General features: G+C 37.9%; 56 protein-coding genes (1 of these 56 running past the window's edge). 29 read left to right on the forward strand and 27 right to left on the reverse strand.

Annotated features, from left to right (window positions below):
• Window positions 1-107: 107 nt before the first annotated feature.
• Together F0919_RS01365 and F0919_RS01370 are read left to right on the forward strand one after the other, a co-directional pair.
• Window positions 108-329 carry a hypothetical protein gene (locus tag F0919_RS01365; protein WP_150030915.1) on the forward strand — a complete coding sequence of 74 codons (222 nt, stop codon included), beginning with the start codon at window positions 108-110 and terminating at the stop codon, window positions 327-329.
• A 116-nt stretch (window positions 330-445) separates the two neighbouring features.
• Window positions 446-1,003, forward strand: a complete 558-nt coding sequence (locus tag F0919_RS01370; protein WP_235903434.1) for a pseudouridine synthase — start codon at window positions 446-448, stop codon at window positions 1,001-1,003.
• Window positions 1,004-1,224: 221 nt separating this feature from the next.
• Here the strand turns inward: F0919_RS01370 and F0919_RS01375 are convergent, their stop codons facing one another.
• From F0919_RS01375 to F0919_RS01400, 6 genes are all read right to left on the reverse strand, one after another.
• Window positions 1,225-2,562, reverse strand: coding sequence for a DEAD/DEAH box helicase (locus F0919_RS01375; protein WP_150030917.1), 1,338 nt, complete (start codon window positions 2,560-2,562; stop codon window positions 1,225-1,227).
• A 60-nt stretch (window positions 2,563-2,622) separates the two neighbouring features.
• On the reverse strand, window positions 2,623-3,783 hold the full coding sequence (locus tag F0919_RS01380) for a THUMP domain-containing class I SAM-dependent RNA methyltransferase (protein ID WP_150030918.1): 1,161 nt from the start codon (window positions 3,781-3,783) through the stop codon (window positions 2,623-2,625).
• Between the two features lie 221 nt (window positions 3,784-4,004).
• Window positions 4,005-5,144, reverse strand: a complete 1,140-nt coding sequence (gene hppD, locus F0919_RS01385) for a 4-hydroxyphenylpyruvate dioxygenase (protein ID WP_150030919.1) — start codon at window positions 5,142-5,144, stop codon at window positions 4,005-4,007.
• Window positions 5,145-5,369: 225 nt separating this feature from the next.
• The gene (locus F0919_RS01390) at window positions 5,370-5,675 is read right to left on the reverse strand and encodes a type II toxin-antitoxin system RelE/ParE family toxin (protein ID WP_150030920.1); all 306 of its coding nucleotides are present in this window, start codon (window positions 5,673-5,675) and stop codon (window positions 5,370-5,372) included.
• Complete coding sequence (locus tag F0919_RS01395; protein ID WP_150030921.1) at window positions 5,668-5,886, reverse strand: addiction module protein; 219 nt, start codon at window positions 5,884-5,886, stop codon at window positions 5,668-5,670. The genes F0919_RS01390 and F0919_RS01395 overlap by 8 nt, the downstream gene beginning before the upstream one ends.
• A gap of 42 nt (window positions 5,887-5,928) precedes the next feature.
• Window positions 5,929-7,089 (reverse strand): homogentisate 1,2-dioxygenase, encoded by a 1,161-nt coding sequence (locus F0919_RS01400; RefSeq protein WP_150030922.1) that lies wholly within the window; start codon window positions 7,087-7,089, stop codon window positions 5,929-5,931.
• A gap of 188 nt (window positions 7,090-7,277) precedes the next feature.
• On the opposite strand from F0919_RS01400, the gene F0919_RS01405 reads away from it, so the two are divergent.
• The 6 genes from F0919_RS01405 (at window position 7,278) to F0919_RS01430 (ending at window position 12,913) form a co-directional block, all read left to right on the forward strand.
• The gene (locus F0919_RS01405) at window positions 7,278-7,730 is read left to right on the forward strand and encodes a hypothetical protein (RefSeq protein ID WP_150030923.1); all 453 of its coding nucleotides are present in this window, start codon (window positions 7,278-7,280) and stop codon (window positions 7,728-7,730) included.
• A gap of 346 nt (window positions 7,731-8,076) precedes the next feature.
• Window positions 8,077-8,553, forward strand: coding sequence for a DUF1572 domain-containing protein (locus F0919_RS01410; protein WP_150030924.1), 477 nt, complete (start codon window positions 8,077-8,079; stop codon window positions 8,551-8,553).
• Between the two features lie 40 nt (window positions 8,554-8,593).
• Window positions 8,594-9,253: a hypothetical protein gene (locus tag F0919_RS01415; RefSeq protein ID WP_150030925.1), complete on the forward strand. Its 660-nt coding sequence runs from the start codon at window positions 8,594-8,596 to the stop codon at window positions 9,251-9,253.
• A 95-nt stretch (window positions 9,254-9,348) separates the two neighbouring features.
• Complete coding sequence (locus F0919_RS01420) at window positions 9,349-10,188, forward strand: MBL fold metallo-hydrolase (protein ID WP_150030926.1); 840 nt, start codon at window positions 9,349-9,351, stop codon at window positions 10,186-10,188.
• A gap of 138 nt (window positions 10,189-10,326) precedes the next feature.
• Window positions 10,327-12,297: a tetratricopeptide repeat-containing sensor histidine kinase gene (locus tag F0919_RS01425; RefSeq protein ID WP_150030927.1), complete on the forward strand. Its 1,971-nt coding sequence runs from the start codon at window positions 10,327-10,329 to the stop codon at window positions 12,295-12,297.
• Window positions 12,290-12,913, forward strand: coding sequence for a response regulator (locus tag F0919_RS01430; protein ID WP_190277224.1), 624 nt, complete (start codon window positions 12,290-12,292; stop codon window positions 12,911-12,913). Before F0919_RS01425 ends, F0919_RS01430 begins: the two co-directional genes overlap by 8 nt.
• 402 nt (window positions 12,914-13,315) lie before the next feature.
• Here the strand turns inward: F0919_RS01430 and F0919_RS01435 are convergent, their stop codons facing one another.
• Window positions 13,316-13,726, reverse strand: a complete 411-nt coding sequence (locus F0919_RS01435) for an OsmC family protein (protein WP_150030929.1) — start codon at window positions 13,724-13,726, stop codon at window positions 13,316-13,318.
• A gap of 133 nt (window positions 13,727-13,859) precedes the next feature.
• A complete protein-coding gene (locus F0919_RS01440) occupies window positions 13,860-14,279 on the reverse strand; it encodes a hypothetical protein (RefSeq protein ID WP_150030930.1) in 420 nt (139 codons plus the stop codon).
• 159 nt (window positions 14,280-14,438) lie between these two features.
• On the opposite strand from F0919_RS01440, the gene F0919_RS01445 reads away from it, so the two are divergent.
• Complete coding sequence (locus F0919_RS01445) at window positions 14,439-14,624, forward strand: histone H1 (protein WP_150030931.1); 186 nt, start codon at window positions 14,439-14,441, stop codon at window positions 14,622-14,624.
• Between the two features lie 71 nt (window positions 14,625-14,695).
• Here F0919_RS01445 and F0919_RS01450 read toward each other — a convergent pair whose 3' ends face one another.
• On the reverse strand, window positions 14,696-16,897 hold the full coding sequence (locus tag F0919_RS01450) for a B12-binding domain-containing radical SAM protein (protein WP_150030932.1): 2,202 nt from the start codon (window positions 16,895-16,897) through the stop codon (window positions 14,696-14,698).
• Window positions 16,898-17,157: 260 nt separating this feature from the next.
• Between F0919_RS01450 and F0919_RS01455 the strand changes: the two genes are divergently transcribed.
• The 6 genes from F0919_RS01455 (at window position 17,158) to F0919_RS01480 (ending at window position 21,611) form a co-directional block, all read left to right on the forward strand.
• The gene (locus F0919_RS01455; RefSeq protein ID WP_150030933.1) at window positions 17,158-17,505 is read left to right on the forward strand and encodes a hypothetical protein; all 348 of its coding nucleotides are present in this window, start codon (window positions 17,158-17,160) and stop codon (window positions 17,503-17,505) included.
• Between the two features lie 18 nt (window positions 17,506-17,523).
• Window positions 17,524-17,943 carry a hypothetical protein gene (locus F0919_RS01460; protein ID WP_190277225.1) on the forward strand — a complete coding sequence of 140 codons (420 nt, stop codon included), beginning with the start codon at window positions 17,524-17,526 and terminating at the stop codon, window positions 17,941-17,943.
• Between the two features lie 174 nt (window positions 17,944-18,117).
• Window positions 18,118-18,492 (forward strand): hypothetical protein, encoded by a 375-nt coding sequence (locus F0919_RS01465; protein ID WP_150030934.1) that lies wholly within the window; start codon window positions 18,118-18,120, stop codon window positions 18,490-18,492.
• 96 nt (window positions 18,493-18,588) lie between these two features.
• Window positions 18,589-19,458, forward strand: a complete 870-nt coding sequence (locus tag F0919_RS01470; protein WP_150030935.1) for a pirin family protein — start codon at window positions 18,589-18,591, stop codon at window positions 19,456-19,458.
• Window positions 19,459-19,591: 133 nt separating this feature from the next.
• Window positions 19,592-20,833 (forward strand): DEAD/DEAH box helicase, encoded by a 1,242-nt coding sequence (locus tag F0919_RS01475; protein WP_150030936.1) that lies wholly within the window; start codon window positions 19,592-19,594, stop codon window positions 20,831-20,833.
• A gap of 316 nt (window positions 20,834-21,149) precedes the next feature.
• Window positions 21,150-21,611: a hypothetical protein gene (locus F0919_RS01480; RefSeq protein WP_150030937.1), complete on the forward strand. Its 462-nt coding sequence runs from the start codon at window positions 21,150-21,152 to the stop codon at window positions 21,609-21,611.
• A gap of 72 nt (window positions 21,612-21,683) precedes the next feature.
• On the opposite strand, the gene F0919_RS01485 is transcribed toward F0919_RS01480, so the two are convergent.
• The 3 genes from F0919_RS01485 to F0919_RS01495 all read right to left on the reverse strand — a co-directional run bounded on the left by F0919_RS01485 (window position 21,684) and on the right by F0919_RS01495 (window position 25,395).
• A complete protein-coding gene (locus F0919_RS01485) occupies window positions 21,684-22,661 on the reverse strand; it encodes a L,D-transpeptidase (RefSeq protein ID WP_150030938.1) in 978 nt (325 codons plus the stop codon).
• A 228-nt stretch (window positions 22,662-22,889) separates the two neighbouring features.
• Window positions 22,890-24,677, reverse strand: a complete 1,788-nt coding sequence (locus F0919_RS01490) for an SPFH domain-containing protein (RefSeq protein WP_235903435.1) — start codon at window positions 24,675-24,677, stop codon at window positions 22,890-22,892.
• 517 nt (window positions 24,678-25,194) lie between these two features.
• A complete protein-coding gene (locus F0919_RS01495) occupies window positions 25,195-25,395 on the reverse strand; it encodes a hypothetical protein (RefSeq protein WP_150030940.1) in 201 nt (66 codons plus the stop codon).
• A gap of 470 nt (window positions 25,396-25,865) precedes the next feature.
• Here F0919_RS01495 and F0919_RS01500 point away from each other — a divergent pair, with 470 nt between their 5' ends.
• Window positions 25,866-27,194, forward strand: coding sequence for an APC family permease (locus F0919_RS01500; RefSeq protein WP_150030941.1), 1,329 nt, complete (start codon window positions 25,866-25,868; stop codon window positions 27,192-27,194).
• Window positions 27,195-27,341: 147 nt separating this feature from the next.
• Here F0919_RS01500 and F0919_RS01505 read toward each other — a convergent pair whose 3' ends face one another.
• Together F0919_RS01505 and F0919_RS01510 are read right to left on the reverse strand one after the other, a co-directional pair.
• Window positions 27,342-27,902, reverse strand: coding sequence for a hypothetical protein (locus tag F0919_RS01505; RefSeq protein WP_150030942.1), 561 nt, complete (start codon window positions 27,900-27,902; stop codon window positions 27,342-27,344).
• Between the two features lie 68 nt (window positions 27,903-27,970).
• Window positions 27,971-28,696 (reverse strand): MBL fold metallo-hydrolase, encoded by a 726-nt coding sequence (locus tag F0919_RS01510; protein ID WP_150030943.1) that lies wholly within the window; start codon window positions 28,694-28,696, stop codon window positions 27,971-27,973.
• 185 nt (window positions 28,697-28,881) lie between these two features.
• Here F0919_RS01510 and F0919_RS01515 point away from each other — a divergent pair, with 185 nt between their 5' ends.
• From F0919_RS01515 to F0919_RS01530, 4 genes are all read left to right on the forward strand, one after another.
• Window positions 28,882-30,051: an AIR synthase-related protein gene (locus F0919_RS01515; protein ID WP_150030944.1), complete on the forward strand. Its 1,170-nt coding sequence runs from the start codon at window positions 28,882-28,884 to the stop codon at window positions 30,049-30,051.
• 124 nt (window positions 30,052-30,175) lie between these two features.
• Window positions 30,176-32,674 (forward strand): bifunctional UDP-N-acetylmuramoyl-tripeptide:D-alanyl-D-alanine ligase/alanine racemase, encoded by a 2,499-nt coding sequence (locus F0919_RS01520; protein WP_150030945.1) that lies wholly within the window; start codon window positions 30,176-30,178, stop codon window positions 32,672-32,674.
• A gap of 192 nt (window positions 32,675-32,866) precedes the next feature.
• Window positions 32,867-34,036, forward strand: a complete 1,170-nt coding sequence (locus F0919_RS01525) for an outer membrane protein assembly factor BamB family protein (protein WP_150030946.1) — start codon at window positions 32,867-32,869, stop codon at window positions 34,034-34,036.
• Window positions 34,037-34,209: 173 nt separating this feature from the next.
• Window positions 34,210-34,620 (forward strand): MaoC family dehydratase, encoded by a 411-nt coding sequence (locus tag F0919_RS01530; protein WP_150030947.1) that lies wholly within the window; start codon window positions 34,210-34,212, stop codon window positions 34,618-34,620.
• A gap of 56 nt (window positions 34,621-34,676) precedes the next feature.
• Here F0919_RS01530 and F0919_RS01535 read toward each other — a convergent pair whose 3' ends face one another.
• Window positions 34,677-35,849, reverse strand: coding sequence for an aspartyl protease family protein (locus F0919_RS01535; RefSeq protein WP_150030948.1), 1,173 nt, complete (start codon window positions 35,847-35,849; stop codon window positions 34,677-34,679).
• Between the two features lie 276 nt (window positions 35,850-36,125).
• On the opposite strand from F0919_RS01535, the gene F0919_RS01540 reads away from it, so the two are divergent.
• On the forward strand, window positions 36,126-37,127 hold the full coding sequence (locus F0919_RS01540; protein WP_150030949.1) for a Gfo/Idh/MocA family protein: 1,002 nt from the start codon (window positions 36,126-36,128) through the stop codon (window positions 37,125-37,127).
• A 61-nt stretch (window positions 37,128-37,188) separates the two neighbouring features.
• Entirely contained in the window at window positions 37,189-38,619 is a 1,431-nt protein-coding gene (locus F0919_RS01545) for a sugar transferase (protein WP_150030950.1), read from the forward strand.
• 183 nt (window positions 38,620-38,802) lie between these two features.
• On the opposite strand, the gene F0919_RS01550 is transcribed toward F0919_RS01545, so the two are convergent.
• Window positions 38,803-39,981, reverse strand: coding sequence for an acyl-CoA dehydrogenase family protein (locus F0919_RS01550; RefSeq protein ID WP_150030951.1), 1,179 nt, complete (start codon window positions 39,979-39,981; stop codon window positions 38,803-38,805).
• A 471-nt stretch (window positions 39,982-40,452) separates the two neighbouring features.
• Here F0919_RS01550 and F0919_RS01555 point away from each other — a divergent pair, with 471 nt between their 5' ends.
• Complete coding sequence (locus tag F0919_RS01555; protein WP_150030952.1) at window positions 40,453-41,310, forward strand: sigma-70 family RNA polymerase sigma factor; 858 nt, start codon at window positions 40,453-40,455, stop codon at window positions 41,308-41,310.
• Between the two features lie 116 nt (window positions 41,311-41,426).
• Entirely contained in the window at window positions 41,427-42,428 is a 1,002-nt protein-coding gene (locus F0919_RS01560; RefSeq protein ID WP_150030953.1) for a hypothetical protein, read from the forward strand.
• Window positions 42,429-42,450: 22 nt separating this feature from the next.
• Here the strand turns inward: F0919_RS01560 and F0919_RS01565 are convergent, their stop codons facing one another.
• The 4 genes from F0919_RS01565 to ahcY all read right to left on the reverse strand — a co-directional run bounded on the left by F0919_RS01565 (window position 42,451) and on the right by ahcY (window position 45,632).
• Window positions 42,451-43,203 carry a DUF5995 family protein gene (locus F0919_RS01565; protein ID WP_150030954.1) on the reverse strand — a complete coding sequence of 251 codons (753 nt, stop codon included), beginning with the start codon at window positions 43,201-43,203 and terminating at the stop codon, window positions 42,451-42,453.
• A gap of 37 nt (window positions 43,204-43,240) precedes the next feature.
• Window positions 43,241-43,603 carry a YybH family protein gene (locus F0919_RS01570; protein WP_150030955.1) on the reverse strand — a complete coding sequence of 121 codons (363 nt, stop codon included), beginning with the start codon at window positions 43,601-43,603 and terminating at the stop codon, window positions 43,241-43,243.
• 14 nt (window positions 43,604-43,617) lie between these two features.
• Window positions 43,618-44,178, reverse strand: coding sequence for a YfiT family bacillithiol transferase (locus F0919_RS01575; protein ID WP_235903436.1), 561 nt, complete (start codon window positions 44,176-44,178; stop codon window positions 43,618-43,620).
• Window positions 44,179-44,303: 125 nt separating this feature from the next.
• Complete coding sequence (gene ahcY / locus F0919_RS01580) at window positions 44,304-45,632, reverse strand: adenosylhomocysteinase (RefSeq protein ID WP_150030956.1); 1,329 nt, start codon at window positions 45,630-45,632, stop codon at window positions 44,304-44,306.
• Window positions 45,633-45,767: 135 nt separating this feature from the next.
• Between ahcY and F0919_RS01585 the strand changes: the two genes are divergently transcribed.
• Complete coding sequence (locus F0919_RS01585; protein WP_150030957.1) at window positions 45,768-46,268, forward strand: Lrp/AsnC family transcriptional regulator; 501 nt, start codon at window positions 45,768-45,770, stop codon at window positions 46,266-46,268.
• A gap of 43 nt (window positions 46,269-46,311) precedes the next feature.
• Window positions 46,312-46,752, forward strand: coding sequence for a hypothetical protein (locus F0919_RS01590; RefSeq protein WP_150030958.1), 441 nt, complete (start codon window positions 46,312-46,314; stop codon window positions 46,750-46,752).
• A 55-nt stretch (window positions 46,753-46,807) separates the two neighbouring features.
• Here the strand turns inward: F0919_RS01590 and F0919_RS01595 are convergent, their stop codons facing one another.
• Together F0919_RS01595 and F0919_RS01600 are read right to left on the reverse strand one after the other, a co-directional pair.
• A complete protein-coding gene (locus F0919_RS01595) occupies window positions 46,808-47,722 on the reverse strand; it encodes a helix-turn-helix domain-containing protein (RefSeq protein WP_150030959.1) in 915 nt (304 codons plus the stop codon).
• 9 nt (window positions 47,723-47,731) lie between these two features.
• On the reverse strand, window positions 47,732-48,628 hold the full coding sequence (locus F0919_RS01600; RefSeq protein WP_150030960.1) for an NmrA family NAD(P)-binding protein: 897 nt from the start codon (window positions 48,626-48,628) through the stop codon (window positions 47,732-47,734).
• Window positions 48,629-49,025: 397 nt separating this feature from the next.
• On the opposite strand from F0919_RS01600, the gene F0919_RS01605 reads away from it, so the two are divergent.
• On the forward strand, window positions 49,026-49,784 hold the full coding sequence (locus tag F0919_RS01605) for an SPFH domain-containing protein (protein WP_262713943.1): 759 nt from the start codon (window positions 49,026-49,028) through the stop codon (window positions 49,782-49,784).
• A 73-nt stretch (window positions 49,785-49,857) separates the two neighbouring features.
• Here the strand turns inward: F0919_RS01605 and F0919_RS01610 are convergent, their stop codons facing one another.
• On the reverse strand, window positions 49,858-51,216 hold the full coding sequence (locus F0919_RS01610) for a flavin monoamine oxidase family protein (protein WP_150030962.1): 1,359 nt from the start codon (window positions 51,214-51,216) through the stop codon (window positions 49,858-49,860).
• 138 nt (window positions 51,217-51,354) lie between these two features.
• On the opposite strand from F0919_RS01610, the gene F0919_RS18365 reads away from it, so the two are divergent.
• The gene (locus F0919_RS18365) at window positions 51,355-51,510 is read left to right on the forward strand and encodes a hypothetical protein (protein ID WP_190277226.1); all 156 of its coding nucleotides are present in this window, start codon (window positions 51,355-51,357) and stop codon (window positions 51,508-51,510) included.
• A 724-nt stretch (window positions 51,511-52,234) separates the two neighbouring features.
• Here F0919_RS18365 and F0919_RS01615 read toward each other — a convergent pair.
• Window positions 52,235-53,344: a hypothetical protein gene (locus F0919_RS01615; RefSeq protein ID WP_150030963.1), complete on the reverse strand. Its 1,110-nt coding sequence runs from the start codon at window positions 53,342-53,344 to the stop codon at window positions 52,235-52,237.
• Between the two features lie 183 nt (window positions 53,345-53,527).
• Between F0919_RS01615 and F0919_RS01620 the strand changes: the two genes are divergently transcribed.
• Entirely contained in the window at window positions 53,528-54,007 is a 480-nt protein-coding gene (locus tag F0919_RS01620) for a cupin domain-containing protein (RefSeq protein ID WP_150030964.1), read from the forward strand.
• Window positions 54,008-54,074: 67 nt separating this feature from the next.
• Here the strand turns inward: F0919_RS01620 and F0919_RS01625 are convergent, their stop codons facing one another.
• The 3 genes from F0919_RS01625 to F0919_RS01635 form a co-directional block, all read right to left on the reverse strand.
• Window positions 54,075-54,776 carry a DNA-3-methyladenine glycosylase family protein gene (locus F0919_RS01625; RefSeq protein ID WP_235903437.1) on the reverse strand — a complete coding sequence of 234 codons (702 nt, stop codon included), beginning with the start codon at window positions 54,774-54,776 and terminating at the stop codon, window positions 54,075-54,077.
• Entirely contained in the window at window positions 54,725-55,381 is a 657-nt protein-coding gene (locus F0919_RS01630) for a glycosyltransferase family 32 protein (RefSeq protein WP_150030965.1), read from the reverse strand. Before F0919_RS01630 ends, F0919_RS01625 begins: the two co-directional genes overlap by 52 nt.
• A gap of 67 nt (window positions 55,382-55,448) precedes the next feature.
• Window positions 55,449-57,671, reverse strand: partial view of a hypothetical protein gene (locus F0919_RS01635; protein ID WP_150030966.1) — the 3' portion only. Its footprint extends 1,293 nt past the window's final position; the window shows 2,223 of its 3,516 coding nt (coding positions 1,294-3,516); its start codon lies beyond the right edge, outside the window — the gene reads right to left on this strand; it ends in the stop codon at window positions 55,449-55,451.

The raw sequence follows: 57,671 nt of genomic DNA on the forward strand, positions 1-57,671 counted from the left end.
GCTTCTCTCTTCGATATTATTTATTTCTTTTATTAAGGAATAGAACAAACAGGCCGGATATACGATTGGATTACTTTAATTTTGAAAAAACCAATATTCTATTTATTATGCCAGCACTCAGTAATTACCTTTTAAAAGAATTATCGCAATTATACTGTATCGACCACCGCATACCGGCCAATGTTTTTATCAATGAAGAAGGGTTTATAACTTATACAACCTGTTGTGATGTGCTTCACCAAAGCCTTTCAGACGCACAGGATATTTTAAGAAGCCAATTTCAAAGTCTTCCGCGTGAAGAACAAAGCAAGTACATGCCGGTAGCATAAAGCAATGTCTGAATATTCTGACGCTCCTTTCAGAATATTGACGAACTTGCATGCGCTGACTAATGCATTTTATGCCGGAACAATTCAAGTATTACATCGTTTACAAACCTTACAACATGGTGTCACAATTTGTGAGCCCTGATGCCGTAAGGCTTTTAGGCGACCTTGATTTTGAATTTCCCGAAGGGACACATGCCATCGGCCGTCTGGACAGCAATTCAGAAGGCTTATTGATACTGACAACCAATAAAAAAGTTACCAAGTTATTATTTGAAGGCAAACAGGCACATGAGCGTACTTATCTGGTGCAGGTAAGAAACGTAATTACCGAAGAAAGACTGGAAGCATTGAAATATGGTGTGGACATTGAAGTAAAAGAAGGCAATGTTTATCGCGCCAAACCTGTAGATGCTCAAATGGCAGGGGCCCCCGAAAATTTTGAACAATTATTTCCGCATTACCATCACGTACCGCATTCCTGGATAACCATAACTTTAACTGAAGGTAAGTTTCATCAGGTACGTAAAATGGTGAAGGCCATTAAGCACCCATGCAAAAGGCTTATAAGAGTTTCCATTGAAGATTTATTATTGGGCGATATGAAGCCGGGAGAAGTAAGGGAACTGGAGGAAGCAGATTTTTTTAATAAGTTGAATATAGATTATCAACAATAATTTCAATAAAAAGTATCCGTCATCTCGACCGAAGTGTTTTATGAAGCGAAGCGGAATAAAACACAGAGCGGAGAGATCTCCCAGACGTTAAGTTAACTCAGCCTTAGGGAGATCTCTCCGCTTCATAAAAATCAATTGCTATCGCTGCTTGATTTTTATTCCGGTCGAGATGACGAACGCTTTATGTAGCGGGAGCTTTTTGTTTATTGAACTTCTTTTGATCATTTTTTCTTCTTTGCACCTCTTGTCTTAGGCTTGCCGTACTTGGCCATCATCTTATCTTTATGACTTACCTTTTTTGTAGGTGTGCGGCTGTTCTTGGCCGACTTTGCATGAAAGGCAGGACCCACATCTTCACGCTTAGGTATTTTAAGCTGAACTTCTTTATGAAACACTTTAGGCATCTCATCTTCCGTCAGGACATCTGATATTTCAAGGTGTTCGGGCAATTCATTCACAGGTATTTCATACTTCATCAATGCTTCAATATTCGCTTTGTTTTCCTGCTCACTTTCTGTAACAAAACTTATGGCAACCCCTTTTCTGTCTGCACGACCTGTACGGCCTATGCGATGGATATAGTTTTCTGCTACTTCATGTAAGTCAAAATTGATAACGTGGGTTACTTCTGCAATATCAATACCACGTGCCACAATATCTGTTGCAATAATAAACCTGTAAGTACCATCCTTGAAACTATTCACCGTATTGAAACGGTGGTTCTGGTCTTTGTTGGAATGTATAACACCAACCTGTTCGGGATATTTAACAATCATCTCGTCAAAAAGCTGATCTGCAAGGCGTTTGGTGGCGGCAAAGACCAATACTTTAGACATACTGTTGTTTTCTTCCAGTAACAGATTCAGCAAATTTACTTTGGTATAAAAATTGGGGACTTCGTAAAGCGACTGATTGATATTATCCAGAGGAGTGCCGGTAGGTGCAGCCTCTATGCGAACGGGATTGTTGAAATAAACGTCCAGCAATTGTTCTACCTCTTCTGTAATGGTTGCAGAAAACATCAGGTTTTGTCTTCTTTCCGGCAATAAATCCATGATGTTTCTTAATTGGGGCCTGAAACCTAAGTTCAGCATTTCATCCACTTCATCAATAACCAGTTTCTTTATGCTCTTTGTTTTTAAAGCGCCGCTCAGAATAAGGTCATACAATCTTCCCGGTGTTGCCACCAATATATCAAGGCCATTTAAAATTTCATCTGCCTGGCGCTTCATATTTACGCCACCATACACACCTGTAACAACCAGACTACGGTAAGAACTTAGCTTCCTTGCAGCTTCCACCACCTGCACTACCAATTCACGTGTCGGCACCAAAACCAACATTTGCGGGTTTCTTTCTTTGGAAAATTCCAATTGTCGCAGGCAGGGCAATAAATACGCAAAAGTCTTTCCTGTACCTGTTTGCGCGATGCCACAAACATCTTTACCAGACATAATTACGGAAAAAGCCTTTTCCTGAATGGTAGTAGGTGTTTCAAAACCTAATTCATCCAGGGCTTTAAGTAAAGGCGCATTAAGGTTTAAGTCGGCAAATGTCATATAGTTCGTTAATTGGCGGCAAAGGTAACTAATATCTTTTTGTTGGATTTTGATGCAGTTTTATTCCTTTTTTCCGGCATACAATTCATATTCCAATAAACGGCAATCAATGGTGCTGTTATAAAATTCTATCCTGCGCTTTGCTTTCAAGCCAATCTTTTTGGCCAATTCCATATTGCCCGTAAAAACATAACCGTAATAACCACCGCATTTCTGCTTCATGAAATCTCCGATGCGGCTGTATGTTTCTTCCAGTTCGGTTAAATCACCCAAACGTTCCCCGTATTCCGGATTTATCATCATGACACCACCTGTGTTTTCCGGAACATTTGTTTCGGCGAAATCGCATAATTCAAATTCAATTAAATCTTCCACACCGGCTGCCTGTGCATTCTTCTTTGCATTTGCAATGGCCTGGCTGCTGTAATCGGAAGCAATAATTTTTAATTCGGGGGCTTCTGTAATCTGACTTTCCAATACACCTCTTTCCTCTAAATAAACGGCTTCATCATAATCTGTCAGATGCATAAAGGCGTAATTCAACCTGAATAAGCCGGGGCGTGCATTTGTGGCAATCAGTGCCGCTTCAATAGCCAGCGTACCTGAACCGCACATGGGATTGATGAAAGGTGCTTTCTTATCCCATTTGGTAGCTAAAATGGTACCTGCCGCAAGACCTTCCAGCATTGGTGCCCTTCCCGGAATCTTACGATAGCCATGTCTTGCCAGTGAATCGCCGGTTGTATCCAGAAATATCTCCGCATAATCACCTTTCCAGAAAAGATGAATTACAGCACCTCTGAGTTCAGCGCCCGTTTCAGGTCGTTGCCCACGCACATCGCGCAACCTGTCAACTATAGCATCCTTCACCCGCAGGTTAGCAAACATGCTATTGTTGATACTGTCGTGTAACACATTGCTTGTGACAGAGAAATAGCTGCCTTCCGGCAATAAATCTTCCCAGGCTATATCCAAAAGATTATTGTAAATATCATCGGGGTGGTTTGCTTCAAAACTGTCAAGACTGAACAGGACCTGACTGGCACATCGCAGGTTCAGATTGAGCTTGATACAATCGTTCAGGTTGCCGGTAATGCGGACGCCGGTAATAAAAGCTTCTTCTATCTCAAAGCCCAATTCTTTTACTTCCTGTTCCAGATAAGGCGCTATGCGTTTGTGGCAGGTAATCGTTATCGGGTTTGTGATATTGAATAATGACATACTTATAAATTGAAATCTTTATTCCGGAAGGAAAATTTGTTTATGATTGAACCTCTGAACATCAAGCTTTATAAAAACAGGTTCAAATTTATCCTTTTGCATCAAATCAGAGCCATTCAGAATAAAATCGCATCCTTTTTTGCTGATTTCAGAAAAACAAGAGGCTGCCTGAAAAAATCCATGACAGCCTCTTTAATATTCAGGCGGGCAATAAAAGCGGTTTACAGATTACCGCGTTTCGCTTGTTCTCTTTCAATACTTTCAAACAATGCTTTGAAGTTACCTGCGCCAAAACTTTGTGCTCCATGACGTTCAATGATTTCAAAGAAAAGTGTAGGACGGTCTTCTACAGGTTTGGTAAAGATTTGCAATAAATAACCTTCTTCGTCCCTGTCAACCAAAATACCTAATGATTGTAATTTTTTGATGTCTTCGTCAATGCTTCCAACGCGTTCAGGCAGCATTTCATAATAAGCTTCAGGCGGCGCGCTTAAGAATTCAACACCGCGTGATTTTAATTCTGTTACCGTTTTAACGATGTCTTTGGTAGCAACTGCAATATGTTGTACACCTTCGCCTTCGTAGAAATCAAGGTATTCTTCAATCTGAGATTTTTTCTTGCCTTCAGCCGGTTCATTAATCGGGAATTTAGAGAAACCATTACCGTTACTCATTACTTTACTCATCAAAGCAGAATATTCGGTATTGATTTGTTTGTCGTCGAAAGAAAGGATGTTTACAAATCCCATTACTTCTTCATACCATTGAACGGTTGGCAACATACGGTTCCAGCCTACATTTCCTACGCAATGGTCGATATACAATAAACCGCAATCAGCAGGATTGTAATTGTTTTCCCATTTCTGATAACCCGGCATGAATGCGCCGTTATAATTCTTACGTTCGATAAACATGTGAACCGTTTCGCCGTAAGTATAGATGCCTGACATTCTCACTTCACCAAATTCATCTGTAATGGTTGTTGGTTCCATGTATGATTTACCGCCACGTTTTGTAGTTTCTTCATAAGCGCTGTAAGCATCATCCACCCAAAGTGCAAGGATTTTTACGCCATCTCCATGCTTTTTAACATGCTCTGAAATGACGTGGTCGGAATTCAGTGCCGTAGTTAAAACCAAACGGATTTTGCCTTGTTGCAAAACATAAGATGCTCTGTCGCGCACACCCGTTTCCGGGCCGGCATAAGCAAGGTTCTGGAAACCGAAAGCTGTTTTATAATAATGGGCTGCCTGTTTCGCATTCCCCACATAAAATTCAATATAATCTGTACCGTTAATTGGTAAGAAATCCTGTGCCTGAGCTATTTTTTCAGCAAATGTTTTGCCTGCTACTTGTGTCATGTTAATTAGTTGTTAGTCGTTAGTTGAAAGTGATTAGTAATTCAAAATAGAATTCTGTATTATTATCATACAAAATAAAAACATGATTATGCACTCCACATGGCCATTGCCAACTTTTTTAATCGCTTCTTTACACGGATGTAAGAAGAGTTGAGGTATTCGGTTTCCATAATTTAAAAAATAAAATTCTTAAAGTAAAGCAATGAATGATCAATTTTTAATTTCCTATCTCAATTTCCATTCAGTTGGATTGCGTGATGAATGAAATACAGCAATTATTTTTACAATAAAATACTCCTCAACAAAGTACAATATGTTGTATGGATAAGTAGCCATCGAGAATGCGCGTATTCCCTTTTCAACAAAATGGTTGTACATTGGATTAGAACCAATTTTTTTAATAGATTTTTCAGTTTCACTGATAAATTTCTTTCCTAATCCCGCCCGCTGTTCCTCGTACCAAATAAATGCTTCTAATAAATCTAATTCTGCTTCATCGGCAATGATAATTTCATAATGCCCCTTATGCATCACCCATTATTTTTGCTTTCACTTCTTCCCATGATCGAAATTGCATGGAACCTTCAGTATATCGTTTCAAGCGATTAGACAGCACTTTCTTTTGTTCTTCTGTAAGAGAAAGATGGTTATTTTTTATAGCATTAATCTGTGAAATTATTTCTTCATCTTCTGTCTCAATTATCCACTGGATAATGGATAACTTTTCATTTTCTATAATCATAAAAACAAATTTCGTTATTAAAATGCTTAAATGGCATCAATCTTATTCCGCCCAACTCATTATATAATTCTCATCTTCAATTCCTTTGGCATAATCTGTCATCATCAACGGATGAAAGGTATCAACCATTACGGCTAATTCAGCAGTTTCTGTTTTGCCGATGCTTTTTTCTACCGCGCCCGGATGCGGCCCATGAGGAATGCCACCCGGATGCAATGTAATCATACCGCGTTCCACATGTTTACGGCTCATGAATTCACCGTCCACATAGTACAACACTTCATCGCTGTCAATATTGCTGTGATTGTAAGGAGCAGGAATGGACTGCGGATGATAATCGTACAAGCGAGGTACAAAAGAACAAATTACAAAATTGTGCGCATCAAATGTCTGATGCACAGGCGGTGGCTGATGTACGCGGCCTGTAATTGGTTCAAAATCATGAATGCTCAAGGCATAGGGATATTCGCAACCGTCCCAACCAATAACATCAAAAGGATGCGTGCCATACCAGATAGGATACATCAATCCTTTTTTACGAACCATAATCAGGAATTCACCCTTTTCGTCGTGTGTTTCCAGGTTTTCAGGCTGACGGATATCACGTTCGCAATAAGGCGAATGTTCCAGCAACTGCCCGTATTTACTTACATATCTTTTAGGATAGGTAACGGGGCTGAAAGAATCGACAATGAATAACCTGTTCTGCTCGGTATCAAACTGAATCTGATAAATAGTGCCGCGTGGGATTACAAGATAGTCGCCATAACCGAAAGTAAGATTACCATATTGCGTTTTTAAAGTCCCTGTTCCTTCATGTATAAAAAGCACTTCATCAGAATCGGCATTTTTATAGAATATATTTTCAGTCAGTCCTTTGGTTGGCGCTGCCAACGAAAGATGTACATCATTATTGAATAATACACATTTCTTGCTTTTTATAAAATCGGCTTCAGGCTGAACTTTAAATCCCTGATAGCTTCTGTGTTTCAATATATTATCGGTTCCTGCTTTCGGAGAAACATCATAAGGTTCTTCCGTTTTTACAATCATTGTGGGCGGGTACACATGGTAAAGTAAAGAAGAATTGGAAGAAAAGCCTTCTGTACTGAAAAGTTGTTCGGAATACAATCCCCCATCAGGCTTTCTGAACTGCGTATGTCTTTTATGAGGAATCTGCCCCAATTTATGATAATGTGCCATGTGAAAATGAATGCAATATTTTGAGCGGTAAAGGTAAAAAAAGTATTGAAATAATAAGATATTCTGCTGTCTGTATTACATCGGCAGATCGACTTTTAATATAACAAAAAAATAAATTTTATAAAAAATCATTTTTGGCACAATTTTTGCAGCGTTATAAACAGGCATCTACCTATAATATTTTACACATGCAACAAAATCAAAATTTCAGTCATTTCAACTTACAGGAAATGAAAGATATACGCAGCCTCATTGTCAAACTTACTGAAGCGGTTCAGCCTAAGTTAATTACAGGCGAAAATGAAAATAAAGAAGAGTATATGCAATACAACCGGGAGAAAAGATTGTTCGCCGGTAAAGTGGTTGAATTTAAGCTTAAACATCCTGAACTTAGTTCGAAAGAAGTGGATTGGGATGAATTTAATTTGCTTTTTGCTGATAATGCTTTTTTCAAATCCACCATTTTATGCCTGCAAGCTATATTGATGAAAATGGATAATACCAGGCTGGCTTACGATAATGAAATTTACAGGTCTGCCTTAACTGATTATGAAAATACATATAATAATTTCGAGTCAGGCAAAACAAGATATGAAAAGAAATACAATGATTTAAAGGAAATACTATCGAGAATCGTATAAGTACAAAATATTTAAATATTAATTTAAACATTGATTTTCAAATCATTGAACTATTACTTCAAATTTTAATCGAATAAATTGTAGATAGGAAATTTATTAATTGGAGAAATTCAAATGAAAAATGTGTAATTAATAATCAAAAATATCTATTTAAACAATTCACTATTAACTAATTGATAATTTTATTGCAACAAGAATATCGAATTTAAATTCAATAACTACCTTGCTGAGTTAAATACCCTTTGATAATTACTGAAAATAAATCCTTTATCAGTCATTACTCAAAGTATTTTTTGTAATATCTTCGAAATTCAAATCAAAATTTCCGAAATAGAACCAAAAACGCATGAGTCTCCCTAAACAAATAGCCAAACATTTTAAGGAAATCCATTTTGGCGGTAACTGGACCTGCTCCAACCTGAAAGACAATTTAGCCGACATCACCTGGCAAGAGGCAACAACACAGGTCTATAATCTTAACACAATTGCAGTATTGGTTTATCATGTTAATTATTATGTAAGTGCCGTACTCAAAGTGCTACATGGAGAGGCACTTAATGCAAGTGATAAGTTCAGCTTTGATTGTCCTCCTATTAATTCAGAAGAAGATTGGCAAGCTTTAACTAATAAAGCATTTACGGAGGCCGAAATATTTGCAGGGTTAATTGAAGCCCTTCCGGAAGAAAAACTTTGGGAAAATTTTTCTGATGAAAAATACGGTAATTATTATAGAAACCTACATGGAATCATAGAGCATACACATTACCATCTGGGGCAAATTGCGCTGATAAAAAAAATAATAAAACAGCAAAACAAAATATAGTTTTTACTGGCTCAAATACCTTCGACAATTAATTCTAAAAATGAGAGTGATTTTATTCGGCATCATAACATTATTTCTTAGTTCATGTTATGCCTTTAATCAAAAGGTCCGTTTATATGGAAAATGCGAAAAGGGTTATTTCGTCTGTTCTCAACTTGAATTAAGACAAAATAATGAATTCGAGTATTATGTCTTTTTAGATATAGGAGGAGGTAATACAATTAAGGGAACATGGAAGCGTCTTGGTGGAGACACACTAATGCTGAACTCCTATAAACAACCTAATATCCCAAAAACATATTTCAAAGCGAAAAAGCTTCAATCTTATAACGACTCTGTAATAATAAAAATCCAAAACTACTTTGGACCTTTTTCAGACGAATATGTTTATATTGATGATGACAAGCAAGGACAGTTGACTGATAATAATGGCATTTGTATTTTTAAAACAAAGGAAGTTCAACACGTGTCATTTTATTCAATAATTTATTCTCCGATAATTGAAAAAATTACAATAAATCATCCCGGTGCAAATTATGTTGAGATATTCGTAAAGGATCCTGAAACTATTATTCCTGAAACAATGACAGATAAGCTAATTGTCGCAAAAAGAAATGGAATTTTATTTTTGCCTAAAAATGGAGACACTATAACTTATGTATTAAAAAGAACAAGGCTTAGTAAAAAGCAATGGAAGTAAAATTAACCGTTTGTAAATTAGCCAAAAAAGATTGAGAAATTCAGAAATATCTTTTCATTATAATTCTCTACTTTTTTTTAATTTACTTTGCAGCTATGAGCGTATGGGTTACATCTCTGAATTCGGGGAGCAATGGAAACTGTTATTATATCGGCAATGATAAGGAAGCAGTTTTGATTGATGCAGGCCTTACTTGCCGTGAAACAGAGAAACGCATGCGGCAATTGGATCTGGACATTAAGAAAGTCAGGGCTATTTTTATTTCGCATGAACATGGCGATCATATTAAAGGGGTGGAGGTTATCTCTCATAAATACAAAATACCTGTTTACATAACGCCTAAAACTTTATCGCATTCCAGGCTAAAAAAACTGAATCCTGTACTTACTGTTCCATTTCAAACAGGGGAAATTGTTGAGGTGGGAGATTTACATGTTACCCCCTTTTCAAAATATCATGATGCTGCTGATGCGCATAGCTTTATTGTTACCTACAACGAAGTAACTATAGGTGTATTTACCGATTTAGGCCGGGTTTGCGATCAGTTGAAACACTATTACAATAGGTGTCATGCAGCTTTCCTTGAAGCAAACTATGATGAAGAAATGTTGGAAAAAGGTAGGTATCCTTACCATCTTAAACAAAGAATCAGCAATGGCTGGGGACACTTGTCCAATAAACAGGCATTTGAGTTATTCGACATCTGCAATGCTCCGCATTTAAGCCATCTGTTTTTATCGCATCTTTCTGCAGATAATAACCACCCTGATATCGCACTGGAAATCTTCCGTCGCAAAGCCACGAACGTAAACGTAACGATTGCTTCAAGATACGCCCCGATGGCCTTACAGGAAATCGGCCATTCATATACTTCAAACAATATAAAGTTGCAGCCCGCCACGAAAATGCGACAAACATTATTGTTTGAAATATAAAATAAATGATTGGGTTAAATAAAAGATTGTAAGCAACCCATACATGCCTAAAATACACAATAAAATCACTAAACAAAATTGATTATTCCATGATTTGGCAATAAGTTTGTAGTCCAATAACCAAACCTTTTCCAAATTATGCAGTCAGATTGGTGTTTCGGGCGCAATCTCTTTGCGTTCCTTTTCCTTTTGATAATTACCGGCTGTGGTAATCCTAAAGGAAACAAATCACAATGCATTACCGAATACAAAAAAATATCTACACAACAGGTGGTAACATTGAAAGATGTTTACAAAACCATGCGATTATATGATTCCATAGACGAAGCCTGCCATAGTAATATTGCTCAACCTGTTATTAATGATTTGTTTACCGTTGTTTATTCCTACCAAACTTATGATACGGTCATCATACCCTTCCTCAATAAGATAGCAGAAGAAAAAAACATTTCCGTTCAGGACAGGAGCATTGCTTTATTGCGCATCACTACGTATTATCTGTATGGCCTGCAGGACAAAGAAAAAGCGGTTCCTTATCTTGAAAGAGCTACGAGGTACTTTCCGGAAATGAATGATTCTGTTAAGAAAGTATATTATTCCATTAATGGCGAACTAAGCGTTGAACAATCCAACCTGAAAGAAGCGGCAAGGTATTACCTTAAAGCTATAGAAATTGCAGAAAAACAAAAAGACAGTTCTGCCTTGATGTCCAATTTATCCAACTATTCTACGGTGTATTCCAGAATGCGTGAATACAAAAAAGCGGCTGAGATAAAGAAAGAAGTGCTAAAGTACTTCCTTAATAAAAAGGATTACAATAACCTGATCTATGGTTACATTGGCGTAGGAACAGAATACGGGCTCCTGAGAGATTATGATTCGGCCATACATTATTTCTTACTGGGCATTGATCTGGTTGAAAACAAAGGCGTCGTAAATCCTAACATAGCTTTCTCCTTATACACTAATATCGGAGGCATCAATCTCGGCCTTTCAAGATATGATAGTGCAGCCTATTATTACAGCAAAGCAAAAGAACAACTGGCGGCGCTTAAGAATGAAGATCATGAAAGATTTTACATTATGTCTTCTGCCCCTGCATTTGCTAAAGTAAGATCTGTGGAACCCGAACTGAAAATCATAAAGGGTTATCTGGATGAGTATAGTAAAAACAACGATTACCAAGGGCTAAGTAATGTGAATTATGCGCTTTATCATATTTACTTCATGCAGGATGACTATCATCAATCTTTAAGGCATTTTATAACCTACGATTCGCTGAAGAGCCTGATAGCAGATGAAGAGAACCAACAGTACGTTGCTGAAATGGATGCCAAATATGAAACCCAGAAAAAGCAACTGAAGATTGAAGTGCAGCAAAGGGAAATAAAAAAACAAAGGGCAATCACGGGTCTGTTAATTGCCGTATTGCTTGTATTGGCATTGTCAACTGCATTATTTTTCGCACGCCAGAAATTGAAACGCAATAAGAGAGAAGCCGATCTGCAACAACAATTTACCCGCAAGCTAATGGAAAATACAGAAGAGGAACGTATCCGTATTGCCCGCGATCTGCATGATGGCGTAAGCCAGGAACTGATGATTTTAAAAAATCAGATGCCTAATGAAAACCAGGCACACAAACAAAGAATTGACGCAATTATTAATGAAATCAGGCTTATATCGCGCGACCTGCATCCGGTTATGCTGGAAAAAATAGGCTTGAAGGCAAGTGTGGAACATATCTGCAATCAATTAATGGAGGCCAATATGATCTTCATTTCTTCTGAAATAGATTACAATAACAGCCTTGATAAAAACGGCGAACTGCAAATGTTCAGAATGATTCAGGAAGCACTGAATAACATTATCAAATATTCGCAGGCACAAGCTGCCAAAGTAACCATCAATGAAAATGCCAAATACGTAGTTGCAGAAATTATAGATAATGGAAATGGCTTTGACGTGGAAGCGGCCATGAACAGTAAAAATTCTTTTGGGTTATTAAATCTGAAAGAAAGAAGTAAAGCATTAAATGGCAAAACCAGCATTTCATCTTCTACTTCAGGAACCAAAATCAAAATCGAAATACCAAAAATTAATGGTTAAAATCATAATTGCCGACGATCATCCTGTGGTGTTATTCGGCACAAAATCTTTTCTGGAACAAAAGGGCTTTGAGGTAATAATGGCTTGTGAAAATGGCCTGGAAGCTTATAATCAAATCATTACCAAAAAACCTGATATCGCTTTACTCGACATGAGCATGCCGGGCCTTAGCGGAATAGACATTTTAGCAAAATTAAAAACCAATAACTATGTTGTCAAGTGTGTATTATTGACCATGCACAATGATGTCTCTTTGTTTAACAGAGCAAGAGAACTGGATGTAAAAGGTTACCTGTTAAAAGACTTTGCGCTGGAGGAGTTAGAAAAATGCATTCTTGAAGTCATGAAAGGCAATACTTACTTCTCTACACACTTAAACCAAAAACTAACTATTCAGCATAACGATGATGAAAATCCGAATTTACAGGATCTGACTTTTGCTGAACGCAAAATACTTGAATTGGTTGCCGAGCAGAAGTCAACTAAAGAAATAGCAGCACTCCTTTTCATTTCAGAAAAAACGGTGGAAACACATCGCAGCCATATAATCAAAAAACTAAATATACCGCAAACTAAAAATGCCTTATTAATCTGGGCAATGAAGACAAAAAAATAAAAACTTTGCTGAATTTCTGCTGAAAATAAAAAAGCCTCCCTTAGAAAAGGGAAGCCATTTAAACCAAACACCAAAATTATGGCACCAATACTTACATTAGTACAATAATCGTGCCAAACATTTGAAAAAGAGTGAGTTAGAAAAAAGTATGCATCAAACAAGTTAAAATAAATAAGATTTGTATCAATTTTAACTATCAAAATGTTCTAATAAATAATGCCTTATAATTTGTAGAAAATATTAATTGAAAAACAAAAAATGTTAAATTATGCATAATTTAATCAAATATTTACTTTTGCAATAAATTAATTTGTATTTTCAAAAGTTACACAAGGGCCTAAAAAAAGGAAAGGACATTATTTATTTTAAATAATGCCCTTTCCTTTCGGGAAAACAGATTTATTAATTCAAACTGGAATCAACAGATATTTCAGTGTTCAATAACTTCGATATCGGGCAATTCTTTTCAGCATGTGCCACCAATTCATCAAATTTGCTTTGTTCTAAACCATCCACTTTTGCGTGAACCGTTAAATGTGACTTGGTAACAGAGCCATTTTCAAAAGTAACTTCACAGGAAGTTTCCAAAGATTCGGGCGTAAAGCCTGCTTCACCGATATTTGCAGAAAGCTGCATGGTAAAACAGCCCGCATGTGCAGCGGCAATTAATTCCTCAGGGTTTGTACCTACCCCGTCCGCAAAACGTGTTTTAAATGAATATTGAGCATTGTTAAGAACTGTACTTTGTGTACTGATGGAACCTTTACCTTCCATAATGGTGCCGTTCCATACGGCTGATGCTTTACGTTTCATTGTTTTCTAAGTTTTTAATGTTTGATAGTGAAATGGATAGTTGCTGTTAACATTAACTATCTGATTGTTCTGTAAATTTAAGCTAACAAAAAAGCAATTCACCGGAAATGTTTAATAATAACAATTCCGAAATCTATTCTACATATTTTCTGTCGCGCGGCAAAGGGATTTCCAAAGTCGGCTCCTGCTCATTAAAATAAGCTTTGATTTCTTCTACAGTCTGAAGGCTTGCGCTGATTTCCTCGGGCTTATTTTTATAAATAACAAAAAATTGGTAAGTCCAGTTATTATTGCCTTGTTCTTTCAATAATGCAAAAACATTGGCACTTTCATAGATTTTAAACAGATGAAGCTCGTCAAAATCATAATCTTTAATTAATTTTAAAAGAACGTTCCGGCTTAGCTTGATCACATCGCTTGAAGAGCGCACAATATCCATAGCATGATACCGCTCAAGCCATAAGTCATAAAAATGGTCAACCCAATTTTCATTCTCAATGTTATTAGTCAAATCTTTATAAATTAGCTTTTCTATCTCTTTGTTCAATAACATGGCCTTTGATTTTAGTTACTGATTAATCAACAAAAGGAATAAGGAAATGTTGGACATTACTATATACAAAATCCTGCTTAAACATTCAAACGATGTGGAAAATTAAATTTCTTTGCTTTTTGCGCAAGAAATATATATTTGCAACACAAAAACAATACAATGGAAAAATTTAATCAACTAAAAGAGCTTCTTGCTACAATCGAAGCAGATGCTGACAAATTTTACAACAAAGGAAGCAAAGCTGCCGGAACACGTGTTCGTGGTGGTATGCAGGAAATCAAAGCTTTGGCTCAGGAAATCCGCAACGAAGTAACTGCTCTTAAAAACAAAGAAACAGAAGCTTAATTTAGTCTGCAACCTTTAATTAAAAAACCCGCACCTCCTTGAGATTGCGGGTTTTTATTTTTAATCCGGTTTTACAACAATAGTAATCCCACTTGTCTTAACTCATCCATTTCCGGGCTTTGAAAAAATGAATCAAAGTCACCTATTGATTTTTCTTCAAAATCTTTTTTCAAGTCAGACAAAGTGAAACTTGAAGCATTATCAGGTTTCAATCTCGATAACCACGAAGCCATCCATTCAGCTTCCGGCACATCCATCCTGATTTTCACTTCTTCTCTTTTATTAATAATGATAATTTGTGAAGTAGTAAAACTGCGTCCTTTTTTATTACGTTGTTGAACATCTACGCTGGCCGCAGCACCCATCCATATAACTTTTGCCGAAGGCTTCCCTACTCTTTCTGGGTCGTTACTCAAAGCAAGCTCAATGTAATCAGGGCTGACTTTTGTTTGCGGCACTTTAAAGTCAAACCAATCCTGCAACGGAAAATCGAAACAGATACCGTGCATATAATTAAACAATGATTTCTTCAATCCTGCACTGAATTTATCATGATTCGCTGCAGGATCTGTATGTTCCAAATCATTATTGGCAAACGTTCCCGTTATTTCAGAAACACGCTTTACTTTAAACTTATCAGGATTCATGCCGACAGGGCTATGTGCCGTCATGGCAAACTGATGCCAGAAGCCGCTTTGTACTACGCCGGTTTCAAATAACTGACGCACTACTTCCAAAGCATCGATTGTTTCCTGCGCTGACTGCGTCGGAAAGCCGTACATCAGGTAAGCGTGTACCATAATACCCGCTTCTGTGAAATGAGCTGCTACACGCGCCACTTGTTCTACCGTAACACCTTTATCAATTAACTTCAATAAGCGGTCGGAAGCCACTTCCAAACCACCGGAAATGGCAATACAGCCCGAAGCTGCAAGCAATTGACACAAATCGCGCGTAAAGCTCTTCTCAAAACGGATATTGGTCCACCAGACAACCGTCAGCTTCCGGCGCAAAATTTCCAGGGCAACTTCGCGCATTAATGCGGGCGGAGCCGCTTCATCCACAAAATGAAACCCCGATTGGCCCGTCTGCTGCATGATGGTTTCCATGCGGTCCACCAATACATTTGCGGTTGTTGCTTCGTAGGTTTTTATATAATCAAGGGAAATATCGCAAAAAGTACATTTACCCCAATAACAACCATGCGCCAGCGTCAATTTGTTCCATCGACCGTCACTCCAGAGACGATGCATCGGGTTGGCAATTTCAATAACCGACAAATATTTGTCTAAAAGTAAATCGGAATAATCAGGCGTGCCGACATCCTTTTGCTTATAGTCAGGCTGAATGGAACCATTATGATATACAACTTCGCCTTGTTCTAAAAGAAAAGTACGCTTTAGTAATTCCACCGGCCTTTTGCCTGAAAGAAATTCCAGCAAATGTAAAATGGGTACTTCGCCATCATCCAGTGTAATAAAATCTATAAAATCAAAAACACGCACATCTGAAACAGAACGCAATTCGGTATTGGCATAGCCGCCACCTAAGCAAACTTTAATTTCAGGATGGTGCTTCTTTATCCATTGCCCGCATTTGAAGGCGCTATACAAATTACCCGGGAATGGCGCTGAAATAGCAACTAACGTTGGCTTCTGTGCTTTTATTTTTTCAGCTAAAATTTTAAGGTGAATGGTATCAATAAAAGTATCAGGCTGTGTCAAAGCCTTATGAAGCTCATCAAATGAAGTGGCGGAACGTCCTAATCGCTCAGCATAGCGGCTAAAACCGAAATGAGGGTCAACTACTTCTACAATAAGATCTGAAATATCTTCAAGATAAAGTGTTGCTAAATGCCTTGCTTTATCCCTGATGCCCATAGTCCCGAACGCCCATTCCAGATCAGCCATTTGATCAAAGCGCGAAGCTTCGGGCAAATAATTACCGTTACAAATAAGGTGTGCTAAAGTGGGATGTTCATTTTGTAAAAAAGCAATAACCGGTTCAATAGTATTTATATAGTCATCTTTCAGGTTGCAAATGCGCTTTGTATTTGCAGAAAGTTTAGCTCCTGAATTTAAAACTTTATCAAACAAAGCTTCCATCCCGGGCTTGCTAAACAAAGCCAGGATGACTTCCATTCCCATATCAGCCTGAAAAGCCGGAATATGCCGCGTATTCAAAAAACCTTTCAAATAAGCGGTGGCAGGATAAGGCGTGTTAAGCTGTGTAAAAGGAGGTGTAAGAAGAAAAACTTTCTGATTCAAAACCATGCTGATTAATGATTTGCAAAGGTATGAATTAGTTTATAGCCAAAATAGGTGATCAGAAATGCAAAACAGAAAGAGACATCAACTAAAAATGTCGCGTGGGGAGTTGTCAACTTGTTGAAGTCGATAACTCTTGTCTACCAAGTCGAAAATTATTTTTATTAAATTTTCAATATTTTTTGAAAATTCGGAATTTACATTTATCTTTGTGCAAGCAAAGGCAAGGAAGGAGAAAGAAAAGCGGCAAAGAAAAACTACATGCCATGAACAACAACATTATTGCATACATCGCTTACATCAGCATTACACTTTATATTATTATATGGGTAGGCAAAATGTTTCATAGCAATGGCCATGTATTCATCCTGAAATTATTTAAAGGTGAAGTCGAAGCAACAGATACTATGAACAATATTCTGCTGATAGCTTATTACCTTTTTAATATCGGCTATGCTTTTTTACAATTAAAAATGTGGGAACAGATAATTTCCTTACCGCAGCTCATTGCTTCCTTGTCGGAACAAATAGGCATCCTGATATTGATACTTGCCGTCACACATTACTTTAACATGCTCCTTATCTACATTCTTTCTAAAAAACAACATTCTTAATCTTAAAATTTCAAAATCATGAACAACGAAACCGCAAAATTGATAGCGCATAACATGGTAATAGCTTATTGCATTTATTTACCCATAGCACTGGGGCTTACATGGTATGTGGCACGAAGCCTTTTTAAGAACAGTATTGTTTTTATGAAAGATATATTTAACGGCAGGGAAGAAATAGCCATAGCAACTAATACGCTTTTCAGGATTGGATTTTATTTACTCAATATTGGCTTTGCTTTATACATTTTAAAAATCGGACAGGAACTTCTGAACATGCAGCAAACCATAGAAACGCTCAGCTTTAAAATAGGAGGCTTCAGTATTTACTTAGGTATCATGTTATTTTTAAATCTCTATTTATTTTTCAGAGGTAAAAGAGTAGCAAAACAAAAAAGGATGGAACATGAAATGCTGAGAGGGAATCCTGGCATCCAATAATACACCCCTTCCTGTTATCATGAAAACCAAAGCCCGTTGATATTTCAACGGGTTCTTTTCTTTATACCATAGCTTTTGACAATAGCTTCATTACATATAATCTTAACCTGGTTTATTGCCGGCGGCCGGAATTGAAGGTAATTTTGCTTTTATAAAAGTCCTAAGGAGGATAAAATGAATAAAATACAAATTATGATTCTGGGTAAAAACGAAATGGATATTACCCCGATTGCCCAACAATTACAAAGTACGGACGAATGGCAGATTCATGTAATGACAGATAAAGAAGATGCTGTAAATCTTTACCAAAGCAACACGCAGGATGTCGTAATCTTCACACAGGCGTTGGAAGAAGAAATTAAAAAGGGACTGGAGAAAATTTTTAAATTTCAATCCGAAGATGTCATTATATTCTCCGATACAAATGAAGAAGATATCTGGAATAAAGTCAACGAAGCATTACATCAATTGGCTGACAGTAAAAGACCTGAATATTCTTTCGTGTACGATGCTTTGAAACATGCAAGATTCAATATCAACCTTAATTAAAAAGCTGAAAAGCGGACGGAACCCTAAAAAGGAGCGTCGCAACAGTAGCTCCATTTATGAAAGAACCTCTGTAACAAAATAAAAAAACAAATAACAATGAACAGGAAAATAGAAAAAGTATTTAAGCATCCTAAACAATTCGGGATGGTGGGAGATGGTTTTAAAGTGTACAATTACATTCCCGGTGAATATAATCTGCAACGCAGGATGAGTCCGTTTTTAATGCTGGATTTTAATCCGAGCAATGAATTACCACCGTCTGAAAAACAACGTGGCGTTGATGTGCACCCGCATAAAGGTTTTGAAACAGTTACTATTGCCTATAAAGGAAGCGTGGCACATCATGACAGTTCGGGCAATAGTGGTGTCATCCATCCGGGTGATGTACAATGGATGACTGCAGGCTCCGGTATCTTACATAAGGAATATCATGAAAAAGAGTTTTCTTTAAAAGGCGGACCTTTTCAAATGGTACAGCTTTGGGTAAACCTTCCGGCAAAAGATAAACTTGCAACACCGGGTTATCAGGCCATAACAGCCGATAGCATTCAAAACTACCCTATTCCGGATGATGGCGGTGTTGTAAATGTAATTGCAGGAAATTTCAGGAACATTAAAGGCAGCGCAAAGACTTTTACGCCTGTAAACTTATGGGATATAAAACTGAAAAGCGGCGGAGAAATTGAGTTTGACGTACCTGCAAATCACAATGGCGCAATTTTGGTAGTAGAAGGCAATGCTATTGTAAATGGTGAAAATGCTGCCGAATTCAGCTTTGTATTATTAGGTAATGAAGGTGAGACAGTTAATATTAAAACTACAGAAGGGGCTACATTGCTGGTAATGACAGGCGAACCTATTAATGAGCCGATTGCCAGCTACGGACCTTTTGTAATGAATACGCAGGATGAAATCATTCAATCGATACAGGAATACCAGAACGGAAAGTTCGGGCATTTAGAATAGAAGATAAACTTAATGTACAGATAAAAAGAGTTGACAACTTTTGAAAAGTTGTCACTCTTTTTGCGTTTGATATCCGGAATTTGAATTAAAGGGAACCGAAACATTACCTTTGCAGACAATTGCATACCGATAAATGAAATTTGAACAATATAATATAGAGCCTGAGATTAAACGAAGTTTGGCAGAATTGGACTTTAAACGTCCTACGGACATACAATTTAAAGCTATTCCATCCATTCTGAAAGGTGAAGATGTGCTTGCCATTGCCCAAACGGGTACAGGTAAGACGGCTGCATTTGCTATCCCGATTCTGCATTTATTGCAAAGACGTTATAATATCAAGAAACGCAAAGAGGTAAAATGCCTTGTAATGGTTCCTACAAGAGAGCTGGCAGTACAGATTGCAGAAGCTTTTATCCAGATAGGAAAATATACAAGATTGGTCATTATGGGTCTTTATGGCGGAGAAGAGCAGGACGCGCAAATAAAAAAATTAGAAAAAGGTGTTGATATTTTAGTGGCTACACCCGGACGCATGTTTGATTTACATAGTCAGGGCCATATTGACCTGAGCAGTGTTTCAACATTGATTTTGGACGAAGCGGATCATATGTTGGCGAAGGGTTTTTTAAAAGATATTCAGGATATACTGAAAAGGATTCCACCCAGACACCAGACTTTGTTTTTCTCTGCAACTATAGATCATTCTATTAAAGCTTTGGCAAACTCGGTTGTAAGAAATCCGATCCGTATTCAGATTTCCCCAAAAGATCCTGTTTCGAAAAATGTAAGCCATTCTGTGTCATTCGTAGAGATGGATGATAAACGTTTTTTTCTGGAGCGGTTGGTACGCGAATTACACGACAAAAAGATTCTTGTTTTTGTAAGGACAAAAGTGAGAGCGGAACGTGTACACAATGCCATGAAACGTGTGAATATAGAAACAGTAACTATGCATGGCGACAAGGAACAGGATGACAGATTAGCCGTAATGAAAGATTTTAAAAAAGGACTTTTCAAAATACTGATTGCAACGGATGTAAGTGCAAGAGGTATTGATATTCCTGACGTAGATTTTGTAGTGAATTACGATTTACCGGATGTACCGGAAAATTATGTGCACCGTGTAGGCCGTACAGGTCGTGGTGTTAAGAAAGGACAGGCAGTTTCCTTTTGTTCTGAAGAGGAAAAACCTTTACTGGAATCTATTGAAACATGGATGGGAAAAGCTATCCGCGTAATGAAAATTGATAAAACGGATTATGCTGAAACCTTAAACTTTTCGGAAGAAACGCCTAACGATAACTGGCAGTTACTTCTGGACCAGGCGGAAGAAGCAGAAAAACTATCCAAACGAAAAAAGAAAAAGAAATAAAAAAATAAGGCATCGTTCGTAAACGATGCCTTATTTTTTTACAAAGATTGAAATAAATCCCATCATATAAAGCAGTTCAAAATGCAATCCCAGTCTGCAAATCAGGGTTATCCCTTAGCTTGAATCTGCATGCTTTAATTTACCTTTGCCATAGATAACCAATCAATCATAATTGAGTCCGTTTTTATATTTTTATTATTTATAATACAAAAAAAGAAAAGTCTTTCCAAAATAACAGATTCCAAATAAGTATAAATTTTTACGATTACACGACCCTTGATCATTAAATATTTTTCTTATCAATAAAACCATACCCATGAATAAAACAATCAAAAATGCGGCAGCATTGCTTCTGCTATCTGCCTGTACAACAACATTTTTAAGCTCTTGCAAAGACGAAATAAAATCCTGCGAAACAGGATATGAAGGCTCAGACTGCAAAACTTTGACGCGGTCAAAGTTTATAGGCCAATGGAAGGGAAGCGAACAATGTAATACCGATGAACAGGATTACACCATATCGATAACAACAAATAACAGTAACAACCTTACAATAAACTATTCGAACATCAATAATAAAAGTTTTGTAGCTACAGGAAAGGTAACAAGCGCAAATGAGCTACATCTTGACGGAAGCGCAACAGGAACGGGCGGCGGCAAGATTACGTTTAGCGGTTCTGCAGTTTTAGATGAAACCGAAGGCACCATTACAGTAAATTATCTTATATCCAGCGATATAGAAAATACAGGTTGCACTTTTAAAGGCAAAAAGATTTAAAACCCCAATCATCAATGAAAAAGAAGGACACCACAACGGTATCCTTCTTTTTTATTCAAATAGTTCAAGAACTTACTTCAAAGTATCATTCGCATTTGCCTGCGCTGTAGTGTTTGTAGTTTGCAAAATATTTTGCCTTATGGATAGCTGTTTTTGAATTTCATCCATAAACGGCTGAAGAACGGTGTTTAAATCTCCTTCAGAAATCGTATTTGCATCGGGGTTTTCCAATAAGTTTTTCCATGGTCTGCGTTGTCCCCAGGGATATTCTCCATAAACTATTACCGGTGTACCTTTTGCCAGTAACTGACCTTTTTTGTCCAGTATCCACTGTTCGCCCCAAACATATAACCATTTGGCTTGATCTGCCAGCAGTCTTAAACAACTATGAGATGCAGGATATCCGGGTAAATCGTATTCATGCCAGCCCACGCCTTCTTTATTTTCGATATTAAAATTCCAATTCAGTTTCCATTCATCGTTTACAGAACTGATAATCTGCTTTCCTTTCCAATTGGTAAAATGAAGGCCAAGTGGCGTTGGATGAATTTTGGCCCCCATGCTCGAAGGCCCCCAATACACAAGTTTTCCGTTTTCATAAGCTCCAAAAGCCTGCACCGGGTAAGAAAAGAATATGATCTTAGGAATATCTTTAATCATGTCAACATAAGCCGGGAAAGGGCTGTATGCCATCAAATCAGTATCAATCTTGTCAGGGATAATTAAAGTATCGGCGCGCCCGATATGCTTTGCATCTACACGATTTAAAGCAAGAATAATATATTGTTCTGATTCGGAATACTTCTTTTTAAAAGCCTTAGTTGCAGTATCAACACCTTTTAAAGGATAGGCAGTAAATTTATGCTCACTTGGTTTTGGTTGCTCCGGTTCATTTGCTGCAGATTGCTGTTTGGATGAAGTATCAGCGCCGGGAGCTTTTTCCTGCGTTGCTATTTTGTCTTCTTTTGGTTTATCATTTAATCCGCACTGACTAAAAAACATTATTACGCTTAATCCTAATAATTGAAATACCTGTTTGTCGCTTATCATAAATCTGTTTGAAAATTAAAACTAAAATGTAAACATCAGAACCACCCATAAGGTTGGGTATTGACACTCTTTTAAAAATTGATGATATATCAATAACAAATTAAAACAATTTATTCGTCAACAAACAACTTTGTTCTGTTGCCTGATATAATTAATGATTCTGTCACACCTATGCAATAAAAGGCGCACTTATAAGAGTGCACCTTTTACGAAAACCACCATCAAAGTTTAGTTCCGGGAACTATTATCATCTTTTTTATCTCCAAGCATTTTCATCAACTGCATCCCTAACAATCCGTTCAGGCCGCCATCTGTGCCGCCATTGCCTGAAATAAGCAGGTCTGGTATTATTTTGATACCGTTTTTACCTATTTCTTCGGTCACTTTAAATTTGGTAAAATTATCGTCTCCCATAGCTTTTACCTGCAATTCATAAGCTTCTGCGGTGCTCTTACCAATTGCCATAATTTTCTCTGCTTCAGCCAAACCTGTTTTGGATATTTGTTCTGCATCTGCACTTGCGTTCAATTTAGTTGCTTCCGCTTTTGCAGCTGCAAATGCTTTCGTAGCTTCGGCTTCAGCATTTGCGCGCATTTTAGTTGCCTGTGCTTCAGCATCAACTTTCAATTTCAGGCTTGTTGCTTCACCTTCTGCTTTTTTAACGGCAGCATCAGCGGTACGTTGGGCAATCTCTACGCTTTGTTGTGCCTGTACAATTTCCTTTTGCATATCGGCAATGGCTGTTTCCTTTGCCATGCCTTGTCTTTGTTCCTGAGCCATCCTTTGGGTCTGATAGGTTTTTTGCTCTTCTTCTGCTATTTTACGGTCAGTCAATGTTTTCATCAGAGCTTCCGGAGGATTAATGTCGCCAATCAAAGTATCTACTGCGTTTACATTATATTCTTCCAACACAGCCCTGATATGCTCTTTGGCGCTTTCCTGCCTTTCTTTACGTGTGCTCAGAAAACTAATTACATCACTATCCTGAGCAGAGTTACGGAAATAGTTACCAATGGTTGGTTCCAACACCTGACTAACCAGGTTTGTCATGCTACCAAAACGGGCAATTACTTTAGGCGCTTCGTTTGCAGGCACATGAATAATTTGAGAAACGTCGAGATTAAAAGGGAACCCATCTTTTGAACGAACGGTAATAGTAGATAAATTTTTATCCAAAGCATGCGCTTCACTTCTTGCATTTGCCCAATTCAACACCAGATTTGTTGTCGGCACGATTTCCATTTTCATGGTGTATTTGTTCAAAGGATATTTACCTGGTCCCAATGGTTCATACCACACTCCTTTAAATCCTTTGGAAACAATATTACCATGTTTGAATGTATCACCTGTAACATCCGCACCATCATCACCGATAAAAGAAATAACAACACCCACGTATCCGATAGGCACTTCCGTCATCAGTATCTCCTCGATCTGAACAGCCCATTTATTGATATTATAGGAACCGGCCAGAATAATCTGAGGTTGTAATCCACGGCTACCGCCATTTTCAAGGAATGCGTCAAAATCCTGGAAGTTATTATGGCCTTCAACGTTATTACCCGCAATCTGGCCTTTGCTGATTGGCAGACCGTCTAAAGTAGTTACTATACCTACTCTGTTCTCACTGATACTTACCATATCGGCGATAGTAACAGTAAATGCAAACGTGTTAATACGATACGTACCCGCAGTAATATAGGATGTCTGACGTCCTTTTTGCCCGTTATTATTCAGGAACATTTCAGCATCCTGAAAATTGTCACTGCTAACTCTTCTGGCTAATATAGCGCCTGTTGGTATTTCCTGACCATCATTTGCCAATATCAGTCCTATTTTACCTTCGGGAATAACAATGAACGGCGACATATCAATAGTGTACTGCCAAACCCACATTCCCCAATAAAGTCCGGGAGCAAGGGTTCTGGCCTGAAAACCGGCTTCACCTTTGGTTGCAATAATTTTACCGTCGGGCAATGATTTATTTGAACCGAAGAGAACAAACTTTTTAGTCACCAGACCAATTTTATTTTCAGGAACAATAATCATCCCGAATAAAAAGCGTAAAATAATTCTGTGCAGAATTAAAGAAAAAAACAAAATCACAAGAAGGGTTACGAGCAATCTATGCTCTGTCATAAATGTTGTCATATAGATTTTAAAATTGCAAAACAAGTTAGGTCGCGGCTGTAAAAGCGGCGATGATTACCTTATTTCAGTTAAAAGGATTTTTATTGGAATTACAGCAAATATCATGCCAAAGTCGTTGAACCTACGGACCTGAGAATTGCTAATTGAATTTAATTAAACACGGAGGAGATGTGTTAAAATTAGAGAGAATAAATGCAGTCAAAAAAGACCTGCGGTACAAGGGTATCATTGCTTTGTAATATGACACCAAAGGTATACCAATTACAAAATACAAAATACAAAAACATACTATGATATTTACTTATAGCATTGGAGTTATTCAATAGAAAATAGCTATTGCAGTGCAATAGCTATTAAATTATTTGCAAAAATGTTCTGCGAATCAACTATCGTATTCATCTACGAGCTGAACACCTACAATACCATCTTTTACTTTCACTTTATCCAGCCAATTGGGCTCTGATTTGCGATTGTTCAATTCGCTCTTCAAATGATCATAAGCAATATAACTAATCACAATTTCTGAAATCTTCTTTCCTGCATTTATTGCTTCCTGATATAGTTCGTTAATCTTTGTAATCATCGCACATTTATTTGCAACAAAAGTAGCTTATGAAAGATCCGAAAACTACCCAAAAACAAAAATTGATAATTTGATAACAGAGAAAATACGAATATTAACAAGATTTTGAATATTATTTTACAAAGTATACAGGATAAAATAAAAAAATCATTTCCCGGTTAAGAAAATGATTGCAGCAGATGAAATTAAAAATGGTAAAAAAAGGAAAGCCGACCCAAGAATGAGTCAGCCCCTATAAACCCTATCACCATGAAAACACAAATGTACAGACAGGTTTTGAATAAACAATAGCATTAAGAAAATTTTTAGAGAAAAAATAAACTAATATCAAGATGATGAACATAATATTGAATTATATCAATGAAATAAGCCATAATTCTTCCGGATTTGAGTCGGTATGGCAATAAAAAGTTTCGATTGCAATTCTAAAAACTAAAACCAATCTTTATGGCTTAATTATCGGGGATAAAATGGAAAGAAGACTTGGACTGAGTCAGGCTACTGCAATTAATATGATAGACATGGTTGGTATCGGCCCGTTTATTACATTGCCAATGGTAATCAGCATGATGAATGGTCCATACTTTTTGTATGCCTGGGTTGCCGGCGCTGTTTTATCTTTTGTGGATGCCACTGTCTGGAGCGAATTGGGCGCTGCTTTTCCTAAAGCAGGCGGTTCTTATAACTTTTTAAAAGAAGCTTATGGCAAAAACAAATTGGGGCGTTACATGAGTTTCCTGTTTGTCTGGCAAACCATGATACAAGCGCCGCTGGTCATTGCTTCAGCCGCAATTGGCTTTGCAACTTATTTCTCCTATTTGTTACCGCTTAATTTTTACACTTCAAAAATAGTGAGCGGGAGCGTCGTAGTGCTTATTGTGCTTTTACTTTACCGGAAAATTGAAGACATCGGAAAAATAAGCGTATTGCTTTGGAGCGGCGTTTTGATAACCTTATTCTGGATTATCGGCGGCGGTATTGTTCATGGAAATTTCCTTTCTCCGATCAAACACATCAATGACGGGCTTTCATTGAACTATGCTTTTATAACAGCTATTGGGTTTTCGTCTGTAAAGACGGTTTATAGTTATTTAGGCTATTACAATGTCTGTCATCTTGGTGGTGAAATAAAAAACCCTGCTGTCAATATTCCCCGCAGTATGTTTCTATCCATTGCAGGAATTGCAGCGTTGTATCTGTTAATGAATATAAGTGTGGCAAGCGTTATTCCCTGGCAGGAAGTTCACAAAGACGATTTTATTATCAGCATTTTCATGGAGAGGCTGATGGGTAACAATGCTGCAACCATCATCACCATTTTTATATTATGGGTGGCGTTTGCATCCGTTTTCTCTGCTACGTTAGGCTACAGCCGCATTCCTTATGCTGCTGCTGCCGATGGCGCTTTTTTCAAAATATTTGCCAGGCTTCACCCTACAAAAGGCTTTCCTTATATTTCCTTATTAATATTGGGCGCTATTGCATTTTTATTCAGCATGCTTTTTAAGTTATCTGAAGTAATAAGTGCAATATTAGCCATGCGGATTCTGATTCAGTTTATCAGCCAGGCTATCGGACTTATGTTATTAAGGAGCAGAAAGAAAGGATCCGAATTTCCTTATAAAATGCCTTTATTCCCCATACCTGCAATATTAGCTATTATTATGTGGGGAGCGCTTTTTGTAGCAACAGGAAAAGAAATGATGCTTGCCGGATTAACAGTAATAATTATAGGGACAGTAGTGTATTTTATTAAAGCCAGATTTCAAAAGGAATGGCCTTTTCAAAGCCAGGCTTAAAATTCCTAAATCATTAAGAGTATTTACCGGCAGCATGGATTCAAGCCTGGTTCTGTGTTCCTTGCTTTTATCCGATACCGAATCCAGGCCACGAACTCATTACAGAAGTTATTCCTGTTTAGGTTTAGTTCCAGACTCAATTAGCTACTAAAGATCTTTAAAAATAGAATTTTCATCCGTGGTCTCTATTTTTATTGAAGTATTACTCAACTTCTTTTTTACCTGCCAGACCTGGAACCAGTAAACAATAAAAGCAATAAAATAGCCGATTACGGCAAAAATGGAAAGATAAAAGATACTTAATAAATTTATAAGGAAGATGCTTGCATAGGCGATCGCAAGCCATATCCCAGCCAAAAAAGTCGGCTTATGTTCATAATAGATACCTCTGTTATCATATTCGAGTGATACTGAGTTTGCAATTTTTACAAACAAATAAAACTGAATTATTGACATAAATGCAGTGACACCATTTCTGAGAATATTTAACAAAGAAAAATATTCATAACTCAACCATCCTAAATTAAAAGGGATTTCGATAATCGTAGTCACGAAATGCAATAACAGTATCCAGACAATGCCCGGCTGGATTTGCCTGTTGCCGTACTGAACATTAAGCATAAGGTCCATCAGGGTCTTGACAAAAAAACAGTAAACAATAATAAAGCCTATTGTACCAATCGAAAATCCGACAGAATAAATTTCCATTTTCAGAATTTAAAGGGAGAGTATTTTCACGAAATTGAAAATACTTCATTTGATTTCAAAGCAAAAACTTACAACATTTTTGCAATGGGAGTTTTTACATCATGATAAAACAAAAATTGCCAACCTTCCCTTGCGCCTTCCAAGGCCCATTCTTCACGCAGCTGCATTGCTTTTTTACCGTCAAAATCATATTTAGCGACATATTTCATTTTCATTTGCTTGTACTGCGGCGCTTCATCTCCCCCATAAAATATAATACCGGTTTCAGATTCAATTTTAAAAACAATATGTTGCGGACAATGGCCATTTGTATGTTCGTAATGAATATATCCGTCAATCGTACCATTCTCTCCATTCAGCCAGTTTACACGATTGCAGGTTTTAAGGGGCAATAATTCTTCCACATAATAGGATGGATAACCCGTCTGAATTGCGAAATCCATTTCATTCTGATAAATATAAAATGTTGCATTCGGAAATAAATTGATATCAATACCGCCTGCATGGTCCTTATGCAAATGAGAGAGCAAAATCTTGGTTACATCTTCAGGATGAATATTGTGCTTTTTTAAATTGTCAGGCAAATGCGCAACGCCATCAGGGTTATTGAAGCCCAAACCTGTATCGAGTAGAATAATATCTTTATCGTTTACAATAACAAAGGGCTGTACTTCTACAAGCAAAGAGCCCGTAGGCCTGTCATTCAGCTCATCATTCGTCTGGTTAAAAGGACGGAAAATTTTATCATGTCCAATCGTAAAAGTTCCTTCTGAAAGCGGGAAAATCTGAGTCATTATTAGTCTTTAGTTGTTAGTGGTTAGTCGTTAGCAAATAGTAACAGGTATTAATATTGAATAATGTGGAATTAATCGATTATCAATCTGAACGAAAAAAACCAAATATTATAAAATACCAAGAACTAACCACTATCGACTAATAAACTTAAAATCTTACCTTTGCACTCCAATATAATTTTTGCATGAATCCTCAAGACCGCTATGCCCTCAGAGGCGTATCCGCACAAAAAGAAGAAGTTCACAAAGCCGTGGCAAAGTTAGACAAAGGACTGTATCCAAAAGCCTTTTGTAAAATATATCCTGATTATTGGGGTAATGATGAAGACTATTGCAATATCATGCATGCTGACGGGGCAGGAACCAAGTCGATTCTTGCTTATATGTATTGGAAAGAAACCGGAGACAGAAGTGTTTGGAAAGGTGTTGCCATTGATTCTATTGTAATGAATATTGATGACATGCTTTGTGTAGGCGCAACCGGTCCTTTTACTTATTCTTCCACCATTGGCCGCAATAAGCATCTTATTCCGGGCGAAGCTATCGGAGATATCATTAATGGTTCTCAGGAATTTTTCGATACTTTAAAAACTTACGGTATTGAAGTTCATTTTATGGGCGGAGAAACGGCTGATGTTGGTGATGTGGTAAGGACCATTATTGTCGATGGTACAATGGCTTGCCGCATGCCACGTAAAAAGATTGTAACTACTGATAATATTGCTCCGGGTGATGTTATTGTTTCCTTCGCATCTTATGGACAAGCTATTTATGAAACGGAATATAACAGCGGTATCGGCAGTAATGGTCTGACCAGTGCCCGTCATGAGTTATTGCATCATGATTATGCTGCTAAGTACCCGGAAAGTGTTGACCCTGGTTTACCAAAAGAAGTGGTATATAATGGTAAGTTCAAAATGACCGATGCAACTGAAACACCTTTAGATGCAGGCAAAATGATTCTTTCGCCGACCCGCACTTATGCGCCTTTAGTATTGAAAGCATTGGAACAACATGCCGATAAGATTCACGGCATCATCCATTGCAGCGGTGGCGGACAAACAAAATGTTTACATTATTTACCGCAAGGCCTGAAAATAACCAAGAACAACTTATTGCCGGCGCCACCTATTTTCAGGATGATACAGGAAGCTGCAGGAACAGACTGGAGAGAAATGTATCAGGTTTTTAATATGGGCCAGAGGCTTGAAATATTTACGGATAAAGCAACAGCAGACGCATTGGTTGAATTAGCTGCAACCTTTCATATAGAAGCACAAATCAGCGGCTATGTTGAAGCAGCAGAAAAGAACGGATTGGTTATTGAAAGCGAGTTCGGAAGATTTGAATATTAAACATTGAGATGCTGGACATCAGATGTTAGATATAAAATTGTAGAGACGCGCGATTGCGCGTCTTTATCGTTAAATGATTAAAGCAACAAAAGCATAGTAATCACAGAATCAAAGTTCAGACAACATGTTATTAAGCGATATACAGAAGGCAACTAAGGCTGAATTAATTTCAGAAGAAACGAAGACAATAGAAATCGATGAGTTACTTATTGATAGCAGAAAGATTGCAAATGCAGACACAGCATTATTTATAGCCATTAGAGGCAGCCACCGCGATGGACATCAATTTATTGCAGATGCTTATAAAAAAGGCGTCCGTGTATTTTTAATAAGCGAAAAAATAGAGCAAGGTCTTTACCCCTATGCAAGCTTTTTGAAAGTCAATGATACCGTAGCTGCATTACAGCAATTAGCAGCGTATCACAGGAATCAATATCATTTTCCCATCATTGGTATAACAGGTAGCAATGGTAAAACCATTGTGAAGGAATGGTTGTTTCAATTACTTTCTGCCGATTATAAAATTGTAAGAAGTCCCAAAAGTTATAATTCTCAGATTGGCGTACCTCTTTCTGTATGGGGCATTGAGGCACATCATAACCTTGGCATATTTGAAGCGGGTATTTCGCAACCGGGAGAGATGAATAATTCAGAAAAAGTGCTACATCCTGATATTGGCATTTTTACAAATATCGGTGAAGCACATAGCGAAGGTTTCATGAATCAACGCCAGAAAATAAATGAAAAGCTGGCCTTATTCAGGCAAACAAAAGAACTCATTTACTGTAAGGATCATCATGAACTGAATGAATCGATTGTTCAATATGCGCATCAGGTAAGAAATAACCCTGACAATCCTTTGAAACTGTTTACATGGTCGCAAAAGTCGGATGCAACATTGCGTATTCATAGTATTGAAAGAGAAAACAATGTTTCTGTTATCAAAGCCAGTTACGAAGACAAAGAAAGAACGATAACGATTCCGTTTATTGACCACGCTTATATTGAAGATGCAATTCATTGCTGGTGTGTTTTATTGCTGTTAAAATTGGACGACGCGGTTATTGCAGAAAGAATGCTGCACCTTCATGCTGTTGCAATGCGCTTGCAATTATTGCATGGAATGGATAACTGCACCATCATTAATGATACTTATAATTCAGATCTTACTTCTTTGCAGATTGCGCTTGACTTTCTGGAGCAACAGCGGCAACATCCGCGTAAGACGGTTATACTTTCTGATATGTTGCAAATGGGGAAACCCGACCGTGATTTGTATGAAGAGGTTGCCGACCTTATTCATCAAAAAAACATTTATCGCATCATTTGCATCGGGCCTGCTTTATATAAGAACAAAGAAGCATTCAGGAAATACAAAAAGCTACGCAGCATTTTCTTTAAATCTACTGATGAATTATTGAAAAAGCTACACATGATTACTTTTGAAAACGAAGCTATATTACTGAAAGGTGCGCGTAGCTTCCGCTTTGAAAAGATTGAAAAACTACTGGAACAAAAAATCCACAAAACCGTACTTGAAATCAATCTTACTGCCATACAACACAACCTGAATGTATATCGCGACCTTTTACCAAAAGGCGTTAAAACAATGGCGATGGTAAAAGCTTACAGTTATGGCAGCGGTAGTTATGAAATAGCAAACCTCTTACAGTTTGAAGGCATTGATTATCTTACGGTTGCTTATGTGGATGAAGGCGTAGCATTGCGAAAAGCAGGTATTACGGCACCAATTATGGTTATGAGCCCGGAAGCTGCTGCGTTCGACAGAATGATTAGCTGGAAACTGGAACCTGAAATTTTCAGTATAGATTCATTGCAATCATTTTTAAAAATTGCAAATGCATTTAATGAGCAACACTACCCTATCCATATCAAATTGGATACGGGAATGCACCGGTTAGGCTTTATGAAGCATGAACTGGATGCTTTGATTGCCGAGTTAAAAAATAATAATGCATCTAAAGTAGTAAGTATCTTCAGTCATCTGGCAGGTAGTGATGCCGCCGATTTTGACGGTTTTACCGAAGAGCAGGCTATGCATTTTAATGAAATGAGTAAATATCTTAAAGATGCGTTAGAGATCAATCCTTTATTGCATCTGGTAAATTCTTCCGGAATTACACGCCATCCGGAATTATATTATGATATGGTGCGTCTTGGAATCGGCATGTACGGTTTTGACGGGAGCAATAAAATCCAATCGCAACTCAGGCACATCGGCACATTGAAAACAACCATTGCACAGATAAAGGAATTGCCCAAAGGTGAAACCGTCGGTTACAGCCGAAAAGGTATATTGAAACACGAAAGTAAGATTGCGACAGTAAGCATTGGCTATGCCGACGGTTATTTCCGTGATTTTGGAAATGGAATCGGGCACATGCTCGTTAATGGTCAACCTGCTAAAATCATCGGTTCTGTTTGCATGGATATGTGCATGCTGGATATTTCAGGCATTGAAAATGTGAAAGTTGGCGATGAAGTCATTGTATTTGGTAATGATTTACCTGTAAGCACTCTGGCAGATTGGGCAAAGACGATCCCTTATGAAATACTGACAAGCATCTCACAAAGAGTAAACAGAATTTATGTAAATGAATAAAAAGCCAAAAATGAGAGCAATTGCTCTCGTTTCTATTTTATAGATATAAAATCTATGTAAAAACGACTTAAAATTCAGAAAATTGAAATAAAGGCATCCCCCAACATAAAAATTATTCAGGCCGTCTTTGCATAATAGGAATAGAATGCTTATTATTGTGAGCAATTCTTTTGAGTAAAACTTAAATACAGAATGAATCTACGTAAACGCTATTGTATATTGGCCGCATCGGCTATGTTAGCTATAACCGGCCTTAATTCCTGCAAAAAAGATTATAGCCCTGACACACCATTGCCGGTAACTTATTCCCAATCATTGTTTGTTGGCAGCGATAATCAAATCATTTACGCATTAGACCCTATTTCTCTTGAAAAGAAATGGAAGTTTTCTGCTGACGGTGAAATTTTATCTACACCGCTTGTAAAAGATAAAGTTTTGTATGTCGGTACTTCAAAAGGAACACTGTACTCCATTAATGCACAAACCGGTGTAAAAATAAATTCTATAAGTTACAGCAATGCCATAATCGGCACACCTATATTCAGAGGCGATATGCTTTTAGTAGTAGAAGGAACAAAACTACATACACTTAAAGCTGACCTGACCGACTATTATGTTCTCCCTTCTACTAATACGAATGTGTTTGACATGGGGGGAAGTATTAACTCTTCACCTGCTATTCATAATATCGCGGGCGGTTTTCAGAAAGCTATCTTTATTTCCGGCATGAATAATAATGTAGTTGCATTAAATGATCTTCTGCAAGTATTGTGGACATTTACACCTGCCGAGCCCGGTGCATTTTATTCTTCTCCATGTGTGGTAAATGACAGTTTTGTTTATGTAGGAAATGACAACGGAAATGTTTATGCTATCAAATCTCTGAATGGAACACAGAAATGGAGTTTCACAACAGGCGCACAGGTACGTAGCTCCCCGATTCAAATTGGCGGCAATGTATTAGTCGGCAGTGATGACCGTAATTTCTATTCTGTCGATTCAGCAACAGGTTTACTGCGCTGGAAAGTTCAGACGGGTGATGCCATCCAGTCTTCTCCGGTAGTTTTCAATCAAAATGTTTATTTCGGAAGCTATGATTCCAAATTTTATTGCATAGATATAATTGATGGTCACGTTGTATGGCAAGTCCCTACACAGGCGCTTATAAAATCTTCGCCGGTGGCATTTAACGGAGATATCTATTTTGGCGGTTTTGACAAATTATTATATCGTCTGGATGCTACAACCGGCGCACAACGCGTTACGCCATACAGAATTAACGGGCAAATGGCTACATCTCCTGTTATAGATGATATTTCAAAAGTTTATGTGCCATCAATAAGCGGCGACTACAGATATTAATAGAAAAATATTATAATTTAAAAAAGCGGCCTGATTCAGGTCGCTTTTTTAAATTTAGCCTGAGGGAAAACTTTTATTGAAATAAGAATATAATTTTCCCGATTATTCTTTGTTGATAAAAAACAATTTACTTACTTAGCAACTATCTATTAATATAAAAAAAGAAATTTCCTATGCTAAAAATCGGAGACGAGTTTCGTCACAAGTTCAGTTATACACAAGAAGATGTAGATGGATATGCAAAAGTAAGCGGCGATACTAATCCATTGCATATAGATCCTCAGGCAGGAAAAGAAAGCATGTTTGGCCGTAATATTATTCACGGTTTTCTGGGAGCGAGTGTTTTTACCAAAATTTTCGGAACGCTATGGTATGCTGATGGTCATGTATATATGAGCCAGAATATTAAATGGCTAAAACCTATGTTCACCGACCAGGAATATGAAGCAGTGGTAAGAGTAAAAGAGATTTTCCCTGATAAAAACAGAGTGACTTATGAATGTCTGGTATATGATGTAGCGTCAGGAGACCAGACGATTGCAGCAGAAGCTACACTTATGAATAAGAAACAGTACGTTTGGTAATTATATCCCAACCATAATTTAAAAAAGATGCCGCCATACGGCATCTTTTTTGTTTTTTACAAGATAGAACTGACCTTGAGCAACATCGGCATATAATCTTTTTCCCTTTTTATAACAATACTCAGCGTGGTTTTTTCAGACTTCAACATTTTCCGGTAAGCCTGAAGACTACCTGAAAAAACTTTTTCGATACCGATAATTTCATCCCCGACAATAAAACCGGCTTTTTCAGCAGGAGAATTCGGAATTACATCATACACTTCAACTTTTCCCTTGTTCTCCCAAATGTTTAAGCCTGAATAAGAATAATCGAAGGGATCATTAAACGAATTATTCGGCTTCAGGAATATTTCATTTTCAGGGAAATTCAGGATAAGATTAAACCGGCTTAAAATACCACTGCCTACCAGTCCAAGCTGACGCGGATACTTCAAAACGTTATTACTATCGGCATAAATAAAAACCGGTACGTGTTTAAAATTATAAGGGCCAAATGAAAAGCTCTTCACAACCGCAATGCTCATATTTTCTCTTCCCATAACTCCCTCAACATTTGCTATAAGAGGCTTTCTTTTGGGCAGGAAAATATTGCTATCTGCAACAAATTGTTTTGAGAATAGCAATTCAAGCCCCGCACCGCTGTCAAAATAAAAATTACCATCTACTTTCTTAGCATCCGATATCGAAACACTTTCAAATGGTATGGATGTGATAGGTTTTTTAAAAACAAAACCCCTTGAAGGATAATTAAATTTGCCTTTAGAATACACTTTGACCATTGCTGCATCATAATCAACTGTTACTATGTATCGTTTCAAAAAACTATAACCGATGATACCGTCAATTTTGATATTGTAAAGTGCTGACAATAAACTATAATCATTTAAATGAAAATTAAGGCTGTCAACATTATAGCCTCCCAAGTTCAAAGTCCTGTTAAATGTGAATCTTACCCTCCTCTTCCCTCCTACTCCCGATGCAAACGTGTCCGTCATCCTACTTTCGATACCAAGTTTTACACATGTGGTACTATCCAGAGAAATACCACCGCTTCCGGTATCCAGTATAAAATTCAACGAATCTTTATATGGAGACAATTGGGCTTTAATAATAACAATGCCGGACAAAAATTTTTCAAAGGGAAACTGAGCCAGCAGTTTCGCATCTTCCTCTGCTCTGAGTTGAAAAGAAATAATGAATATAAAAATAGCAAATACAAATTTTCTCATAAAGAAACCATTTAAAAAATCATTATAGCAATGCAGCGATGTTTTTATTAATCATTTATCTAATATAGACAAGGGCAAGAATATTTTTTTCACCCTTATGAGGGGATTTAGTCCATAAAATCTCCTGAAAACCATCCTATTTATAAAGACGGTTATTTTTATGCATCGTATTACTATTTCAATTAAAAAAATTAGAAAGGCCAAAGCCACCCCTTTGCGTTAATTATCTTATTTTGCAATCGTAATATTAACTTAACGTAGAGAGATTCAGTTTTTATGCTAAAAGTCGGCGTTTTTGGTGCGGGGCATCTGGGTAAAATTCATATTCAGCAATGGTTACAAATACCCGGAATTATTTTGGTTGGCTTTTTTGACCCGAATGATGATAATGCAGCAACAACCATCACTGAATATCAAATTAAACGTTATACCAATGCTGAAGATCTCATTTCGGCAGCCGATGCGCTGGATATTGTTACAAATACTACTTCTCATTTCGATATAGCCAAAGCATGTCTCTTACAATCTCGTCATCTATTTATAGAGAAGCCAATGACCCATACCATGGAAGAAGCAAGGGAATTGGTAAAACTGGTGGCGGAAGCAAATGTGAAATGTCAGATTGGTCATGTGGAACGCTATAATCCCGCCATGCTGGCTCTGCGCAATAAAAAGCTCGAACCGATGTTCATTGAAACACACAGACTTGCTCAGTTTAATCCGAGAGGAACAGATGTTGCAGTAATTCTGGATTTAATGATTCACGATATTGATATCATTTTACATCTCGTAAAATCGCCGGTAAGAAGGATTTCTGCGAGTGGCGTAGCAGTTATAAGCGATACATTTGATATTGCAAATGCCAGGATTGAATTTGATAATGGTTGTGTGGCAAACCTTACAGCAAGCCGCATTTCTTTGAAAAAAATGAGAAAGATGCGTTTGTTTCAAAGAGATGCATACATTGGCATCGACTTTTTAGATAAGAAAACAGAGATTATACGATTAAAAGGAGATAATGAAGAAAAGGGATTTTTTGACTTCCCTATTGAGATTGGAGCAGGTCAGCAAAAAATGATTTCTGTCGAAATGCCGAATATCAATGAAGTAAATGCAATAAGAGAAGAACTGGCTGATTTTGCGTTGGCCATTTTACAGGACAAACCAGTAAGTGTTTCTGTTTACGACGGATTACATGCAATGGATGTGGCGCATCAGATTTTACATAAAATGATGATGCAGGTGAATAACGACAATGCTGAAAAAGTGTTTCAATAACAACTTTTATCCGTTTTAAAGATTCAAATTTTAGGGCTCAAATTTATAGGTTAGCGTACGCATGAGATTATCCACGGCCAAAAGAAGAGCAATTATCATATTGATAGTTATCGACTACCTGACAGCAATTGCTGCATGGTTAGTATTTTGGTTGTATCGTCAGCATTTATTGCATCAGGCTTTTCCCGATATTTATCCAAAGGAAAGAAATTGGTCGGCACGTGACTATATTATTTCGTTTTTAATAATTCCTGTTTTCTGGATTTTTCTTCATTACCTCTCAGGAGCTTATTTTGATTTATACCGTAAATCGAGATTAATTGAAATATATCGCAGTATTATCATCAGTATTATTGGCTCCTTGCTTATCGGAACAGTAGCCTTCTCAAACGATACAGGCAGTTTTAAATATTTCTTTGAAATAACCTCCTGGTATTTCGTTACGCAGCTTTTCTTTTTGCTTGTTTCAAGAATGTTCTGGCTATATAAAGTCAAGCGTGATCTCTTAAAAAGAAAGATTGTATATAAAACCCTTATTGTAGGCGGGAATGGAAAAGCAACCAAAGTTTATAATGAAATAAAAGATAATCCGCATGTTCTGGGAAATGAGGTTGTCGGCTTTGTAAGTGTCGACAAAAATGTAACGCCGTTAAATATTCCTAATGTACCTGAATTAGGCAATATAGAATCGCTGGAAAACATCATTCAGGAGTATAAGATTGAAGAAGTAGTAATTGCGGTGGAATCTCACGAACATAATAAACTGGAACATTTATTAACAAGATTAAGCTACAGTCCTATAATCATAAAGGTTTTACCGGATTTATACGATATCATTTCAGGTTCTGTCAGGATTAATAATGTTTATGCTCCATTGTTAATAAGTATTCACCCAGAGTTATTGCCCGATTGGCAAAAGGTTTGCAAAAGAGTGATTGATTTTACTATTTCGGCATTGTGTCTGATATTACTTTCGCCAGTTTACCTGTTTGCAGCATTAAAAGTCAGGTTATCATCACCCGGCCCTATTTTCTATAAACAGGAAAGAATTGGCCTGTTCGGTCAGCCATTCAATATTTACAAGTTCCGTTCCATGTACATGAACGCCGAGGAAAGCGGACCTGCATTGAGTAGCGATGAAGATCGAAGAATTACGCAATGGGGCAAAATTATGCGTAAATGGCGCATTGACGAATTGCCACAGTTTTTCAATATTCTAAAAGGCGATATGTCATTAGTAGGCCCAAGGCCTGAAAGAAGATTCTTCATTGATAAAATTGTACCTTCTCATCCGCACTACAAATACTTGCACCGTGTAAAACCGGGGCTTACCTCCTGGGGAATGGTTCAGTATGGTTATGCCGAAAATGTGGAACAAATGATTGAGCGGATGAAGTACGATTTGTTATACATAGAAAACTGCTCTATCGCGCTGGATATAAAAATTTCACTTTACACCATCAAAGTTATTTTTCAGGGAAGGGGGAAATAGCTTTTAGATGTTAGATATCAGATTCTTTAATTTATCTATGCAGGGTTAAAATGTTATAAATAACAAATTGCAGGAATTTAAAAAGCGTTGCCAACTTTTAAAAGTGGCAACGCTTTTTTTTGTAAAATAGATTTGACAACTTTTTAAAAGTTGGCAAATCTGAATAAAACGATTTTCAAATATTTATTTAAATGCACTCAATCCTGTAACATCTTGTCCTGTAATCAACAAATGAATATCGTGTGTCCCTTCATAAGTAATAACAGACTCAAGATTCATCATGTGACGCATAATGCTGTATTCACCTGTAATACCCATTCCACCCAAAATCTGACGTGCTTCACGGGCAATAGTGATTGCAGTTTGACAACTGTTTCTTTTAGCCATAGAAATTTGCTCCGGTGTTGCACGGCCTTCGCCACGCAAAACGCCTAAACGCCAAACCAATAACTGACCTTTTGTGATTTCAGTAATCATTTCAGCCAGTTTCTTTTGCGTTAATTGAAAACCTCCGATTGGCTTACCGAACTGAATACGTTGCTGGGAATAACGTAAAGCTGTATCATAGCAGTCCATAGCGCAACCTAAAGCGCCCCATGCAATGCCATAACGGGCACTGCTCAAACAACCCAACGGACCTTTCAAGCCTTCTACATTCGGAAGAATATTTTCTTTCGGAACTTTTACATTATCAAAAACCAGCTCACCTGTTGCAGAAGCACGAAGGCTCCACTTACCGTGTGTTTCAGGAGTTGTAAAACCTTCCATACCACGTTCTACAATCAAGCCTTTAATCTTGCCTTCAGGACCGCGTGCCCAGACAACTGCGATATCAGCAAATGGTGCATTGGAAATCCACATTTTAGAGCCATTCAAAATAACATGATCACCTGCATCTGTAAAATTAGACAACATGCCTGCAGGATTGGAACCATGATCCGGCTCCGTCAAACCGAAGCAACCCATCATTTCACCTGTTGCAAGTTTTGGCAAATATTTCATTTTCTGCTCTTCGCTGCCATAAGTGTAAATCGGATACATTACCAATGAACCTTGTACAGATGCCGTTGAACGCACACCGGAATCACCACGCTCCAGTTCCTGCATCATTATACCGTAAGAAATGTAATCTAAACCGGCACCACCATATTTAGCAGGAACAAAAGGTCCGAAGCATCCTTGTTCACCAAGGCCTTTTATTAATTGTGAAGGAAATGCTGCTTTTTGAGCGTAATCTTCAATAATCGGAGAAATTTCCTTTTTCACAAATGCTCGTACAGAATCACGGATCAATTTGTGTTCATCAGTCAGTAATTCGTCCAATAAGTAATAATCGGGGTGTTGATATAAGTCTTGAGACATAAAATGTGTTTAAAATATTTTAACGGCGCAAAGGTAACAAATTGGCGTAAGCTTCGTATATTTCTGACGAAGAAACTGACAAATATTACGCTACATAAAATAATGAGAAAATTTTGCAATAAAATCAGCAAATTTTAAATAATCAAAAGCCTTTACTGTATTGGCTTTCATAGAAAATAACAATACATTAAACTTTTATAATTGACAATAGTCAAACATGACAAGGGAATTATGGAATGATTTTTGATGAATAGGAGTTATAGAAAAACTGATGGATTTTTTGTCAGTTAAAGATATTTATAAATGGTTTACTAAAAGGTTTATTTTAACATACTTATACAAACTAAACCCAACCGAAAAACGTTTATATAAAGTCTTAAAAGCAGGGAAGCAATATTATATTATTTCTTTGTTTTTTCCAAAATCAGAAATAGTAGTAATACAAATAATAAAAACAAATAAAACCAGACTATGAGGCAGCTAAAAATTGCTACTCAGATTACGAATCGCGATTCGCAAGCTGTAGAAAAATACCTTCAGGAAATCAGCCGTATTTCAATGATCACACCGGAGGAAGAAACTACACTTGCGCAGAAAATTCACGTTGGAGACCAAAGAGCTTTGGAAAAACTTGTGAAAGCCAATCTTCGTTTCGTAGTTTCGGTAGCTAAGCAGTATCAACACCAGGGTCTATCTCTGAGTGATTTGATCAATGAAGGGAATTTAGGGTTAATCAAGGCAGCACAGCGTTTTGATGAAACTAAGGGTTTTAAATTCATTTCTTACGCCGTATGGTGGATTCGTCAATCAATCTTGCAGGCTTTGGCAGAGCAAGGACGTTTGGTACGTTTACCGCAAAACAAAATCGGCACTTATAACAAAGCAAATAAAGCATATATTGCTTTTGAACAAGAACATGAACGTGAACCTTCAACAGAAGAATTGGCGAGCATTCTTGAAATGAGTGAAACTGAAATTGCAAATATTTTCAGCAGCAACACACGTCACACTTCTTTGGATGCTCCGGTTCACGAAGCAGAAGATGTAGCTATGGGCGATTTGCTTGAAGGCAGCAATGATACGGATGATACAGTAATGAAGGATTCTTTGAAAGCAGAAATCCAACGCATCCTTAAATCATTAAGCACCCGTGAAGCTGAAATTATCTCTGCTTATTTCGGTTTGGAAGGCGATAGCGGTCCATCTGTAGAAGAAATAGGACAAAAATACGACCTTACAAAAGAACGCATCCGTCAGATTAAAGAACGCGCAATCAAACGCCTGCAAAAAGCACGTTACAGCGGTTCATTGAAATCTTACTTAGGATAAGAATCATTAAAATCTATTATTAAAGCCAATCCAATTTCGGATTGGCTTTTTTTGTTGAAAGAAATGTTTAAGGAAAAACAAAAAAGCGTACAGATTCAATTATTTTCGCTCACGAAATGCAGCAATTCTTAAAAAAACTTCTTCAATTTATAATTATAGGCTTAACACCTGTTATTGCGTTATTTGTGCTGTATTTAATAACCGATCCCTTCAAAACACTTCGCACTTATTCGGGTTTCTCCAATTACAGGGTTACACCAAATACGGAATATATTTCTTTTGAAACCTTCAGATATCATTATCCTTCTGAACATTATAACTCTTTTATTTTTGGCAGCTCAAGAACAAAGGCATTTAAAACAGCTTCATGGAAAAAATACCTGGATTCAACTGCCAGGCCTTTTATTTTCAATGCTTCGGCAGAATCGCTCAATGGTATTTACCAAAAGATACATTTTTTGGATAACAACCACTACCCTATCAAAAACGCTTTAATTATCCTTTGCCCTGATTACCTTTTTTACGATGCTGAACATAAGGAAGGTTATTTATTTGTCAAAAACCCTGCATTAAACGGGGAAAGCAAACTGAAATATCAATTTCAGTTTTTTAAGGCATTTATGAATCCCGTTTTTCTGTCAAGCTATATTCCTTATCTCGCAACAAAACAATACAGGCCTTATATGCATGGCTATATTGAAAACAGAACTGTATTGATAGACAGCATTACGAATGAAATTGTGTTCAAAGAAGTGGAGGATGAATTAAAAGAAAATCCTGACAAATATTATGCTGAAAGAAAGGATTTGTTTTACGAAAGAAACGGAGAAACCAGAGATTCAGTGAGTTATATTAATAAAGAAAATGAAGCTACCTTTCTGAAAATCAGAAATATATTAGAAAAAAACCACACAAACTATAAAGTTGTAATTAGTCCGTTGTATTATGAAATAAAATTCAACATTAAAGACCAGCAAATTCTTGAAAATATCTTCGGCGCTCATCTTTATGATTTCTCGGGAAAGAATGAATTTTCAGAATCAAGATTCAACTTCTATGAATCAAGTCATTACAGGCAAAATGTCGGCGATAAGATTTTAGAAGAAATATACAAGTGACAGACTGGAACTACTCCGGCATTCAGCCTTCATTCAAAACCTTAATGTTCTTGGCAACGTCATTCGATTCAAAAAGAAGGATTCCTTTTATAATCCATTTTGTTATCCCATCAGGATTCTGAACGCAGGTGGCAACTTTTGATACTATTGTGTCAGTTGCCCTGATAATATCCTCGTCCTGAATTTCCGTTGAATCAGCTAAAATTACCGCATTGGACCATGCCGTATCTCTTGCTTTCTGAATGCTGAAATTAACAATGTCGTCTGCGACAGTAGGATCCAGCGATTTCAGGAATATTGTAGGCCACGAAATTTTCTTTAGCTGCTTTTCCAATGAAAGATAAACATTGCCTATCACAACATTAATAAGATTAAAATCATGGTGCAAACTTTCAATATCACCGGCTGTTGAAATAGCCGCAGCTGCTATTCCCAGATCAAGATTGATATGTGCATTGATACCTAAAAGCAAATGCTGAACAATTGACAAATTGGTTTGCTCAGCCGCTTTGAAAGCATGCATCCAGGAATGTGTTGCGACTTGTCCTGTTGAAAACTGATTGTAAGCTGTCAGATATCTGTTCGCAAACGCTACATCTAAAAGTTCCATTCTCGGACCGTTGTCAAAAGCATCTTGTTCAATACCAACTTTCACACCAATTGTCATTGCTTTGTATAGGGAAGCAAAATAACCGATACGTGAAGACTTTTGAATGCAATCATTTATGATAATATCAAGCTGCTGAATCACTTCATCAATGGTATTGGCTTTCATTTTGTTACAGGCTTTAACGATTAGGGAATAAATTTTATTAATCAAGCGACACAAACAGTTCGGTTCTTGTCTTCCAGGTATTTCCTTTCTTGCACCACATGGCGGAATAGTTACCGCCTTTGGCTCCGTCTTTATATTTCCAGATGCCGGTTTCCCATGCCAGTTTTCCGCTATCAGCTATTGTAATTTCCGAAGGCAACCTTTCAAACAATGTAATTCCCGAGGCAAACATTTGCTTCCATATTTTGACAAGATTCTTTTTACCGGCATGCTTTCCTCCTTCACCTGAAATTACAATGATATCTTCCATGTAATGTACTGTCACTCCATCTGCATCGTTGGCTACAATTGCTGCGTTGGAAGCCTTTCGGGCGTTTTCTATATATTCCTTGTCCGTCATTTTCTTTTAATGATTTACAACCAGTTCATTCTTTCTCTTAATCTAAAAATATGTTCAAAATGATGCTTGGTATGCCAGGCATACATGGCAAGCAATTGCCACAATTCCATTCTCCTGTTATGTTCCGGATGAACCATTGCACGCTTCCAGTCTTCAGTTGTCATATCGCGCATTAAAGCAACCCAGCGGCGATGTAATGCGTGTAAAATGGTTACGGAAACATTTACTGGAACATTAAATACATCTGGTAACTCCGCCCATTGTTTTTCATGGTATGGTTTTATGGTGGGACAATCTTCCGTTAATGCCCACTTGAAACGTATATAAGCATTCATGTGGCTATCGGCAACATGATGAATTACCTGCATTACAGTCCATCCGTCGGGACGATAAGGCGTTAGTAATTGAGCTTCATCCATATTTTCTATTGCCGCATCATACCATTTTGGTGAAACTTCAATTCTTTCAATCCATTTGCGGATCTGAGTTTCGTCGTATTCAAGCGGCATTTCAAATTTGCCTATGGGGTAAGCAAGTGCTTCTGTTTCGGGCGTCATATCTATTAATTGATACATAAAGGTAACAGATAGTTTCTATGAAAATAACAGGAATCATTCAAAATGCCGACACTCATATCTGCACAAAAAAAGATGCCAGCTTTTTAAAAGTTGGCATCTTTAATATTAATTCAAATTGAATCTTAGTATCTGTACATTTCCGGCTTAAACGGACCTTCTTTTGAAAGACCTAAGTAAGAAGCTTGCGTATCTGTAAGGATGTCTAACTCAACACCGATTTTAGAAAGATGCAAACGAGCTACTTTTTCATCCAGATGCTTAGGCAATACATACACTTTGTTTTCGTATTTATTGCTATGCAACCATAATTCCAATTGGGCCAAAACCTGATTGGTGAAAGAGTTGGACATTACGAATGACGGGTGGCCGGTAGCGCAACCTAAGTTAACCAGGCGGCCTTCTGCCAATACAATTACTTCTTTACCATCGATGCTGTACAAATCAACCTGTGGTTTGATAGTATCTTTAGTATGACCATAATTTGTATTCAACCATTCCATATCGATTTCGATATCGAAGTGACCGATGTTACAAACGATGGCTTTGTCCTTCATTAATTTGAAATGCTCACCATTGATGATATCGCGGCAACCTGTAGTGGTTACAACGATGTCTGCTTCTTTGATGGCGTCATTCATTTTCTTAACTTCAAAACCTTCCATTGCAGCTTGCAAAGCACAGATAGGGTCGATTTCAGTTACAATAACACGAGCGCCTGCACCACGCAAAGAATCGGCAGAACCTTTACCAACATCACCGAAACCTGCAACTACAGCAACTTTACCGGCCATCATTACATCTGTAGCACGACGAATAGCATCTACCAATGATTCGCGACAACCGTATTTGTTATCAAATTTGGATTTGGTAACGCTGTCATTGATATTGATAGCAGGAATCGGCAAAGTACCGGCAGCCATACGTTCATACAAACGGTGAACACCTGTAGTTGTTTCTTCGGAAAGACCTTTGATACCGGCGATCAATTCAGGGTATTTATCAAAAACGATATTGGTTAAATCACCGCCATCATCCAGAATCATGTTCAATGGTTTGTCTTCAGCACCAAAGAACAATGTTTGTTCGATACACCATTCTGCTTCTTCGTTGGTTTCACCTTTCCATGCAAAAACAGGAACGCCTGTTGCAGCGATTGCAGCAGCAGCGTGGTCTTGTGTAGAGAAGATATTGCAAGAGCTCCAGCGAACTTCGGCACCCAAAGCAGTCAATGTTTCAATCAACACGGCAGTCTGGATAGTCATGTGAAGACAACCTGCAATGCGCGCACCTTTCAAAGGTTGTTGTGCAGCAAATTCTTCGCGGATACTCATAAGGCCCGGCATTTCAGCTTCAGCCAGACGAATTTCTTTACGGCCCCATTCTGCAAGGCTGATGTCTGCTACCTTATAAGGCAGGCTCAATTCGATATTTTGAAAACTTGTAGTTGACATAATATGTTCTTTGTTTAGATTTTAAAATTCAGAAGGCAAAAGTAGCGTTTTAGGATAAACCATTAGTGATTATTGTAAAATTCAGAACAAAAGACAATAATCGCTTAACTTTACAGGACAAAATCATTTTCAGCTATGGAAAAGACCAATGCAAAAGATAATGCCACTTTGCCGGCTTATGCTCTGGATGATAAAGACCTGGCTATTTTGAGGTTACTGCAGCAAAACGCCAAGATTACGGTCCGTGATATTGCATCGCAAATACACCTCAGCACTACACCTGTACATGAACGTATCAAGAGAATGGAGGACAGCGGCATTATTAAACAATATGTAACGCTTGTGGACCATGCCAAGGTCAGGAAAGGTTTGATGGTGATTTGTTATGTGTCTTTAAAAGAGCATAATAAAAAATCGGGGGCGAAGTTTATCAAGACTATCAATGAATTGCATGAGGTCATTGAATGTTATAATATCAGCGGCGAGTTTGATTTTATGTTGAAGGTGGTGGCGGAAAACATGGATGCTTATTATGATTTCCATGTCAACAAGCTAAGCCAGATTGAGAATATGGGACATCTGCAAAGTGTGTTTGTGATGGGGATTATTAAGCAGACGCATCAGTTGGTGAATTAGATGATAAAAAACAAACATCAAATTATCAAATTTCAAATTTAACATGCATTTAAAAACGAACTATTATTTTTTACTAACTCCTTTCGCTATCCTATTTCTATTGTTGGGTATATCCTGCAATCATAGTCAAGAAAAACTTATTTATGGTAGCTGGATTATTGATTCTGTGTCCAGAAAAAGTGACATCGATACAGATGCAAAAATCGAGAATAATCTTAAACAGAACTTGATTGGCAGCTCCATGACTTTCTTTGAAGACAATACATATAAATCAAGTATAAATGGAAGCTCACCAAGAGAAAATTTCTCAATAACAAAGAAGGGTAATAACACCAGTCTTATTTTTCTAAATAAACCTCCAGGTGTACATATTGGTTCTGATGTCTTAATACTTAATGGAAAGGAACTTTTAATTAAAATAGATGATGGCGAAAAAGAATATACTCTCATTCATTTTTCAAGAAAGAATAAGACCAGTCAATAGACCACTTTTGCTAAAGATTCAATGAGAAAGCTTTAATAAAACACATTCACTCAGATCAATTAAACGAAGCCCTGAACCCCAAAGGAGAATAATTCGTTTTTGTTTTGAATAATTTACTGAACGATTGCGGATGCTCAAATCCTAATTCGTAGGCAATCTCGCTTACTGATAAATCCGTGGTGGATAATTTTTCTTTTGCCTTTTCAATCAGTTTTTCATGGATGTGCTGCTGCGTGCTTTGTCCTGTCAATACTTTCAGAAGACCGCTTAAGTAGTTAGGCGAAAGGTTCAATACTTCAGCAATGTATTGTACTGTAGGCAATCCTTTCTTTATAGCTTCATCGTTGTCGAAATATGCTGACAGTATATCTTCCAGCCTGTTCAGGATTTGATGGTTATTTATCTTTCTTGTGATGAACTGGCGATGATAAAATCTTTCTGAATAAGAAAACAATAATTCCAGTTGTGCAATAATAATTTGCTGGCTGAATTTGTCAATATTGGCATGGTATTCCTGCAAGATGTTTTGGATGATACTTGTAACCGTTACTTCTTCCTTTTCCGAAAGAAATAAAGCTTCATTTACGGCATAATCAAAGTACTCGTATTGTTTTATAATCTTAGCCAAAGATGTATGCCATAGGAAGTCGGGATGGATAAGTAATATCCAGCCTGTATGATTGGGCGCTGCGTTTCCAATTACTTCAATGCTGAAAACCTGTCCGGGAGCCATAAAGAACATCACGCCTTCATCAAAGTCGTATTCCTGCTGGCCATATTTCATTTTGGCATTCGTAGTCCTTTTCAGGGAAATGGAATAGAAATCAAGCACCCAGCTTGTGTGATTATTTGTTGCCGAATGTTTGATAGCGGCATAATCCACCACACTGATCAACGGATGTTCAGGGGCTGCTAATCCCCTGAACTTATGAAACTCGCTGATTGTTTTAATCCTTACCGGTTTTGCCATATTACAATGTTACTTATTTTGATTATAAGCTGTTGCAAAATCTTTTGCAAAATCCGTCATCTTTACTTTTCCCAATGCAGGTCTGTTTAAATAATAATCATCAAAGAAGATACCGCTATGAATACACGATTGCATTTCAACCAGCCCCTCAGCTATTTTCGGATTGAGACCTGCCGCTTCCATGCCTGCCTGCATCTGTTCGTCGGAAATAACTTCCCATTTCAAATCGGGCTTACCGATGGCAGCGCCTAAAATGCCTGCTACCTCGTTACAGGTAAGCTCATCGCTTGCTACGTAACGTATTTTCCTGCCTTGCGATGGTGTTACTATTTCATCGGCTACTGCGTCGGCAATATCAGCAGGGGCAACCCAGACAATCATATCATCTGCACCATAATTTGAGGCTATAATCCCTGTGTTTTTTATCACAGGGATAAAGCTGTAGAGGTTATAATGAAAAGAGGTTGGACGCATGTGTGTAATGGATATGTCCGGTATATCTTTCAGTATATTTTCTACATCACGGTGTGTGAGGATAAGGCCTGTGCCTTTTTCCAGATGTGCGCCGATACTGCTGAGGTGAATCACGCGCTTTACGCCTGATTGCATAATGGCTTGTTTATAATTATGGGCTGTTTGCAAGACATAAGCGGTCAGATCAAGATTCTTGTCGTAGTAATGATTAGGCGGAATCATGCAGTACACGGCATCTGCACCTGTGAAAGCGGATGTCAGAAAATCGACATCTTCTATACTGCCAATTGCCGGTATTGCACCCAAAGCTTCGATGTCTTTTTTCTTTTCGGGATTACTGCTGATAACGGTTACTATATGTCCCTGCTGCACTAAAATTTGTGTCAACGGTTTACTGATGTGTCCTAAGGAACCTGTGATTGTGATTTTCATTTGCTGTTTTTTTGATAAGGCAAAGGTGCACAGGATTACAACGGCGGATGTAGCCGAATCTATCTTTGTTGTAGCCGAAAAACGGTTCTTTGAAATAATATTTCCCGAAATATCAGATCCAAAAAACTAAACAATTCTAAAAAATAATGCATCTTTGGCTCTCAATATCATCACATCAATGCTGAAAATTTTCCTTTTCATTTTCGCAAATATCCTGCTTGTGTGGCTGCATTTCAGGCTTTTCAATCTACAGCCTGTATATGGTTTTATTACCGGAACGCTGCATGTTATTTGCTTATTGATATTCCCTTATTCCAAAGTATTTAAAAACACAAAATGATAACCTTGAAAAAAAATAACCACTGCCGGTATTCTGGCTATTATAGCTATTGTACTTATTGTAGTTCTCAGTAACAGTTGTTCCAGAGTAGAGCCCAACTATGAAGGTGTACTGATGACTAATTACGGAAGAAACGGCAGAGCAGATTTTAAATCCGTAATAGGCAGACAAATGACTGCAATGCCGGGCACTACTTTGTATCAGGTACCTATGTTTGAACAGAAAGGCGATCCTACTTCAGTTGTAATCACAGCCAGAGATGCAGGTGTCTTTACTGTCGATCCTACTTATACGTATCAGGCATTAAGAGGCAGAGGCATTGATATTGTGTTTAATTATAAGCATGTCGGTGTTTCGGAGCCCAATGTGATGATGGATAATATTGAAAATGCCGTATTAAACCAGCTGGTAATAAACGCTTACAGAGAAGAAGCAAGGAATTACACTACAGATTCCCTGATGAACAATCTGAATGCTTTTGAACAAAAGGTAGAATTCAGACTGAAAGCCGATTTTGATAAAAAATATTTCGTCTTAAACAATCTTACTTCAGGGCTTAAGCCACCTGAATCAATGGCACGCGCTATTGAAGCGAGAAATAATGCCATTCAGCAGGCCGAACAGGTAAAGAACGAACTACAAGTAGCGCAGATGAACCTTGAAAAAGCAAAGATTGATGCCGAAGCCAACCGTGTAAGAGCTGCCGGCCTTGATGCAAAAGTGTTACAGGAAAAATGGATTGAAGCTATAAGAAATACCAACAATAAAGTGATTATTACAGATGGCAGAACGCCTATTATATTAGGACAACAATAAAAATCACACATCAATATAAAAGGGTCTTTCAGTAGCGAAAGGCCCTTTTATATTGATAAACCGCATAAAATCTTTAAATACTTTCTGCGGCTGCTTCTCCTGTCTCAATGGCCCCTTCCATAAATCCCTGCCATTTTTCGGAAAGATGTTCTCCTGCAAATAAGGTGCGTTCAAATCTTTGAGAAAGAACTGGCAGCACGCCAAACCATTGCCCGATGCCGTAAAGTGCATAAGCGCCATGAGAATAGCGGTCTGCACCCCAGTAATAGTTTTCCTGTTTTTCCAGTAAGTGTGCCGTATTGCCAAAGCCCGGTTTGAAAGATAAATTGGTAAGTGCAGCACGATAAGCATTGGTCTGCGAAGCAATTACGGGAGCTTTATCTCCAATGGCATAAGATATCAGCACGCCTTTCTTTGAAGGCTGATTTTTGGTGGCATGATAAAAATAATGGCCTGGCATATCCGTAACCAAATCAAAGCTTTCATCTTTCCAGAAACGTTCGGAGAAAAGCAATGGATTCTTGTTGATACGTGCATATTGCAGTTCATTCATTGCGAGTGATATTTCTTCGGGCAAACCGGGCGACCAGTTTATATTTTTAGCTGAATATACGGGTATTGCACAAATGATATCGGTACCTTCAAAAACTGCGCCGTTGGCACAAGTTACTCTTACATTTTTATCCTGATGTATCTGAGTTACGACATGCTCTGTTTTTATCCTGTTTTTTCCGATGGCACACCTGAATTGCTCTGCAAGGGAATCATTACCGCCTCTTATTTTCAAATCCATTTCATTTGTGTCATTGCTTTCCACATATTCACCCATGGCGGAATAAGCGGACACATGCCTGATGCTTTCGCCAAAATCGGTAGAGTTAAGTAATTCATTCAATTCCAGGTCTTCGCCTGTGCATCCGTTATTTCTGAGATAGTTCCAATAATCAATTTTGTCCATATTGATCTGCTGTTCAGTGCTAAGACCTTTATAGGCATTCTTTAATTCTTCAAATTTCCGGAGCCAGTCCTGTGAATATTGCCACTGGTCTTTGTCTTTGAATGTGCCATTGCGAATAAGCCTTGTTTTAAACTGATTATTAAATAATTCCAGACCGAACTCATTACACAATTTACGGATGCGTTCATGGGAATAGCCTACCCACTCAGCTCCTAATTCAACAATCAAATCTTCGTCCGGATCTATATTGTAAGAATAGACTCTTCCGCCGATACGGTTTCTGGCCTCGAGTACTACAAAATCTATGTTTCTTTGATGCAGCCTGTATGCTGCTGCTAATCCGGCAAAGCCTGCGCCGATAATGATTACTTTTTTCTTTTCTGAAATGTTTAAATCGGCAAAAGCCGGGGCGCCCAACATAAGGCCACCAAGGGTTATGGCCGAATTGCGAAGGAACTGGCGACGTGATGACATGGTTTATTTTTTGAACAAAATAAAAATTACACACAAAACATTCAAACTATCAAGACATTAACTTATGTGTATCTTTATTAATAATAAATACTGTTTCCAAATTTCAAAAGCCTACCTTCACGCGAAATACTTCAAATTATGTCAAACGGTAACAGAAAAAAAGCGAAGACGCCGTCTCGCTTTACGGATGCTGCAACAGGCAAAACGTACACGAAAGTGACTAACAATGCCAAAGCTGCAAAAGCTGCTGAAGGTTATGCAACCGCAAATCCTAAGAAAGCATTTTATGCATAAGGATGATTTGACTCTAACAAGTTGGAACATTTTAAGATAAAAGAAAAAAGGCCCGATATTATTTCGGGTCTTTTTTGGTCTTTACCGTGACAGGAAGTACAAAAAGGTGTGTTGAATGCTATTGTTCAGGTGTTGAATGCCACTGACTGACTGTTGAACGCCATTGTCAAAGTGTTGAACGCCACTGTCCGGCTGTTGAACGCCACTGTTCAGATGTTGAACGCCACTGTCCGCGTGTTAGAAGCCACTGACTGACTGTTGGAAGCCACTGACTGACTGTTGAACGCCACTGTCCGGGTGTTGAACGCCATTGTTCAGGTGTTAAACGCCACTGTCCGCGTGTTGGAAGCCACTGACTGACTGTTGAACGCCACGGTCCGGGTGTTGAACGCCATTGTTCAGGTGTTAAACGCCACTGTCCGCGTGTTGGAAGCCACTGACTGACTGTTGAACGCCACGGTCCGGGTGTTGAACGCCACGGTCCGGATGTAAAAAAGGGCGGCAGCGTATTGCTACCACCCGGTTGATATATATTGAGTTAAAACATTTTAACGAACGGCATATCACGTTAAGAATGTATTGTTCTACAAAACGTTAAACCTTGCTATTAAGCTTATCTTTTTAGATTTACAATCCCAGATACTTTTTTCTGCACCGCTAAAAATACTGTTATTAAAATAGTATCTCGCTTCCAGGCCAATCCTGTTATACTGTACACCGACACCTAAAGCACAGCTGTTGCTCGGATTAAGCTTGAAATCGAAAAGGTATGTTGGGTATTTGGGGTATATGTATCATAATAAATAGCATTAGAACCCATCCTGAAGCTATAAGGTACGTAAAGGGCATTTACAAAAAAATCCAAAGCTTCTCCGGCACTAAAACTATATCTTACACCAACTCCGAGGTCAATATAATTCAGATCCATATTAATGCCATGATTTTGATCTGTCATTACATCCGCTTTACCATAATGCTGGTAACATGGCTCAAAAAATGCGGCCCAACCTCTGTAGCCGGTGGAATAAAGCCTTATTTCTGTCCCTAACCTGAATGATGTTTTATTGCCTATGGACTGATTATTTATTTTGTCGCCGTAAAAAACCTGAAATTTATTAACAACTACATCTGACTGAGTGATTCCCGGTGTTAGTGTAATCCCTATTTTAAAAAGATTTCTTATCCTTTTCTCGTCGATTGCTTTATAGGGAACTCCATTACATTTATTTATTTCCGAAAAAATGCCGATTAAATCATGGTAGGTATATTTTACCTTTCTGACGGAGTTTTCATCAATACTCCGGCAATTATTTGCTAATGACTTTAGTTGATCCCAAAATTGAAAATTTTTATACAATATAGCCTTATCGAGACTTTCTTTGTATTCAAGTGAAACCGGTGCATCATCAGATAAAGCATAGAAAAAATTGGTGTATCCTGCATAATCATATACCAGTAAAGAGGGATTGCCTTCAACCAAAACTGCAAGAAAGAGTGTATCGGTTGAAACTTCGAAAACTCTGGGATCGGTAAACCTGGACGGTGTTTTTGTGAAGGTTACGACATGTTTTTCATGTTTTGCTTCTCCATAAATCTGAAAGGCTTTAATTTCATTGTATCCTGCAACGAACTTCTTTCCTTTTTTTGAGAGCTTATAGCGGCATTCCTGTTTCGTTCCGGTCCAGTCTTCATTTCGTATAAAACATTCTATGCGCTCACCTTTATTGGTTATGACATATCCTGCATCGTAATGCATCTGAGCAAATGAATAAACAACTGAAAGTAAATTGATTGCAACTATTGCTGCAACCCTTAAAAGTATTTTTGACATCATTTAACAAGTGTTTAAAACATGCGAAAGTAATATTATTCCAAAAGAAATCATAATGTCTCATTGTTTTTTGTTACTGAAAACACCAACAAAGGCGGAAAAAGGCCGGGGAAATTTTTAAGCTGTATTTTTACTTAAAATACATACTTACCAAAACTGTAAAACAGCATATATCCTATATTAAAGATGGCAAACGATATAAAAACAACAGATAATGAGCAGGGACGAAAGCTGAATGTTGCAGGTGGAGCATATAGAATAATAATTTCGGGCAAGGAAACCGACGGGAATTATGCGATTATTGAAATGACTGTCCCTATTGGTGCAGGACCGGTGCCGCATTCTCATCCGGATTTTGAGGAAATTTTCTATGTGCTTGAAGGGGAAGTAAATTTCAAATCTGAATCAGGAAATTTTTTAGCACAAAAAGGAGCTACTGTATCTATTCCAAAAGGAGGGGCTATTCACAATTTTAAAAATATTTCAGATCAACCGGCAAAATTATTGTGTACCGTAATGCCGGCAGGATTGGATGATTTTTTTATTGAAGTTGAAACATTAATGAACTCCAATCAATCTGAAGGAATGGACATTAAGGAAAGCATTCAATTAATTTCCGAAAAATATGGTCAGACACTTTACAGTCCAAACCATCTGGACTTGTAATAGCCTGAGCATTTCTCAAACACATTGCCGTCTCCGTTGAATTGATTAATCCGACGACATTGGTTTATTACTTTATCACTTTGTTCCTCATTGGGGCAGAAAGGTAATGATGCCATAAAATCATACAGGCAACGGTGCGGTATGGCTTCCAATTGTTTGTAAATTCAAGAAGTGTTTCTTTTGTAGTTTCTTTCGGAAAATGTTTCGCTCTTTTCATTGCGTTAACAGCAGCCAGATCGCCTATGGGAAATACATCTGCTCTTTGCAAAACAAACATAAGGTACACGTCAATGGTCCAGTTGCCAATGCCTTTCAACCTGATAAGCTCAGTTCTTACCGCATCATCGGGCATGTTCGCCAGTGCTTCAAGGTTAAGTTCTCCGCTTGTTATTGCCGTTGCAAGATTCCTGATATAAATAGCTTTCTGGCGGCTGACATAACAGGTTTTTAATTCCTCATCGTTAAGTTTCAGGATAGCATCGGGTGTAAGACCTCCTGTTTTTTCCTGCAATTTTTTCAATGCTGCAAGAGCGGAAGCTAAGGATACTTGCTGCTCTAAAATAATATGTACAAGGGTTTCAAAAGAATTCGGCCTCGTCCACATGGGAGGATAGCCATGTTCTTTTATGATGAGGTCTAAATCTTCGTCATCAGCGGCCAGTTTATCGCATATACTTTGGAAAGTATTTTTTGAAAAGGTGTTGAACATCTTAAATTTTACAGGCTTTTGGGTTTTAACGCGGGCCTTGCCTGTTGGGCTTTCTGCCATTTTTCTCTTTTTACAAACAGCCCGGCATGGAGTAAATGTTTGGACCTGAGGAAACCTTCGTAGTCCACACCGAAAATGCGGCAATCTTTATTTCCCTGTTGCATATATTCATTTACAGCATCGGTAAAGACACTTGGCCCTGTTAGTTTGTGTATATCGCTTGCGTATCTGTCATGTTCAATATTATCCAGAATCTTATCTATGCAAAGCTTCAGGATGGGATGGCCTTGTGCAAATACCAAAGCATATTGCGCAAATATGCCGGGGTTGCGTTCCCGGGTAATAACAGCGGTATCATCGGGGCGAATCATATCATCGAGATTGCGCAGGGTGTATCCGTCAATATCCAGATAAACGCCACCATATTTATAGAGCACTGCATATCTGAAAAAGTCGGCTTTGGCAGCGCCTATGTCAATTCTTTTGTAGGCTTTGTAAACGGATTCATCATACTCAGCCTGAAAAAATGCCTCTATTCTTTTGTCGTCATAAAATTCATAACGATACTGCGGGTTACGTGCTTTCATTAACCATATAAAGAAACGTGTCAATGCAGGCACATTTTCATTTTTATAGGTCTGATAAATCACTTTGGGAATAGCCATAAACTAAGGAAACACCATTTAGAGATTGCAAATATATCATTAACATCCATTATCCTGCAATTACAAACTACAATAAAGCTCTGATGCTCATCCGGCCGGTGTGTACCACAGCATTGTCGCCGGGTTTGCGGCCTTCGTACTCCAATGAAAGCTCGATGCCTTTACTCAGTTTCCGTTCCCAGTTAATATACCAAAGCCAGTTGGAGCCTACCTGCAAGGCATCAAGCATTACAAAAGACAGAGAGGTATTGGCTGCACCGTTGTATTTAATGCTTGCATAGGTGGCGCGTGCCTGAATGGTACCCAATAAGGGTTTTGTAATTCTTGAATCAAGGTTTACGGATTGGATATCTGCCATTTCACCACCGTATAAGGGATCATTTGTCCTGCGGTCATATTTGTAACTTCCGGTAATACGGATGCTTGAGCGTGCAATCCATGTCAAGGCTGGTTCAAGGTTGTTTTGCTGAATAGTGTAGGTTCTGCCGTCGCTCATCAATGCGGAGGTATAACCTTTGTATCCGTGCTGCGCATTTAGTGTGCCCGTAAAGACTTTGAACAAGGTCCATCTCAGCTTCATCATTTGTCTTAACTGACTATTTGCTTCCAGACCGTAGGTCAGCAATGACTTCCCTGAGTTGTAGGATAAAGTGTATTCCCCACCCCATAATGCGCTGTTTCTGTTGAAGAAAAAGGTATTGCTGATGGACGAAAGGTTTGCAATGATATTGGTATCGACAAAATGATTGTTAAAGGGAATGAAAGCGCTGAAACCTGCGGAAGACAATACTTTGTTATTAACCTGCACAGAAAGCTGATCTGAAAAACGGCTTACGAATGTTTGCCAGCCTTTCTTTTTATCGGCACGCATCCAGAGGTTTTCAGGGCTGATGTTTAGAAAGTGATTGAGGTTTACAAAGTTGACTTTTGAATATTCGTTAGTCGGCGTAATAATTCTGATAAACTTTTTCTGATCGGGATAGATGGCGAGTTCAAATTCATTTGCCTGTTGCACGCCGTCATTGTTATAATCATTCCAATAATAAACGCCTTGCCCGGCAGGGACTTCTACATAGGTATAAATACGTTTCTGCTCCTGCCCGGAACCGATTTCGTATAAAACGGAGGGTATAATAAATCCTTTGGCAATGGTACCGTTATACTCAAACCTACCCAATATGCTTTCGTCTGTGGGTTGTGTCAGGCCGTTCTGAATATAATTTATCAGATGGCGGTAGGAGCCGGTAATGGCAATCTGCTGGCCTTTCCATTGATTGAAATTGAGTTTTGCATCAATGGTATGCCCTGTATTTTGCTTTACGAATGCATTATTCAATGGTATATCATTATTACGGATGGTATAGTTTAATTCGAGCGAGGTTTTGCGGGTGCTGTTGCTTCTGATATAAAAATTCAGGACATCAAAAGAAAATGCGGTTGGCAATAACGTATCTGCACCGACAGCTCTTATTTCATTGTGTTCCTGCTGGTATTTTGTACCTAATGTAAGATCCAATATTTTACGGAAACGTTTTTCTATATAGGCTGAGGGCCTGAAGTATTCAGAATATTGAAAGGGGCCGGAGGCATTCATCAGATTAAAGATGACGTTACCTTTCACATCATTATGATCAAGGGTCAGTGTTACAATATTTCTGTTTGCGTTATAGTCATTGCCTCTTTTATACCATATAAGGTTATAAGCCAGGGCGCCCCATTTAATCTTTTTCAATTCGGTGTTATAAGCAACGAGGTTTTCATTTTCAGGGGTATCGGTATACGGTACATTCCAGTCCCGGGAAAATTCAACATTCCTGTAAGGTGCAATGGCTTTAAATCTGCTTTGAACCGCTTCATAGGAAAGCTGATTGCTCCAAACCAAGGACTGACGGCCGAGGCTGTCTTTCTTGCCCAGGAATCTTTGTTCTTCATACATACCCTTACCTGCAAATCCCCAATGCAGGTTCTTGTCTATATCGGAAAAAAGATTGGGCGCATTATTGCTGGCAGCGAGCTCTACAGTTACTTTTTTAAAACTGTCAAGCTGATAAGTAGAGCCGAGCGTGAAGAGTTGTTGTTTTTTGGGTGTAATCAATAAAACAACAGGGGCATAATCGCCCTGCGGCAGATTATTAACAGGTGCTATCCAACTATAGGAGCGGCCGTTTGTATTGGTGCCGGCAAGGATATAATCGCCTTTGCCTGCACCGACAAAAGAAAAGCCTAAAGAATAGATGGCGCTGTCGGGATTGGTGGAATAAACAAAAACACTGTCGTATAACACGCTGTT

This window comes from Taibaiella lutea (assembly GCF_008629695.1).
Lineage (GTDB): Bacteria > Bacteroidota > Bacteroidia > Chitinophagales > Chitinophagaceae > Taibaiella > Taibaiella lutea.

What these genes read in the sequence shown, in the direction of transcription:
- F0919_RS01365 (WP_150030915.1), top strand. Translation starts at nt 108, where the DNA reads ATGCCAGCACTCAGTAATTACCTTTTAAAAGAATTATCGCAATTATAC.
- F0919_RS01370 (WP_235903434.1), top strand. Translation starts at nt 446, where the DNA reads ATGGTGTCACAATTTGTGAGCCCTGATGCCGTAAGGCTTTTAGGCGAC.
- F0919_RS01375 (WP_150030917.1), bottom strand. Translation starts at nt 2,562, where the DNA reads ATGACATTTGCCGACTTAAACCTTAATGCGCCTTTACTTAAAGCCCTG.
- F0919_RS01380 (WP_150030918.1), bottom strand. Translation starts at nt 3,783, where the DNA reads ATGTCATTATTCAATATCACAAACCCGATAACGATTACCTGCCACAAA.
- hppD (WP_150030919.1), bottom strand. Translation starts at nt 5,144, where the DNA reads ATGACACAAGTAGCAGGCAAAACATTTGCTGAAAAAATAGCTCAGGCA.
- F0919_RS01390 (WP_150030920.1), bottom strand. Translation starts at nt 5,675, where the DNA reads ATGCATAAGGGGCATTATGAAATTATCATTGCCGATGAAGCAGAATTA.
- F0919_RS01395 (WP_150030921.1), bottom strand. Translation starts at nt 5,886, where the DNA reads ATGATTATAGAAAATGAAAAGTTATCCATTATCCAGTGGATAATTGAG.
- F0919_RS01400 (WP_150030922.1), bottom strand. Translation starts at nt 7,089, where the DNA reads ATGGCACATTATCATAAATTGGGGCAGATTCCTCATAAAAGACATACG.
- F0919_RS01405 (WP_150030923.1), top strand. Translation starts at nt 7,278, where the DNA reads ATGCAACAAAATCAAAATTTCAGTCATTTCAACTTACAGGAAATGAAA.
- F0919_RS01410 (WP_150030924.1), top strand. Translation starts at nt 8,077, where the DNA reads ATGAGTCTCCCTAAACAAATAGCCAAACATTTTAAGGAAATCCATTTT.
- F0919_RS01415 (WP_150030925.1), top strand. Translation starts at nt 8,594, where the DNA reads ATGAGAGTGATTTTATTCGGCATCATAACATTATTTCTTAGTTCATGT.
- F0919_RS01420 (WP_150030926.1), top strand. Translation starts at nt 9,349, where the DNA reads ATGAGCGTATGGGTTACATCTCTGAATTCGGGGAGCAATGGAAACTGT.
- F0919_RS01425 (WP_150030927.1), top strand. Translation starts at nt 10,327, where the DNA reads ATGCAGTCAGATTGGTGTTTCGGGCGCAATCTCTTTGCGTTCCTTTTC.
- F0919_RS01430 (WP_190277224.1), top strand. Translation starts at nt 12,290, where the DNA reads ATGGTTAAAATCATAATTGCCGACGATCATCCTGTGGTGTTATTCGGC.
- F0919_RS01435 (WP_150030929.1), bottom strand. Translation starts at nt 13,726, where the DNA reads ATGAAACGTAAAGCATCAGCCGTATGGAACGGCACCATTATGGAAGGT.
- F0919_RS01440 (WP_150030930.1), bottom strand. Translation starts at nt 14,279, where the DNA reads ATGTTATTGAACAAAGAGATAGAAAAGCTAATTTATAAAGATTTGACT.
- F0919_RS01445 (WP_150030931.1), top strand. Translation starts at nt 14,439, where the DNA reads ATGGAAAAATTTAATCAACTAAAAGAGCTTCTTGCTACAATCGAAGCA.
- F0919_RS01450 (WP_150030932.1), bottom strand. Translation starts at nt 16,897, where the DNA reads ATGGTTTTGAATCAGAAAGTTTTTCTTCTTACACCTCCTTTTACACAG.
- F0919_RS01455 (WP_150030933.1), top strand. Translation starts at nt 17,158, where the DNA reads ATGAACAACAACATTATTGCATACATCGCTTACATCAGCATTACACTT.
- F0919_RS01460 (WP_190277225.1), top strand. Translation starts at nt 17,524, where the DNA reads ATGAACAACGAAACCGCAAAATTGATAGCGCATAACATGGTAATAGCT.
- F0919_RS01465 (WP_150030934.1), top strand. Translation starts at nt 18,118, where the DNA reads ATGAATAAAATACAAATTATGATTCTGGGTAAAAACGAAATGGATATT.
- F0919_RS01470 (WP_150030935.1), top strand. Translation starts at nt 18,589, where the DNA reads ATGAACAGGAAAATAGAAAAAGTATTTAAGCATCCTAAACAATTCGGG.
- F0919_RS01475 (WP_150030936.1), top strand. Translation starts at nt 19,592, where the DNA reads ATGAAATTTGAACAATATAATATAGAGCCTGAGATTAAACGAAGTTTG.
- F0919_RS01480 (WP_150030937.1), top strand. Translation starts at nt 21,150, where the DNA reads ATGAATAAAACAATCAAAAATGCGGCAGCATTGCTTCTGCTATCTGCC.
- F0919_RS01485 (WP_150030938.1), bottom strand. Translation starts at nt 22,661, where the DNA reads ATGATAAGCGACAAACAGGTATTTCAATTATTAGGATTAAGCGTAATA.
- F0919_RS01495 (WP_150030940.1), bottom strand. Translation starts at nt 25,395, where the DNA reads ATGATTACAAAGATTAACGAACTATATCAGGAAGCAATAAATGCAGGA.
- F0919_RS01500 (WP_150030941.1), top strand. Translation starts at nt 25,866, where the DNA reads ATGGAAAGAAGACTTGGACTGAGTCAGGCTACTGCAATTAATATGATA.
- F0919_RS01505 (WP_150030942.1), bottom strand. Translation starts at nt 27,902, where the DNA reads ATGGAAATTTATTCTGTCGGATTTTCGATTGGTACAATAGGCTTTATT.
- F0919_RS01510 (WP_150030943.1), bottom strand. Translation starts at nt 28,696, where the DNA reads ATGACTCAGATTTTCCCGCTTTCAGAAGGAACTTTTACGATTGGACAT.
- F0919_RS01515 (WP_150030944.1), top strand. Translation starts at nt 28,882, where the DNA reads ATGAATCCTCAAGACCGCTATGCCCTCAGAGGCGTATCCGCACAAAAA.
- F0919_RS01520 (WP_150030945.1), top strand. Translation starts at nt 30,176, where the DNA reads ATGTTATTAAGCGATATACAGAAGGCAACTAAGGCTGAATTAATTTCA.
- F0919_RS01525 (WP_150030946.1), top strand. Translation starts at nt 32,867, where the DNA reads ATGAATCTACGTAAACGCTATTGTATATTGGCCGCATCGGCTATGTTA.
- F0919_RS01530 (WP_150030947.1), top strand. Translation starts at nt 34,210, where the DNA reads ATGCTAAAAATCGGAGACGAGTTTCGTCACAAGTTCAGTTATACACAA.
- F0919_RS01535 (WP_150030948.1), bottom strand. Translation starts at nt 35,849, where the DNA reads ATGAGAAAATTTGTATTTGCTATTTTTATATTCATTATTTCTTTTCAA.
- F0919_RS01540 (WP_150030949.1), top strand. Translation starts at nt 36,126, where the DNA reads ATGCTAAAAGTCGGCGTTTTTGGTGCGGGGCATCTGGGTAAAATTCAT.
- F0919_RS01545 (WP_150030950.1), top strand. Translation starts at nt 37,189, where the DNA reads ATGAGATTATCCACGGCCAAAAGAAGAGCAATTATCATATTGATAGTT.
- F0919_RS01550 (WP_150030951.1), bottom strand. Translation starts at nt 39,981, where the DNA reads ATGTCTCAAGACTTATATCAACACCCCGATTATTACTTATTGGACGAA.
- F0919_RS01555 (WP_150030952.1), top strand. Translation starts at nt 40,453, where the DNA reads ATGAGGCAGCTAAAAATTGCTACTCAGATTACGAATCGCGATTCGCAA.
- F0919_RS01560 (WP_150030953.1), top strand. Translation starts at nt 41,427, where the DNA reads ATGCAGCAATTCTTAAAAAAACTTCTTCAATTTATAATTATAGGCTTA.
- F0919_RS01565 (WP_150030954.1), bottom strand. Translation starts at nt 43,203, where the DNA reads ATGAAAGCCAATACCATTGATGAAGTGATTCAGCAGCTTGATATTATC.
- F0919_RS01570 (WP_150030955.1), bottom strand. Translation starts at nt 43,603, where the DNA reads ATGACGGACAAGGAATATATAGAAAACGCCCGAAAGGCTTCCAACGCA.
- F0919_RS01575 (WP_235903436.1), bottom strand. Translation starts at nt 44,178, where the DNA reads ATGTATCAATTAATAGATATGACGCCCGAAACAGAAGCACTTGCTTAC.
- ahcY (WP_150030956.1), bottom strand. Translation starts at nt 45,632, where the DNA reads ATGTCAACTACAAGTTTTCAAAATATCGAATTGAGCCTGCCTTATAAG.
- F0919_RS01585 (WP_150030957.1), top strand. Translation starts at nt 45,768, where the DNA reads ATGGAAAAGACCAATGCAAAAGATAATGCCACTTTGCCGGCTTATGCT.
- F0919_RS01590 (WP_150030958.1), top strand. Translation starts at nt 46,312, where the DNA reads ATGCATTTAAAAACGAACTATTATTTTTTACTAACTCCTTTCGCTATC.
- F0919_RS01595 (WP_150030959.1), bottom strand. Translation starts at nt 47,722, where the DNA reads ATGGCAAAACCGGTAAGGATTAAAACAATCAGCGAGTTTCATAAGTTC.
- F0919_RS01600 (WP_150030960.1), bottom strand. Translation starts at nt 48,628, where the DNA reads ATGAAAATCACAATCACAGGTTCCTTAGGACACATCAGTAAACCGTTG.
- F0919_RS01610 (WP_150030962.1), bottom strand. Translation starts at nt 51,216, where the DNA reads ATGTCATCACGTCGCCAGTTCCTTCGCAATTCGGCCATAACCCTTGGT.
- F0919_RS18365 (WP_190277226.1), top strand. Translation starts at nt 51,355, where the DNA reads ATGTCAAACGGTAACAGAAAAAAAGCGAAGACGCCGTCTCGCTTTACG.
- F0919_RS01615 (WP_150030963.1), bottom strand. Translation starts at nt 53,344, where the DNA reads ATGATGTCAAAAATACTTTTAAGGGTTGCAGCAATAGTTGCAATCAAT.
- F0919_RS01620 (WP_150030964.1), top strand. Translation starts at nt 53,528, where the DNA reads ATGGCAAACGATATAAAAACAACAGATAATGAGCAGGGACGAAAGCTG.
- F0919_RS01625 (WP_235903437.1), bottom strand. Translation starts at nt 54,776, where the DNA reads ATGGCAGAAAGCCCAACAGGCAAGGCCCGCGTTAAAACCCAAAAGCCT.
- F0919_RS01630 (WP_150030965.1), bottom strand. Translation starts at nt 55,381, where the DNA reads ATGGCTATTCCCAAAGTGATTTATCAGACCTATAAAAATGAAAATGTG.